The following is a 57,671-nucleotide window of genomic DNA, read 5'->3' on the forward strand; positions in this document are numbered from 1 at the left end:
GTGAAAGCCCTGTAACAGAAGTCTGGTGAGCCCATAGATTAAACTCGGTCTCGTGAAACCCGGGTTGAAGATGGGGGGTCCACCCTCCAAGGCTAAATACTCCTCGACAACCGATAGCGAATCAGTAAGGCGACTGAACGATGAAAAGCACCGCGATGAGCGGGGTGAAAGAGTACCTGAAACCGTGTGCTTACAAGCGGTCGGAGCCCTGCGGGGTGACGGCGTGCTTTTTGCATAATGAGCCGGCGAGTTAGCCTGTACGGCGAGCCTAAGGCCTATCGGGCCGGAGGCGGAGCGAAAGCGAGTCCGAAATGGGCGCCGAGTCGTACGGGCTAGACGCGAAACCTTGTGATCTACCGTTGGTCAGACTGAAGGGCGGGTAACACCGCCTGGAGGGTCGAACTCGTGACCGTTGAAAAGGTCTGGGATGAACTGACGGGAGGACTCAAAGTGTAATCAAACTGGGAGATAGCTCGTTCTCTCCGAAATAACTTTAGGGTTAGCCTCAGGTATCAGCGATTGGGGGTAGAGCGACTGGATGGTTGTAGGGGCCTACCCGGCTACCTCGACCAACCAAACTCCGAATACCAATTGTGTAGACCTGGGAGATAGACGGCGAGTGACAATATCCGTCGTCAAAAGGAGAACAATCCAGATCACCAGCTAAGGTCCCGAATCTCTGCTCAGTTCGAAAGGAAGTTGGATTGCTGAGACATCCAGGATGTTGGCTTAGAAGCAGCCATCATTTAAAGAGTGCGTAACAGCTCACTGGACGAGGAATCCAGCGCCGATAATGATCGGGAATAAGCAGAGAACCGAAGCTGTGGGCCTCGTAAGAGGCGGTAGGAGAGCGTTGCTGCGGCGGCGAAGCGAATCGGGAACGGTCCGTGGAGCCTCAGCAAGTGAATATGCCGGCTTGAGTAACGATTAAACGGGTGAGAATCCCGTTCGCCATATGCCCAAGGTTTCCTGGGGAAGGGAATTCCGCCCAGGGTTAGCCGGGTCCTAAGGCGAGGCCGAAAGGCGTAGTCGATGGACATGGGGTTAATAGTCCCCAGCACGTGCAGAGATCAAACCGTGGTTCGAATTCTCGAGTTTGGCGGGGTCGCTAGCTGCGCCCAGGTCCTTGAGGCCGATGCCAGACAACGGAGTTCCTAGAAAAGCCACGGGGGCAAAGCACGTCCCGTACCAAAACTGACACAGGTGGGCGAGGCGAATAGCCTAAGGCGCTCGAGAGAACGGTCGTGAAGGAACTAGGCAAATTGACCCCGTAAGTTCGCGATAAGGGGGCCCTCCCTCGTAAGAGAAGGGCGCAGAGAAAAGGCTCTGGGAACTGTTTATCAAAAACACAGCTCTGTGCGAAGACGCAAGTCGAAGCATACAGAGTGACGCTTGCCCAATACCGGAATGTCAAGGAAGTGGCTCATCGCAAGAGAAGGTCATGACCGAAGCACCGGAGAATGGCGGCCGTAACTCTGACGGTCCTAAGGTAGCGAAGTTCCTTGTCGGGTAAGTTCCGACGCGCATGAATAGCGTAATCACTGGAGCACTGTCTCCACGACCGACTCGGTGAAATAGTAGTGGCGGTGAAGATGCCGCCTACCCGCAGCAAGACGGAAAGACCCCGTGGACCTTCACTATAGGCTCGTATTGGCCACGAGCATAAACTGCGTAGCATAGGTGGGAGGCGTTGATGTCCGGGTTCCGGCCCGGATGGAGTCACAGGTGAAATACCACCCTGTTTAAGTTTGTGGCCTAACTTCGTGTCCCGTGAATCCGGGCGAAGGACAGTGCGTGTCGGGTAGTTTGACTGGGGCGGTCTCCTCCAAAAAGGTAACGGAGGAGTGCAAAGGTCGGCTCAGCACGGATGGAAACCGTGTGTCGAGTGCAAGAGCACAAGCCGGCTTTACTGCGAGACCGACGGGTCGAGCAGTCACGAAAGTGGGCTCTAGTGATCCTGCGATCCCGTGTGGAAGGGTCGTAGCTCATCGGATAAAAGGTACCCCGGGGATAACAGGCTGATCGCTCCCGAGCGTCCATAGCGGCGGAGCGGTTTGGCACCTCGATGTCGGCTCATCACATCCTGGGACTGAAGGCGGCCCCAAGGGTTCGGCTGTTCGCCGATTAAAGTGGTACGCGAGCTGGGTTCAGACCGGCGTGAGCCAGGTCGGTCCCTATCTGTTGTGGGCGTTGCAAGTTTGAGTGGCCTCAACCGTAGTACGAGAGGACTCGGTTGGACGGACCCCTGGTGATCCAGTTGCACCGCTTGGTGCACCGCTGGGTAGCTACGTCCGGCAGGGATAACCGCTGAAAGCATCTAAGCGGGAAGCCTCCCACAAGATCATACTTGCTTGTCTTTGACGTGAGACCCCTGGAAGACCACCAGGTTGATAGGCCGCGCGTGTAAGGGCTGAGAGGCCTTCAGCGGAGCGGTACTAACGGTCGAACCGATCACACCAACCAGCCGTCGCGGATGGATCCATTCCATCCAACACGACGGACTGGCCGCGTTCGTCACAGAACGAATCTCGTTCTTTCTTCAAATCTCTGGCACCCGGAATCGCTCGTTGGCTCTTTGCCGATCGGGTCTCCGGCGTGCTTCCAAGACAGCGTCACTTTGGAAGTGTGCCCCACAAGGCACACCTTCCATGGCGACCGTTTGTTCCGGCACTGGGGCCAACAGGCTCCAGGCCGGCAGGCTCGCGGAAACGCGAATCGGCCGGATTGTCGGTGACCACAGGCTTGGTGTAACACCTGTTCCCATCCCGAACACAGCAGTTAAGCCCAAGCCGCCGATGATACTGCACTGCGGGAAAGTAGGTCATCGCCGACGTTTGACCCCACTCAGGTAAACCTGGGTGGGGTCTTTTCATTTTTGCTCCGCACGATCAACTCGTGATTCGTGATTCGTGATTCGTGATTCGTGATTCGGGCGGCCGGGTGATGTGCTGTGTTGCTGGATCGTGTGCGATCGCGTCTGGTCGCACGGGGCTACTAGTACGTTCGGCGAGATCAGTTTTGTATTATCACGATAACGAGTGCAACCAGAAGTCGGCCCAGTTCTGCCACAGGAATCGGTCGATCGTGGCCTTGGTCCAGCCGCGCCTCGTGAGATGCTCGGCGAGCGTGGGCAACTGATCGATCGTGTCGAGGCCCTCGGGGAGCATGGTGCTGCCGAAGCCGCCGTCGATGTCGGTGCCCAGGCCGACACGGCGGTCGTGTCCGATGAGTTGCATGATGTGCTCGGCGTGGTCGGCGATCGCGTGGAGCGGGGCGCGGCGGTCGCGCGTGCCGCCGGGGTTCAGGAAGGGCGAGTAGAAGTTGATGCCGATGACGCCGCCGCGGCGGGCGATCTCGCGGATGGAGTCGTCGGTGAGGTGACGCTGAATAATCCGAGCGCGCGCCACGGGATCGTGCTTGAGTTCTCGCGGGATTGCGGCGTCTGGCATCGGTGTGGTGTCGATAAGTGTGCGGCAGTTGGAATGTGTCGCGATGACAACGGCATTGGTGGCCGAGAGCAGATCCGCGAGCGCACGATCGGAAAGGTGCGAGGCGTCGTGGACGAGGCCGAGTTCGTCCATGGCGCGGACGAGCGATCGCCCGTCGGGCGTGAGTCCCGGGTTATCGCGCGGGTCGGCGGCGTTGCCCGCGGCGTACTTCGAGGAGTGCGCCCAGGTCAGCCCTATGGCGACGGCGCCCGCGTCCTTCCACATGGGGAGATCATCAGGGCCCGAGATCGGATCGGCTCCCTCGATCAGGAGCGCGACGGCAGGGGGCGACGTCGTTTGGGCCTGATTCGTGCGGGTGTGTTCCAACGGCGCGGCAACGGCACGGGCGAGCGCATCGCGTCCGAGTGTGATGTGTCCCGCCTTGTGCCACGCGCGATAGATCTCGAGTTGGCGCATCGCTGCGGCTCGGGAGGCGGCGTGATCGCCGCTGGCGTAGCCGGTTTCCTGTTCCTTGCCGTTGGTCTCGGTGAAGATAGTGGCGAGGCAGGCGCGGATGCCCGATCGCGCGAGCGCGGGAAGTGTGATCGCACCCGGTGTGTGGGGGCGGTCGGCCTGGCGAGGGTCCTCGAGCGACATGTCGCGACCCAGGGCCTCGAGGCAGGCGAGGTCGAGGTGGGCGTCGAAGATTCGGAGACTCGGGTCGGGCTGCGTCGGCGGTATCGGCATCGCATGACTGTAGTGGCCGCGTGGGTCCGTACGATTCGTGCATGTCGAGCATGGACTATCGCATCCAGCCGGGGATCCAACCGAACTGTCCGGCGTGCCGGGCGTCGATGGAGCGGTGCGAACTCTCGTCGCGCGAGGGCGGCTTCTGTGTCGATCGGTGCACGCGCTGCGGCGGGGTGTGGCTCGACGCGTCGGAGTTGGAGCGTGTGAAGAGCATGAAGGGGCAGGCCGAGCGCGTGGACAAAGGTTCGCAAGGAAAGGCCGGTAGAGATTCGTCGAGCGCGAGGCGGGCGCTCACGGCCTCGAGATCGTTATCGAGGATTCTGCTCTGTCCGCGTGATGGCGAGCACCTGAAGGCGGGACCAGCGCCGGACCAACCGCACGTCATCATCGATCGGTGCCCGACGTGCCTGGGGGTGTACCTGGACGCCGGGGAACTGCGGGACCTGGCGCACCACACGGTGATGGAGCGGGTGCGCGAGTTCTTCTCGATGGGATAAGTGGCAGGGCGGGATGCGTGCGGGCGGATCGGTTGAGTTCGTATGGCGTTGAGTTCGTGTAGCAAAGTGAAACGAGGAGCATTGGCGCCGTGGATGTGCGTGTGGTGTTCATTCTCGGCGGCGTGGGCGTGGCGAACGCTCTTGTTCACGCGGCGTACGCGTGGCCTTTACTTCGATCGGGCTTGGCGGCGACCATGCCGAGACCGATGGCTCGCGGCCAGGCGTGGGGCGTGGTGCTGATCGGCGGGATGGCGCACGCGGCGTCGTTGGGGTTCTTCGGGCTGGATGCTCATCTCTCGGAGTTGTGGTCGTGGGTTGTTCTCGCCATGCCCGGGGTGGTGCTCGGAGGCATGGTGTGGCGGGCGACGCGACGATGGTGGATTGGGGCGGCCCTGGCGATCGCCGGTGTGATCGCGATCCTGGCCGGCTGGCGGTTTAACGCGTGGACACATGGCGGCGGGTACGTTCGAAGCGAGGGGCTCTCGATTGTCAGAACACTTCTGGTCGCGTGCGGCACATTTCATGTGCTGGCGCTCGGTTCCTTGGTGATCTGGAGGCATTGCGTAGCCAGAATTACGGGAGCGATGGCGGGGGTGTGCCGATCGTGCGGGTATCGTCTGGCGGGCCTGCCGAGCGGAGTCTGTCCGGAGTGTGGCTCAAAGATTGTCGAAGTGCCGTAACGCGCACACAATCGGGGCATCGGAGAACGAGGCCACGGCACAGTCGTGCAAGGCAAGGGCGTATCGAGCGACAGTGTATTGACCATGAAGCGTCGATTCATAGAAGTTGTTATTTACAGGGAGCGGATCATGCGGCAGCGCAGCATCAACGGGACTGGTGTTCGTTCGGTGACGGGGCATGTCGTGGCGGCGTGCGTCGCGTGTGCCGTGGCGGGGACGGCGATGAGCGCATGGGCGTTTGCTGATGAGCCGGCGGCGAAGCAGGCCGCGGGTTCGCGTGATCTGTCGATCTACAACCTGCCCAAGAGCCATCTCGCGATCGAGGGATACGACCCGGTGTCCTACTTCCCCGAGGGCGGCGGCACGCCGATGAAGGGGCTCGAACTCTTCCAGGCCGAGCACGCCGGCGTGACGTATCGCTTTGCGAGCAAGGAGAACATGGCGGCGTTCCAGGCGGACCCCGCGAAGTACGAGCCGGCGTACGGCGGATGGTGCGCGTACGCCATGGCGAAGGGGAAGAAGGTCGAGGTCGATCCCAAGTCGTTCACGCTCACGGGCGGGCGGCTGAATCTCTTCTACAAGGGACTCTTCTCCGACACGCGGAGCGATTGGTTGAAAGACGACGCGGCACTCAAGAAGAACGCCGACGAGTCATGGAAGAAGATCAGCGGCGAGGACCTCTCGAAGCCGCCGGCCTCGAAGATGGACAAACTCGGAATCCTCGGCGAGCGCCTCAGGGCCAAGCGCGAGGAGAGTGCGGGGAGAATGCCCGAGGAAGTGAAGAAGGTCTTCGCCCAGGGCATCCAGGACGTCGCGACGAGCGGCGTGATGGAGACGGCCCTCAAGGTCGGCGCCAAGGCCCCGGACTTTGAACTCCCAGGCGCGAAGGGCGACATGGTCAAACTCTCCACGCTGCTCGAGAAGGGCCCGGTGGTGCTCGCGTGGTACCGCGGCACGTGGTGCCCCTACTGCAACATCCAGTTGCGGGCGTATCAGGAATCGCTCGACCAGTTCAAGGCGCTCGGGGCGAATCTCGTCGCGATCAGCCCGCAGACGCCCGACCAGAGCCTGTCGATCACCGAGAAGAACGAACTGAAGTTCCACGTGCTCAGCGACGCGGGGAACAAGGTGGCCGAGAAGTTCGGGCTTCGGTACACGCTTCCCTCGGCCGTGCAGGAGAAGTTCAAGGGCTTCGGGCTTGAACTCTCGACGTTCAATGGCGACTCGTCGAACCAGTTGCCGCTCTCGGCGACGTATGTCATCGCGAAGGATGGCACGATCGCGTACGCGTTCCTGGATGCCGACTACACCAGGAGGGCGGAGGTCGAGGACCTTGTCGGCGTGCTCGCGAAACTGAAGGCCGGGGCCAAGTAGTCGCGGTCTAGGATTCCCGCGTGGATCCCGATGATCACGTCTGCCTGTGTTTCCACGTGTCCCTGCGGAAGATCCGGACGTTCCTGGATCGCGAGGATCCGCCGGTGGCGTCTTTGATCAGCGAGTGTCTCTCGGCGGGGACGGGGTGCATGTGGTGCGTGCCGTTTTTGAAGCATCTGCACGCGCAGCATCAGAAGGGCGAGACGCCGGATCTCAAGATCTCGCCGGAGCGATACGCGGCGGAGCGGACGCATTATCGAGAGGTGGGCGAGCGGGATCGGGATGCCGTGCGCGAGGCGACGGGTGGGGGGGATGGGGGTGGTGGGGCGGCCGAGAGTGAGCCGCCGGAGCCGTGAGTGTGTGGGATGAGCTCGTTCGGAGTCGTCTTGCGTGAGTTGTCGTGAGAACCCTCGACGACGATATTGAAGAGGCAACGGAAGTAGAAGAGGTAGGGTCGGTAACCCACGCGGAGCGTGGGGGTACCCAGCGCGTGCTCTCACGAAGACCACTCGTCAACGCCATGGACGATCACACGCGGAAGATGGAGCCCATCTTCTTGCCCAGGGCCGCGCTCGCGGCAAAGAGCGTGATGGTGAGCAGGGCCATGCCCCAGACGCCCAGGGCGCTGGCGATGTGCGGGCCGTCGCCCAGGCGGTCGGTCAAGGCCCAGATGGCCTTGGTGATGGGGTAGTCCTCGGTCTGCTGGGCGAGGAGGAGCGAGTCGCTGACCTCGAGCATGGAGAAGGAGAAGACGAGCAGGCCGCCGGCGATAAGGTTGGCGAGGATGAGCGGGATGATGACCTTGCGGACGGCGAGGGTGCGCGTGGCGCCGAGGTTGATGGCGGCCTCTTCGAGTTCGCCGGAGGTTTGTTCGAGTCCCGCGACGGTGGAGCGGACCATGTAGGGCAGTCGCCGCACGCCATAGGCGATGATGAGGAAGAAGAAGGGATTGGGGTCGCTGGCGAAGATGGCGAAACCTGAGAGCGGGCCGTCCTGCCCGAAGGGCCAGCGGAGACTCATCGCGACATAGCCGAAGGCCATGACGAGTCCGGGGACGGCAAGGGGGAGCATGCAGAGCGCGTCGAGGAGGCCACGCCCGATGACCTTGGTGCGGACGAGGAGATAGGCGACGACGATGCCGATCGCGGTGTCGAGGACCATCGCGAGGAGAGAGAGTTTGAGGCTGTTGACGATGGCGCCGAAGGAATCGCCGCTGGCGAGGGCCTCTCGATAGTGCGAGAGAGTGAACGCGGTGGGGACGATGGACTTGTGCCATTGCCCGGGGCGGGCGAGGCTGGTGAGGATGACGCCGACGTGGGGGAGGATGGCGAGGGCAAAGACCGCGACGAAGACGCCCGCGGCGAGAAGGCCCTTGGTTCCCTCGAGGCGCTCCTCGCTGGCGGCCCGAGCGGCGCGCGTCTGCATCGCGTAGCCGGCGCGCCCGAAGACGAGTTTCCCCAGGGAGTACAGCAGGATCGCGCAGCCGAGCATGACGACGGTGAGGGCGTAGGGCTGGGCGGAACTCTCGACTTCCTTCAGTTTGTTGAAGATCTGGACCGGGATGACGCGGTAGTAGTCGAACATGAGGGGCGTGCCGAGTTCGGTGAAGGACCAGATGAAGACGATTGTGCCCCCGGCGAAGAGGCCGGGGCGCATGAGCGGGAGCGTGATCGTGAAGAACCGGCGGAAGAACCCGGCGCCGAGGTTCTCGGCGGCCTCGTCCATCGCGGGGTCGATGTTGGCGAGGGACGCGGAGGCGTTGAGGAAGATGATCGGGTAGAGCGAAAGCGATTGGACGAGCACGACGCCGAGACCCTTCGCCTGGGCGAGGAGGTCGAGACGTTGCCCGAGAAGGCTCTCGATGACTCCCGAGAGATGGACCGAGTCGAGCAGGGCGTTGAGGGCGCCCTCGCGCCCGACGATCATGCGGAGCCCGATCGCCCCGACGAACGGCGGGAGGATCATGGGGACGAGGATCGCCGCCTGGAAGATGGACTTGCCCGGGAATCGATACCTCGCGGCGAGGACGGCGAGCGGGAGCGCGATCACGGTCGCGAGGATCGTGGTGGATGTCGCGAGCGTCAGGGAGTTGAAGAGCCAGGTGCGTGTCTCTGGGTCTTTGAAGACGCGGAGAACGTGCTCGAGCGTGAATCCGGAGCCGCGGGCGGGGTCGGAGGCGAATCCGCCACGGACGGTGAGGAGGATCGGATAGACGAGGAAGAGGACGAGAATCGCAAGGCATGCCGAGAGCAGGCCATACTGCCAGAGGGCGCGCGAGACTTTGGGCGTGACCTCGATCATGGTGCGGAGTGTAGGGTTCGGGCTGCGTCGTGGGGCTTATTGGGGAGGCGTGAGGGGCTTGGGACCGAGGGTCTGGATCGTCAGCGTGCCCAGTGTTCGCGTCGTGAGGTAGGCGTTGACTTCGTCGAGCGTGACCGAGTTTACCATTGCGAGGATCTCGTCGAGGGAGCGCGAGCGGGCGAAGCGGCGCTGGTCGATCGCGAGGGCGGAGGCTCGGGCGGCGGAACTCTCGCCACTGAAGACGATGCCGCTCTTCATGCCGATCGACGCGCGCTGGAACTCCTCGGGGGTGATGGCGCCGTTGGGCGTGTTGATCTCGCGGAGTTGCTCGAGGAGCGTGTCGAGGGAGTCCTGGGCCTTGTCGGGCGTGGTGCCGACGTAGGCGGTGACGGCTCCGAAGTCGCGATCGCCTCGATAGCCGGCGCTGACGGAGTAGCAGAGGCCCTTGCGCTCGCGCACGTGCGTGAAGAGTCGCGAGGACATGCCGCCGGAGAGAACGGCAATGGCGAACTTCTCGAGAAGTGCTGCGCGATTGGGGTTGCCCCTCGCGTCGGTCTCGGGGGGCGCATCATGGACGACGATGATCTGGACCTGGTTGGAAGGGTCGTTGGTGTGCGCATAGCCGCGGGCGGGTGTGGGCCCGGGCTTGGGCTCGGAGGTGGCGCCGGTCCATCCGGAGAGGAGCGATTCGAGCGCGTCGGCGAGTTTCGCCGCGTCCACGTCGCCGGCGGCGGCGAGAATCGAGCCTTTGGGCTTGGCGAGCGCGTGCCAGCGATCGTGGAGATCGTCGCGGGTGAGGGCATTGAGGCCGTCGATCGTGCCCAGGCCGGAGCGCCCGAGCGGATCGGGAAAGTGGCGTCGGCGGGCCTCGAGCACGGCCCTTTCCTGCGGGTCGTCCTGGAGCGACTCGATCGCCTGGATGCAGAGGTCTCGAGCGGGTTCGATGGCGTCCTCGGCGATTCGCGGGGCGCGGACCATGTCCACAAGGAGCGGGAGCACGCCGCCGAGACGCTCGCCGATCATGCTGGAGGTGATGGAGAAGGTGAAGGCGCCGGAGTTGGTGCTGCGGCCGGCGCCGAGGCGATCGAGGGCATCGGCGTGGGCGCGCGAGTCGAGAGATCCCGCCCCGCGGAGGAGGAGTTCGCTCCACATCGCGGAGAGTCCCTGCTTGTCGAGTGGGTCGTGCGCGCAGCCGCAGGGCAGGATCCAGGCGAGCGCGGCGGACTTGAGTTGGGGCATGCGCTCGACAACGAGCGAGAGCCCCGAGTCGAGTGTGCGAGTAGTGATGTGACTCATGCGGACGACTCCGAGGTGGGTTGAGTGATGATGGTGGCGCGAGTCAAGGCGAGCGGCGGTTGAAATTTTTTTGAGAATCTTCGTGTTTGCTCAAGACATGAGGGTATGACTTCCGATAATCTCAGTCGGTTGACTCGTCGCGCGTGAGTCGCATCGTGCGCTCGCGGCGACGCGGTTCAAGTACAGGAGACTTGTTCATGGCTAAGAAGGCAAAGAAGAAGGCGAAGAAGAAAGCGACGAAGAAGGCTGGCAAGAAGACCGCGAAGCGGAAGACCGCCAAGAAGAAGAAGTAATCGCCAGTCTCGTTCGCCGTCGCTTCGAGGCCCGCTTGAAGAAAGCATGACCCGAAGCGTTTTCGGCCTGGCGCGCCCCCTCGAACCTACGGGTTCGGGTCCTGGACAGACACGCGGGCGCGCCCAATCACAGAACAAGTTGGGGCACGGGACCGGCAAACGTCGGTCCCGTGTTCGTTTCCAGAGCCCCTGCTGTGGATTCGTGTTGTGAATCCGTACGGATCTCTCAAGTCGCTCGAGTGTCGTGACAACGCGTTGTCTTGGCGCGTCGGCCGGACACAATGAAGGTGTGATGACGCTCCGTGAGGCCCATGTTCATCTGCCGTTGCTTGGCCGGGCGCTCATGCTGCCCGACTTTGGTGACATCGAGAGTGTGGATGAGTGTCTGGACCGTGTTCGGGAGATGGCAGCGCGCGCGAGCGGATGGGTTCTCGCGTGCGGCGCGCGCGTCGAAGGGTGGTCCGACAGGCGATGGCCGACGCTCGATGAGTTCGATTCGGCGACCGGTGGCGTCCCGGCGTGTGTGATGTCGTTCGACTATCACGCCGTGCTCGCGAACACGGCGGCGATGCGTGCATCAGGCGTTGACGCGCGCGCGCCCGAGGGCGGGATCGTGGTGCGCGACGCGGATGGGCGCGCGACGGGGCTGCTCCTGGAGCAGGCGGCACGCGCCGCCTGGAATGCCGCGCCCGAGCCGACGCCGGCGGAGCGGATCGAGCATGTTGCTGCCGCGTGCGCGCATCTTCAGGCGTTGGGTTTCGAGGAGGCGCACGACCTGCATGCACCGCTGTGGCTCGGGCCTGTGCTGCGCAGACTGCATCGCGAAGGGCGCGTCGGGCTGCGAGTCGGTGTGTACGTGCCTCACGCGGAGTTGCGTGTGGTCGTGGATGCGCGCGCGATGTGGGAGGGACCGGGGCTGCGGCTGCTCGGCTCGAAGTTGTTCGCCGACGGGACACTCAACAGCCGGACGGCGAGCGTGCTGCATCCGTATGCCGAGGGGATGGCGGGGATGGAGCGTGGCGTGCTGCTGTTGTCGCGCGCACAGTTGTCGGCGGCGATGCGCGAGTGTGCGGATCTCGGCGTTGGGTTGGCGGTGCACGCGATCGGCGACAGGGCGGTGCGGGCGGTGCTGGATGCGCGCGCGGCGATGGAGCACGAGGCGAGGCCTGCGCATGTACGGATCGAGCACGCGGAGTTGATCGACGCGGCGGATGTGCCACGGTTTGGCGAGTTGGGCGTGCTGGCGAGTGTGCAGCCGTGTCATTTGTTGGCGGACATCGAGGCGTTGACGCGGCTGGTGCCTGATCGAATGGATCGCGTGATGCCGTGGCGGGAGATGATCGATTCGGGGTTGAGGGCCGGTGAAGGGATTTTGTTCGGGAGTGATGCACCGATCGTGCGCGCGGATCCGAGTGATTCGATCCAGGCGGCGGTGGGGCGGGGGCGGCCTGGGGGAGTCCGGATTGCCGCGGGGCAGGCGATCACGGAAGGTGAGGCTTGGGAGGCGTTTGGGGTTGGGCGATGTCGATGGGTGGAGTAGACTGGTTTGGCGAATGTCTGGATAGGGGTTTGCCTACTGTTTCGTCCTTATGGCGAAGACTCGCGAGATCAAGAAGCGGATCAAGGCGGTTGGGAACATCCGCCGGATTACCAAGACGATGCAGATGATCGCAACGGCGAAGTTCGCGGCGAGTCAGCAGCGTTCGACGGCGGGAAAGCCGTATACAGAGACGTTGTTTGAGTTGGTAACGGAGTTGGCCCGGGCGATCGAGGGCGTGTCCCATCCGCTGCTTGGAGGGTCCAAGTCGAGCGCCGAGGCGAAGCCTTTGACGCTGATCGTGACGTCGGATCGCGGGCTGTGCGGGCCATACAACGGCTCGGTGCTGCGGACGGCGATGGGGCACCTCAAGGCGAACCCGGCGTCGAAGACGGGGATCATCGAGGTTGTGGGGAAGAAGGGGATGGGGTTCCTGCGGTTCGCGGGGGTCGAGGTGACGCGGCAGCACTCGCAGTTTGGCGACAAGCCGAAGTTCGAGGACGTGCAGGACCTGGCGCAGGTGTATATCGACAAGTTTGTGCGCGGCGAGGTGTCGTCGGTGCACGTGGTGTACATGAAGTATGTGAGCGCCGGGAAGCAGTCGCCGACGGTGATGCAGTTGCTGCCGTTCCAGGCGGAGACGGCGGGCTCTGCGAAGAGCGCGTCGAGCGCGTCATCGGGCGCGACCTCGAGCGGGGCGGCGTCGATCTATGAGTTCTCGCCGGATGCCGAGTCGCTCTTGAATGATCTCTTGCCGGCGGCGGTGAAGGCAGTCTTGTTCCAGTCGTTCAACGACGCGATCGTGAGCGAGAATGTTGCCCGAATGGTGGCGATGAAGTCGGCGACGGACAACGCGGGGAAGATGGGGAAGCGGCTGACGCGCGTGTACAACCGGGCACGGCAGGCGCAGATCACGACGGAGTTGACGGAGATCATCTCGGGGGCGGCGGCGCTGGAGTGATCGTTGGAATCATCAAGGAAAAGACACGGCACGGGCGGTTGCTCGTGCCGTGTGTGTTTTTGTGGTGATGTGTAGAGGAGGAAGGTCACAGGCGGGACGCCTCCCTCCCTGTGCCACGAGATTGGGTAGAAAGAAAGACACCCGTCTAGAGCGCGGCGTCACCTTGGGCCTTGGGACACCGCTCTGGAGAGCGGTGCCACCTGAAGCGGTGCCACCAAGAGAGGGCCGTCAGCGGAGGATTAGTGCTCGTCGTGGTGGGTGGGCTGGGCGTCGGCGTGGGTGGGGGTGTTGTGGGCGGGTTGGGTGGCGTTGCGGATAGTGGCGAAGGCCTCGATGAGCGGGGTTTGCCAGGGGTGCTCGCCGAGGAACTCGACCTTTCCTGTGGAGATGTCGCAGACGGCTCCGACGACCTTGACCTTGCCCTCGCGGACGAGTTCGACGGTGGCGGGGCTGGTCTGGAAGACATCGAAGATGCTCTGCCAGACGTTCTCGACGACGGCGGTGGGAGCGATGGTGTTGGGGTCTGTGGAGTTCATCGTGGCCTTGGCGCGATCGACGGCGGGGTGGATCTCGTTGAGGAGGGCGCCGATGTTGCCGGGGGCCGGGGAGTCGGAGCTGGCGAAGGTCTGGCAGGCGGCGGTGACGGCGCCGCACTTGGTGTGCCCCATGACGACGAGGAGCGGGGTGTGGAGGTGCTCGAGGCCGTACTCGATGGTGCCGGCTTCGGTGGCGGTGATGACGTTTCCGGCGACGCGGAGGACGAAGAGATCGCCGACGCCCTGATCGAAGATTCGCTCGACGGGGAGTCGTGAGTCGGCGCAGGTGAGGATGGTGACGCGCGGGTGCTGGCCATTGGCGGCGGTGTCGGCTCGGCGCTGGGTGGAGGAGTTGGGATTCTGGGTGTTGCCGTTGGCCCAGCGGGCGTTGCCCTCGGTGAGCCAGGCGAGGACCTGGTCGGGGGTTGTGGGCTCGGCGGTGTCGGTGGCGGCGTTCGTCGTCGTGTGCGCGTCGGCGGCTGGCGCGTGGGTGTTGTCGGTGGTGGGCTTGGTGTGGGTGGATTTGGTGGTAGTGGAGTGCGCGGGCGCGTGCTTGGGGGCGCTCTTGCTTGGGGTGGTGTGGCCTGGCTCGCCGGCGAGGAGGACGAGGGGCGTGGCAGCGGCGGCGGCGAGGAGGGCGATCGTTCGAGCGTTCATGCGGACTCTCCGGTTGGGGGTTGCGGGCGAGTGGCCCGTGGACCGGAGCATCGGCGAGGCGCGTGAGGGTGTTGAATGGAGGGGGGGAGGAGCGGGGTTATCGCTCGTTGGGATGTGGATTGTGCGGGAGGGACACGTGGGTTGGTGGGGGGTTGTGAGAGAAGGACACCGCGTAAAGCGAGCGGTGTCACACGAAACGGATCACCTAAAAGAGTCGATCGATGAGGGACATGACGATCTCGAAGGCGATGAGGAGGATAATGATCCACTCGAGGATTTCCATGCGTCGGACGGTGGCGCGGTCGGCGAGTTTCTGGTAGATGCTGTCGATGGTGGAGAGTTTGCGCAGGACACTCTGGTCCCACTCGGGGAGGTGGAATCGATTGGTGGCGAGGCGGTAGAGCCGGGCGAGGTGCTGGTCGCCGAGGAGTTTGAGAGCGTTGTTGACGCCCTCGAAGAGCATGGTGTTGTCGGCCTGGAGTTGGGCGACTCTGGCGATGGCGCGATCGTGGATGGCGAAGCGGCGCGAGCCCCTGGATTGGAGGAGGGTGTACGCGGTCTCGAGGGATTGATCGAGGCGGTCGTCGAGGAAGCGCATCTCGAGGAGTTCGACGTTGGCGAACTCGAGGGCGGCGGTGGCGTCGGCGGGGGTGGGGTCAAAGAGGATCGCGGCGTTGAAGTCGATGAGGGCGGCGTCGGTGGTGGAGTACGAGAGGCGCGAGGCGAGGGCGTCGTCGATCTCGTGCGTGGAGAGGGGCGTGCTCTCGGCGCGGAGGATGGCGGCGAGGGGAGCGCGGGCGGAGGCGAGGAAGTTGTCGAGGGTGCAGGAGGAGCCGTCGAGTGAGATGGAGGACTCTTCGATCTGGAAGATGGCGTAGTCCTCGACGATTGGGGCGATCGCGGGCTGACGGATCGCGGGGGCGAGAAGGGTCAGGAGTTCATCGAGTCGGGCGCGGGCGTCGGCGAGGATGGACTCGTTCTCGTAGAGGGACTCGCTGATGTGGAGGAGATCGGGGAGCGTGCCGAGGATGGGGAGGGAATAGGAGAGGGAGACGGCGCCGAAGTCGAAGATGGTGGCCTCGATGGCGTGGGCGGTGGAGGTGTTGGCGAGTGGGATGGGCGAGGCGGGTCGCGCGACGCGGAGTGGGGCGGGGTTGTAGGCGAAGTATCTCGGGCTTCGGCGGATGCGCTGGAGAACGCCCCGGCCTTCGGAGGAGGCGGCGTCCTTGGCGAGGAGGCGGTCGGCGGCGGCGAGATCGATGGAGAAGCCGACGTCGAAGGCGAGGAGGAGGATGGCCCGGCCTTTGGTGACGGTGAGCGTGGCGGAGGAGATTGAAAAATGCGGGAGGGTCATGCGGCGCTCGCGTTTCGGACGGAATCATGGTACCGTACGCGATGGCCGAGCGGGGATGTGTGTGCTCGTAGGTGTGTGGCGAAGGAGGTTGGCGATGAAGCGGCAACTGGCGTCGGTGGTGTTGGGCGTGACGGTGGCGGTGGGGACGTTGTCGAGCGTGATGGTGCTCGGCGGCTGCGAGGAGAAGATCACGCAGTCGAACGCGGACAAGGTGACGACGGGGATGACGCGCCAGCAGGTGGAGCGGATTTTGGGGAAGGGTGTTCGACAGGACATCGGAGGCGTGAGCATCGGGGCGAGCGGGCTGGCCGGGGGCGCGGGATCGTCGGGGAATCGCGAGGTGTACGAGTGGAAGAAGGGCGGGAAGGTGATCACGATCACGTTCCAGGATGACAAGGTGGTTGATAAGTTGACGCGGGGGTTGTAGATCGACCTGTTTGAGTGGTCGGTGTCGTGGGTGGTTCGAGTTGAGAGCGGCCATGTGTCGGTTGATTGGACTCAATCACCGATTGCGAGTTCGGTGACGACGTGTTCCACGCCTTCGACGACTCGGGCCATGCGTTGATAATCCAGAGTGTTGGGCATGTCGGCGAGCGTGTGGTAGTTCGGGTTTCGAAATGGTGCCGTCCCTGTCACCATCAATGCCTCATACCCGACCTTCCAGAACGCCCAGTGGTCGCTCCAGGCGACGCCTGGCACGAACCAGGGGAGGGCGGCCCCTTCGCTTGGGAACTCGGTCGATTCACGAAAGGTGCGCAAGGACCGCTTGAGGAGCCCTCGTCCCGAGTAGTTCCCCACGAACGCGATGAAATCGCCTCGATCCGGGTACATCATCCCTAGCGGCGGCGGGTACTGCTGCGAGCTCGCTTTGTCTGAGTAGTACCCGATCGACTCCAGGCTGATCATCGCCTTGATGTTGTCGCCGTTCTCCTTGCACGCCCGTGCGTACACCAGGCTTCCCATGTCCTCTGTCATGAACGATGGCGGCTCCTCGTTCACGAACAGCACGTAGCGCACGGTCCGCTCGTGTGGCGTGTTGGCTCCACGTCGCGCGAGTGCGAGCACCGCCGCCACTCCTGACGCGTTGTCGTCGGCGCCGGGCGCTCCCTGATACGAGTCGTAATGGGCGCCCACCACGATGATCTCATTCGCCCGGGTTGTGCCGGGGACGGTGACCTCGAGATTTGGGCACGCCGCCCCACGCTTCACGAACGAGTGCTCGTTGACCTCGTAGCCCGCGCGTTCCAGTGCATGCTTCAGCCACAACGCTGTCTCGGCGAATCGCCTCGGATAGAACGTGCTCCGCTGCCCGCCCTCGCTCGCGAGGTGCTCCACATCACGCTTCAGTAGCTCGCTGAGTTCACGCTGCTGCGCCGTCAACGCGGGCAACTCGCCCGTGTACGACCGTCCCGGCATGCGCAGCATCGCCAAGTACGAGTGCACCAGCCCGATCGCGCACACCACGCCGAAGACTGCCAGGCGTTTCAACGCCGCGCGAGTCACAAAGCGGAATTGTCGCTTCTTCTTTGGTGCTGAATCCATGACCGGCTCCTCATGCTAGTGTATACTAGCATATTCGGGAGCCCGGCGGCTGAGATCCATGGAATCTGCAGATCACGGCGACAGACGAGCCGGTTTCTCCACGCCACGCCGCTTCCACGCCCGCTGGCATCTGGTGCACACAACGCACCCATCGAACTGCGGCGTCGCATCCTCGGGCAGCGGCATGCCACACGAGTTGCACAACCCCAGCACATCCACCGGCACTCGGACAAGGGCGACGTGCACACCCACACGATGGACCACATGCAGCACGACAATCCCGATAGCCCCAACGACAACCAAGACGGCGGTATACTCGAACAACTCTGGCCGATCGACGCGCCGGATGAGCAGCGTGCTCACCACGATCCACGCGACGACGACCGCCGGCACCGCCCAGCGCAGAATGCTCATCCGCTTCTTGTGGGCGATCGCCTTCATCTCGTACCACACGCCGGGCCGAGGCACGCCATTGCCCAACCACCGCGGCGGCCATTGCCATTTGTGCTCCATCGGCACGCCGCGATCGTCGTCGAACAGATCGCTGGCATTTGAGCGGCTCGAGAGGCCCATGCCAAACATACCCGATAGTCGCTCGACGTTCTGATCGGCCCAGATGAATCGATCCCTGTGCCACGAGGCACCGCACTCCGGGCAGGTGCAGAACCCTTCGGCATCCTCGGCGATCGGATGAAGGTCATAGCCGCACGCGCCGCAGCGCCGATAGGCCGTCACCAACGACACCACCGGCGATTGGGTCTGTCGCTGCGTGTGCCTGCTCCAGTAGTATTGACCGATATCAACAAAGAAAGCCCACACGAGCAGTGCAAAGAGACCGCCTAGGGACACTTTGGTAATCGAGCCGCTCCACGCCCAGTACAGCATCCCCATACTGGCTATGACAATCACGACACCACTCATGATCCGGTTTCGACGCGCGTACGACTCCGAGAGATCGCTCGCGATCACAGAACCGCCCACAAAGGTAATGGGCCTGCCCCGATCATCGAGGAGTTCGGGCTCGCGTTGACGGCGAAAGAGCCGCATGACTCGCGGATCGTATGGCCGATACCGCGAGCATCCGTCGGCATGGCCGCTACTTGCTCTTCGCATCCCCCCGCGCGAAGATGCTCGCGACGTAGTTGAGGACGTCGGTCGCGCTCGTCTCGTTGTAGCCGAAGTTCTTGATGAGGCGCTGCTTCACGATGTCGATCTTCGCCTGGGTCTCGTCGTCCACGACGCTCGAGACCAGGTTCTTGAGTTTGATCGTGTCGCGCTGGTCCTCGAAGAGTTTCAGTTCCAGGGCCTTGTACAGGCGCGCGTTGGTGTTGTACTCGAACTTCTTCCCGTCGAGCGCCAGCGCGCCGATGTAGTTCATGATCTCCTGGCGGAAGTCGTCCTTGCGGCTCTCGGGGATGTCGATCTTCTCCTCGATCGCCCGCATCAGGCGCTCGTCGGGCTCCTCGTCGCGACCCGTGTACTTGTTCTTGACGCGTTCTTTCTGGGTGTAGGCCCGGACATTCTCGATGTAATTCGTGCACAGGCGCCGGATCGCGTCCTCGTCGGCGGAGATTGCCCTTTGGACCTCGCCCTTGATGATGTCCTCGTACTCCTCTTTCACGACGGCGAGCAGTTCACGGTACCGCTTGCGTGTGTTCTCGTCGCTGATGAGCGAGTGGTGGCTGAGGCCATTCTCGATCTCGTTGAGAACCATGAAGGGGTTGATGCTCCGCTCATCGACGGCCTGGCGGCTGACGAGGGCGTTGGAAATCTTGTCCTGGATGTACCGCGGGCTGATGCCGTTCATCCCCTCGCGCGTGGCCTCTTCCTTGAGTTCCTTGACCGAGTCCTCGGTGAACCCCGGGAGGCTCTTGCCGTTGTACAACTTGAGTTTCTGGAGGAGCGTCAGGCCGGCCTTCTTCGGTTCGTCGAGGCGCGTGAGCACGGCCCACATCGCGGCGACCTCGAGCGTGTGCGGGGCGATGTGGATGTTCTTGATGCGCTCGGGGCCAAAGTCGCGGGCGTAGATCCGGATCTCGTCGTCGAGGCGGATGTTGTACGGCACATCGATCTTGATCGTGCGGTCGCGGAAGGCCTCCATCATCTCGTTGGACTGGAGGCGCTTGTACTCGGGCTCGTTGGTGTGCCCGAGGATGACCTCGTCGATGTGGGTCTGGGCGAACTTCTTGGGCTTGATGGAGTGCTCCTGGCTGGCGCCGAGGAGGTCGTAGAGGAAGGCGACGTCGAGTTTGAGAACCTCGATGAACTCGCAGACGCCGCGGTTGGCGATGTTGAGTTCGCCATCGAAGTTGAAGGCGCGGGGGTCGGAGTCGCTGCCGAACATGGCGATCTTGCGATAGTTGATGTCGCCGGTGAGTTCGGTGGAGTCCTGGTTCTTCTCGTCCTTGGGCTGGAAGGTGCCGATGCCGACGCGGTCCTTCTCGCTGAGGACGATGCGGCGGACCTTGACGTGGTCCATGACCTTGCGCCAGTCGCCGTCGTAGAACTGCATGAGATCCTCGAAGATCTTTCGGCAGAAGGGGTCGGGCTCGCCATCGACGCGGAGGCGCCCGTGGTGGTACTTGGGCTTGTACGTGGCGTTGAGGCTGGCGAGAACATCGGCGCGGGCCTCACGCGGGATGAGGACGAGGGGTTCCTCGTGCATGGGGCAGCGATACTCGTGGGAGCGGTCGGCCTCGCGCGAGGAGGAGCCGGCCTGGACGACCTCGCAGTTCTCGCCCAGCATCCAGGAGAAGGAGTAGAGCGCGCCCTCGGGCGTGCGTGAGTAGGACTCGATGCCCTTTTTCAGGAGGCGGGCGATGGTGCTCTTGCTGCTGCCGACGGGACCGTGGAGGAGGAGGATTCGCTTGTCGGTGCCATAGCCCTCGGCGGCGGAGCGGAGGACATCGACGAGTTGCATGAGGGCGAAGTCGAGGCCATAGATCGCGTCGGCGCCCTGGCCGAAGGGGTCGGAGAAGAAGTGGTAGCGGACGCAGTCCTTTTTGAAGAGGCGGTACTTCTCGTGGCCCTGGGCCATGACGGCGTCATAGAGGCGCTGGTAGGCGTTGCGGAGGACGGAGGGGTCGTTGGCGCAGAGATCGAGGTAATCCCAGAAGGTGCCGGCCCAGTGGTGTTCCTGGAATCGCTTGCGATCGAGGCGTTCCTCGACGGCGCGGACGAGATCACTGCCCCCGTGGAGAGGCGTGGTGTGGTCGTTGTTTCCTCTGCCGGCGGTGGACATGCTTCGGCCCTCCCTGAACATGATCGACGGCGGGCCACGGCTGGAGACCGTGGCGCACTCGAGAAGCCCCAGGCCGAGAAGATGTATCGACCGGGCGGGCGCCGAACGCCAGCCTTGGCGGGGCGAATGTGTCCAGGGAGTTATACGTCCGAGAGAAGTGGTCGGATCGCGCCGGGGTCGCGGGTTGGTGTGGGGTGATGGATGGGGATAGAGGGCGTGGGACGCGTGGAGGGTGAAGCGATGGTGTTGGAGCGGTGATGGTCGGGCGGTGGAACGCCGCTGCGGAGAGCGGTCCCAGCGGGAGGGATTAGTCGTTTGAATCGGCGAGGGATTTGCTGAGGATGGCGCTCTTGTAGTTGGTGTAGGGCCACTGCCAGAGTTCGATGAAGCGGTAGCCACGCTTCATGTAGAAGCGCATGAGGTTGGAGTCGGGCTCGGCCATGCTGAGGGCGAGTTCCTTGGCGCCGCATTGGCTGGCGCGGAGTTCGACGGTGCCCAGGAGCATCTGGCCTATGCCATGGCCCTGGTAGTGGGGGTCGACGCCGAACTGGGAGAAGGAATCGACCCAGTTGTTGGCGAACCAGGGTGGGCCTTTGGCGTCCTCGATCTCGTGGAAGAGGATGGTGCCGACGAAGTGCTCGACGGGGCCTTGATCGGTGTCTTCGGTGAGCGTGGCGAGGTAGCACTCGCCCGAGGCGCATCGGCGCGCGGTGGTCTCGTCGTCCTGGCGGCCTGCGAGGGGGCGGAGGCCCATGGCGACTTGGGCGGCGTAGGCGTGGTGGAGGAGGCGCGTGACCTTGGGGATGGAGTCGTGGTCGGTGAGCCGGCGGACAGCGACAACGGGGCGGACGCGCTCGGCGGAATCGGTGTGGGCGAGGCCGGTCTTGACCTGCTTGGGCGAGAGCATGGGAGAGGAGTGTAGTGGGGCGGCAAGGCAATTGAGGACAATGTGCGGAGTGTGTATTGCGAGAAGTTGGTCGGAGAGGGAGGCACAGGCGGGACGCTTGTGCCACGAGCGTTGGTAGGATGTGTCATGCGTGATCGGGCGAGGCAGCGGGCGAGCGAGGTCGGGGCGCGGCTGCGCGGCGAGGCGGCGGGGCCTGTGGTCCGGCCGGCGTCGTCGGGGTCGGTGAGGGTGCGCGTGCGGTATTGCGAGTGCGACCCGATGAACGTGGCGCACCACGCGGCGTATGTGGCGTGGCTGGAGATGGCGCGGACGGAACTCCTGCGCGGGAGCGGCGTGAGTTACGCGGCCTTGGAGCATGCGGGGGTGTTCCTGGTCGTCACGAAACTGGAGGTTCGGTATCGCCGCCCGGTGATGTACGACGACGTGGTGGAGGTGCGATCCAGGGTGCTCAAGAGCGGGATGGCGAAGTTGCAGCACTCGTATGAGGTCGTGGTGGTGGAGCGCGACGCGGCGCTGGGCGGCATGCCGACGGACACAATCGCGGCTACGGCGGAGACGACGCTGGCGTGTGTGGATTCGAAGGGCGTGGTGAGCGCGATGCCGGAGTGGTTGAGGGGCGGGGCGGACGCGGGGAGTGGGGGGGTGGGGGGGGGTGGGGTGTGACGACGGAGCCTGTGGGAGAGCGCCCGCCGGAGTTGCCGGAGGTTGTGCGCGCCGGCGGGCGTGCGCCGTATGAGGGGCTGGAGCCACGACAGGCGATCTGCGAGAAGTGCGACTATCAGTTCGGCGGGGTGACGGTGCGGAACAACGCGCTCAAGTGTCCCGAGTGCGGGCACGAGACGCGGCTGATGTTCCCGAAGATCGATCGCCCGGCCGCGTACGCCGATCCGGTGGCCGCGATGTGGCGGATTGTGATCGCGTTTGGTGTGGTGGCGCTGGCGTTGATCGTAGTGTGGGTGTTAATGAAGTAGTGGCGGTGCTACTCCAGCAGCGCGACGGCCTGATCGACATTCTTGATGGCGTGGAGCGTGACGCCGGGGATCGGCTCGACGCCCTTGGGGGCGATGATGTTCTTGAAACCCAGTCGCAGGGCCTCGCGGAGGCGCGCCTCGGCGTGGGGGACGGGGCGGATCTCGCCGCCGAGGCCGACCTCGCCGAAGACGGCGGTGGCCTTGGGGAGGGCTTTTTTGTAGTGTGAACCGGCGATGGCGAGGAGAAGGGCGAGGTCGGCGGCGGGCTCGATGACGCGCAGGCCGCCGACGCTGCTGGCGAAGATGTCGCGGTCTGCGAGGCGAAGGCCGGCGTGCTGCTCGAGGACGGCGATGAGCATCGCGAGGCGATTGGGATCGAGGCCCGAGCACTTGCGCTTGGCGGCGCCGAGGAATCCCGTCGCGGTGAGCGCCTGGACCTCGACGAGCACGCAGCGACTTCCCGTCATCGCGGGCGAGACGACCGAGCCGGGGCGTGGCGTGTCGCTGGCGGCGAGGACGCGGCCAGCGGCACCCTCGGGGAGTTCGCGCAGGCCCGTGGAGGACATCTCGAAGAGGCCGACCTCGAGCGTCGTGCCGAAGCGATTCTTCAGGCAGCGGACGACGCGATGGGCGTGGTATCGATCGCCCTCGAAGGAGACGACGGCATCGACGAGATGCTCGAGCAGTCGCGGGCCGGCGAGCGTGCCGTCTTTGGTGACGTGCCCGACGAGGACGACGGCGATGCCCGAGGCCTTGGCGAGGTAGGCGAGTTCGGCGGCGCACCGTCGGAGTTGGGAGACGCTGCCCGGGGCCGCGGGGAGGTCGGCCTTGTAGACCATCTGGATGGAGTCGATGACGACGACGCGGGGCTTGGCTTTGCGGACCTGCTCGACGATGCGGGCGAGGTTGGTGTCGGCGAGGACGAGGACGCCTGGGTTAGCCTTCGACGAGAAGCGTGCGGCACGCAAGGAGACCTGCTCGGCGGATTCCTCGCTGGAGACGTAGAGCGTGGTATGCCCGGCGCGTCCCCAGGCGGCGGCGGCCTGGAGGAGGAGTGTGGACTTTCCGATGCCCGGCTCGCCTCCGACGAGGACGATCGAGGCGGGGACGAGGCCGCCACCGAGGACGCGATCGAGTTCGGCGATGGACGAGTTGAGTCGCGGGGCGTTGGTTGTTGCCGAGGCGAGATCGTCGAGGGGTTTGGCGGGATTGGTGCTCGCGTCGGGTGTGGCGCCGTCGTTGAGATCGGCCCAGGCCTCGACGAGTCCACGCTGCGGGTCTTTGGCGGCACTGTCGTCGAGGGTCTGCTCTTCGAGCGAGTCCCATGTGCCGCAGTCGGGGCATTTGCCGAGCCAGCGGCTCTGGACGGAGCCGCAGGCGTAGCAGGCGAAGACTTTGCGCCGTTTGGCCATGACGGAGCGTAGCCGTGGGGTGCATCTATGGGGGTGCTTCTATGATCGATGAAGGGGCTTGACCGCGTGGATCAGACACCCACACCAGAACCATCTTCGACACCTGAGGGCGTGACGCCCGCGGAACCATCGCACAAGGCGAAGCGGGCGCCATTGCCGTGGTGGCGCCGATGGGGCCGGCGGCTGCTGGCGGTCGTGATCGTGCTCGGGATTGGTTTTCTGGTGTTGACGCGCACGGCGGTGCCTCGTTGGATCGTGTGCTCGGCGATCGGCTCGACGCTGAACGCGGACGTATCGGCGGGAAGCGTGGACATCCTGTCGAACGGTCGCGTGGTGATCCGCGACGCAAGCGTTCGCGCGCGGAACGTCGCCGGCGAGGCCGGGCAGATCGTGAGCATCGGGGGGATCGAGGCGCGCCCGGTGTGGGGGGCGCTCTTGAGAGGGGATCTTCGGTTTCGATCGGTGGAGATCGACGACCCGGTGATCCGGATCAGCCAGAACGTGGCGAGCGGCGAGGTGAACGTGTCGGGGCTGACGGTCCCCGAGTCGAAGCCGAGTTCGTCGATGGGAGCGGCCCCGGTGGTGGTGGTGCGGCGGGGGGTGATCCAACTCGGAGAGCACACGGCAGATGGGGTCTTCACACCGCTGCGGTCGCTGGATGTCGCGGGGAGCGTGGAGCGTGAGCCAGGGAAGCGCGGCGAGTCGACGATCAAGTTCACGCAGATCAATCCGGTGACGGGCGTCCCCGAGGGTGTGGAGATCATCGGTCGCGCCGATCGCACGGGGCTGGAACTGGCGCTCAAGGGGTTGACGCTGGAACAGTGGCCTGCGGAGTCGGTGCCGTCGTTCGTGCGCGGCGTGTACCGCGATCTGGCGCTCAAGGGCGCGATCGGCGACACGACGTTCCGCTACACGCCCGACGGGAAGACCGAGGCTCGTGTGGAACTGTTGGGCGTGGGGATGACGCTCCCGATCGAGACGCAACCGGGCGAGGACGAGGCGGGGAATCCGATCCCGCTGCCGCCGCACCAGATCGGGAAGAAGTTGCGGATGGAGGATGTCCGCGGGGCGCTGATCCTGGGTAACACGGGTGTCCGCGGGAGTTTCGTGGGGAAGTTGGAGGAACTGCCCTACGAGATCGAACTGGAGTATGAGGGAACGTCGACGATCTCGCCGTTTGCTGTTCGGCTTGTGAGCCGGAACTTCGAGTTGACGCGGAACCCGCAGATCCTGCGGTTCGCGCCGGCGCTCGTGCAGCGGCGGATGGACCAGTTCATGAACCCCACGGGAATTGTGGACGCGGAGGTGATCGTCACGCGGGGGGACCCTGTGGAGGGCAAGCCTGGGCGGATCGACGTCGAGGGGAGCGTCGAGATGCGTGACGGGTCGGCGGCGTTCGAGCGCTTCCCGTACGTCTTCGATCAACTCCACGGCCGCTGGGAGTTCGACGACAGCGAGATCCGGATCGTGAACATCGAGGGTGTGGCGCCGAGCGGAGCGACGATCAAGGCAAGCGGAAGCATTGCGCCGCCGACGAGCGACGCGGAGGTGCTGATCAAGATCGCGGTGCGGAGCCTGCCGATGGACGACGAGACGAAGCGGGCGATGGGATCGAAGTCGGCGATCATCGACGCGCTCTTCAACGAGGACCGGGCGGCGTCGCTGCGGTCGATGAAGCGGATCACGACGGCGGAGATCCGAGATCGGGCGCTGGAGCGGCTTCGTGCGATCGACTCGGGAGCGCCGCTCACGGATCCGGGAGAACGGGTGCGCCTGCATGCCGACGCGACGGCGCCGATCTTCAGTGTGGGCGGCACGGCGGACGTGGATGTGCGCATCACGAGGTCGTATGGCGAGACGAGCACGTGGGACGACCGGTTCGACATCACCGTGGACGACGCGGGCCTGTTACCCAATGCCTTCCCGTATCCGCTGGTGGCGGACTCGCTGGTCATCACGAAGATCAACGACCTGGCGACGGTGAAGGAATGCCGGTTGAAGTCGGTGTTGGGGGGCGAGGCGCTGCTGAGCGCGCGGATCGACTTGGAGTCGCTGGCGGCGGACCCGGATGGGTTCGTGCCGGAGATCAAGGTGCAGGCAAAGGATGTGGTGATCGATCCGATGCTGGTGGCGGCGGTGCCGGACGTGGAGGCGGAAGTGCCGCCGAAGTTCCTGCTGCAGATGTTGTCGCCCCGGGGCGTGATCGATGAAGCGTCGGTATCGATCTTTGATCGGACGGAGAAGACTGGAAAAGAGCGACTGGGCTACGACATGCGGTTCCAGGTCTCGGACCTGTCGATGCTGCCGACGCCGATCGTGGGGGAGACCTTGGAGCCGCGCGTGGGTGGGCGGAGTTTCCAGGGATCGATCGCGGTGACCAACGATCGCGTGATCGTGGATGTGGCCGGGGAGGTGTGCCCGCCGACGCTGGTAGTGGAGGGCGGCGACGAGGAGACGGGCGTCTCGCCGGTGGTGGCATACGCCGAGTTGGGGTTCAAGGACTCGAAGATGGCGACGCTCGAGTCGCGCGTGGTCTCGGAGCGCGCGGACGTGTCGCTGCTTGTCGAGGATTTGGTACGGCCGATGTCCACGAAGGCGGCAGAGGCGATCGAGAGACTCCGCGAGGAGTATCAGCCGACAGGCAAGGCGGGGATCCGAGTGACGATGGAAGGCTCGGCCGGCGCTGGGGGGGCGGGGGAAGGAGCGGGCGATGGGGAATCTGGCGCTCGAGAGCCTGGCGAGATGGTCGTGCGGACACGGGTTGCGGCCACGGACCTCAACGGCGAGGTGACGCTGGCGGATGGTCGTGTGCGCATCTTTGAGTCGCGGGGCGAGGCCGAGGTCCACCCCGAGACGGAGTTGAACCCGACGACATTCGAGTTCAGAGAGTTTGGGGCGCGTGTCGCGACCGACGACGAGTCCTACGCGGAGTTGGGGGCGAGCGGGCGCGTGACATTGGACATGAGCAGCCCGCTCAACGACCTCACGCTGACGATCCACTCGGCGCGGTTCGAGTCGCCATTAGTCCGGCGGGCGGCGCTGGACTTTGGGGGCAAGGCCAAGGAGTGGTACGAGTCGCTGAAGCCGACGGGAGAGTTCGATCTGGAGATCCGCGTGGCGCAGAATCCGAATGCCGCGCCCTCAACGGATCCGTTCGCGGCCGCCCGGGAGAAGCCGTCGGAGGTCTCGGGGACATTCTGGCCTCACTCGATCGAGGTGGACACGGGGCTTGCGGATGGCGCGCGGGTGAAGATCGGGACGGTGGAAGGTGAGTTCGAGTTCTCGCCGGGGACGGGGCGCGTGCGGAACTTCGCGGCGATCTCGGAGGCGTGGTCGGTGCGTGGCGAAGGGTCGTGGCTCTCGCGCGAGAGCGGTGAGGTGGCGACGGAGGCGAGATTCTCGATGGAGTCTCGCGGCCTGCCGGTGGATCTGCGGTCGATGCTCCCGCCGGCGTTGACGGATGTCATGGACTCGCTGGCGGTGTCGTGCGCTGGGAACGTGCGAGTGGAAGATGGACAGGTGTCGGTGACGACGCCGGGGCGCGACGATGGCGAGAACGACGGTGACGGTGGGATCGCGGTGGCGTCGTCGGGTTTGGTGGTGTTCGAGGGGGCGAGCGCGGATGTTGGCGTGGGCGTGACCGACGCGAGCGCGGCCATCCGCTACACATTCTCCAAGAAGGGAGAAGAGGGTGTGCCCGCGGACTTTGATCTGAAAATCCTCGCGGATCGTGCACGCCTCATGGGCGTGTGGGCGGAGAACGTGCGCGTGCGCGTGGCGAGCGGGCCAGGGGATCGGATCATCGTGCCGCTGATTTCCGCGGATTGCCACGGCGGTCGCGTGGGAGGCGGAGTGACGATCGACGCGCCGGGGCCTGGTGGAGCGCGGGCGTACTCCGCGGATCTGCGCATTTCGGACGTGCGGCTGGCGTCGGTGCTGGAGAACTTCAAGACCAAGAACGAGGCGCCGGTCGCGGCGGCGGAGTCGGCGTCGCCGGATGAGAGCCGCGGGCGTGTGGACGGGAACATCACCCTCGGCGGCACGCTGGGCGAGCCTTCGACCAAGCGCGGGCGCGGAATCGTGACCGTGGGCGGAGCGCAGATCGTGAACATCCCGGTGCTGGTCGCGATGATCCGATTGACGAACCTGGAACTGCCGTTTTCGGAGCGGTTGGACTATGGGCGCGGCGTGTTCTATCTCGAGGGCGACCGGATCAACATCGAGCGCGCGACGTTCTCGTCGCGGACGGTGGACTTCTTCGGCTATGGGACGGCGGATCTCCCCGACCTGGCGCTTAATCTTCGATTCCGCGCGCGCAACAGGACTCGGATCCCAGTGATCTCGACGATCCTCGAGGGGATCCGCAGCGAGTTGTTCACGGCGTCGGTCAAGGGAACGGCGTCGAACCCGGAGGTCTCGCTCGTGACGTTCGCAGGAACCTCGCGCGTGGTGTCGAAGGCGATGGGGACGAGGTCGGAACAGGACCAGCGGCTGGATCGAATCGAGAGTGAGATCGACGAGGCGGATCGGGGGCGTGATTCCTCGCGTCGGACGACGCCGGTGGATCGTGTGCCTTGAGGGCGTGACGCCGCCCAGACACCGGACAAAGCACGACTTTTCATCGGGCGTGGGGGTCAAAGGCGGGTACTACGCTTGAGGCCCGGCGGCGGTGGCACGCGACGCGTGCAGTTTTTCGATGCCGATCGATCCGGAATCAGGTTGTGGAGCAGGGTATGGGATTGGAAGAACGGCCAGCGGGATCGAAGATCGGTCCGACGGTGGATCAGGAGTCGGAGTTGGCGGGTGGGCCGATCACGCCCGCAATCAAGCGCGCGGACGAGCCGGACATCGTGCAGGCGATCGACGGGCTGATCGGTCAGATGGGCGGCAAGGCAGGCAGTTTCGATGCGCGGCTGGTTCGCGAGTTGATGCAGACGGCACTCAAGTTGATCCCCGACGGGCGTGACACGGGCGAACTGAAACTGATCACGAGTTCGGTGAAGGAGTTGCGGTACGCGTACCGCGTCTTCGGGAAGTTCAAGGACCCGCACAAGGTGACGATCTTCGGCTCGGCGCGGACGCCCGAGTCGCATCCGGACTATGCCGCGGCGGTGGAGTTCTCGAAGTTGATGGCGGCGGCGGGGTGGATGTCGATCACGGGAGCAGGCCTGGGCATCATGAAGGCGGGGCACGTCGGGCCGGGTCGTGAAGCATCGTTCGGCGTGGCGATCCGCCTGCCATTCGAGACGACGGCGAACGAGGTGATCGAGGGCGACGAGAAACTGATCCACTTCCGGTACTTCTTCACGCGGAAGTTGATGTTTGTGTCGCAGGCTGAGGCGGTGGCGCTCTTCCCGGGCGGGTTCGGGACGCTTGACGAGGCGTTCGAGACCTTGACGCTGGTGCAGACGGGGAAGGCCTCGCCCATGCCGATCGTGATGCTCGAGGGCGTCGGCGGAGATTACTGGCGGAGTTGGGACGCGTGGATCAAGGAGCAACTGCTCAAGCGCGGGTGGATCAGCCCGGAGGATCCCTCAATCTACACGATCTGCGACACGGCGAAGCAGGCGGTGGACGTGCTCACGCGGTTCTATCGGATCTACCACTCGTCGCGCTATGTCAAAGACGATCTGGTGATCCGTTTGAACGCGCGACTGAAGGACGAGGACGTCGCGCGACTGGGCGACGAGTTCAAGGTGCTCGTGAAGCAGGGGACGATCACGCAGCGAGGCGCGCTCGAGGGCGAGGACGACCATCTGCATCTGCCGAGGCTGGTCTTCCACCACACGAAGCACAAGTTCGGCCTGATCCGCCGCCTGATCGACCGCATCAACGAGTGTGAGCCGATGGCGAAGGACGCGGCACGGGCGTGAAGTCACGATGACGACGACGCGAACCAACTTCGTGTGTATGGGCTTCATGCGAGCGGCGGGCACGCTGGTGCTCTTCGCGGCGGGTCTTGCCTGCGTGATGTCGCTCGGCGGGTGCGCCGGAACGCCGAAGCCAACCGCGAGTGGCTCGCTGGCGGAGCGGAAGGACCCGGTGGGTCTGAAGATCCAGTGGTGGCTGACGGGGGACACGCGGGCGCGGACGATGTCGGGGGCCGAGACGCTCGCGGGGGTGCTGCGGACGTATGAGACGCGCGTGACGCCGCTGGAGCCCTCGGTGCTCAAGTTGTGGCGGGCGAACGGGCTTCGGGTGCTGGCGATTCCAGTTGGGGAACTCGATCTCGTGCGCGAGCGGCTTCGCGCGTCGGGGGCGACGCACGAGCAGATCCTCGGGCAGATCTATCAGTGGATGCCGATCGTGACAGGCCCATCGTGGGAGGGCACGTCGCAGGTGCAGATGGACAACGGGCTGCTGGAGTTGCCGGCGGGCTCGATCCGGATGCTGGCGCGCGGGTGGTTCGCGCCGCCCGACCCCGTGGCGCGCCAGGAGCAGAAGGCGGCGTCGCTGCGTCTGGAGTTGCTGCTGCAGCACGAGGAGCGCACGAAGTCGGCGTCGGACCTGGTGCAGGCGCTGGGGCAGGAAAGCCCGAAGACCGAGTACGACGCGGGGCTCGCCTTCACTCGACTGGGTGTGACGTGCGATCTCTCGGGGCGCGAGGCGCTGCTCCTTGTGGCGGAGGATCCCAAGACGGAGTGGGACTCCATTCCCGAGCGGCTGGCGGTGGAGGATGAGAACCTGCCGCCGACGGTGAAGAAGGGCGCGGTCTTTCTGGAGCGCCCCCGGCTCGGATCGCTGCTGTTGAGCGCCGACCCGACACAGGTCTCGGCGCGGCGTGTGGTGATGCTCATCATCCCGGTCGTGCCCGCGGCCGAGCCGGCGAAGTAGGGTCCGAGAAACTGTGAGCGACCGATGGCGAGGCGTCCCACACGCGAGGCGTGGGGTTGTCGTGCCGATGGTCGTGGTTGATGCTTCGCGTGACGCTAGCCCAGGCCGAGCCGGGAATGGAGTTGGCGATGCCGGTGTACCACCCGCATCGGACCAGCGTGGTGCTGCTGCGCGGGGGCACGGCTGGACGAGCACACGCTGAAGCGGCTGCGCGAAATGCCCGTGGGGGAGTTGTGGATCCAGTTTCCGCCGCTGGACCACCTGCGACGGATGATCTCGCCGGAACTTCTGGTGTCGTGCGGCGAGATGACCCGGCGGGTGGCCGCGACGATCGACCAGTTGGCGGAGAAGCCGCACGCGCACCTGGATTACTACACGGTGCGTCAGGCGGTGGTGCTGGTGATCGAGGCGCTGGCGGGAAGCCCGCTCTCCGGTCAGTTCATGACGGATCTGGCGATGAGCCGGGCGCCGGCCGTTCGTCACGCGTGCAACGTGTGCCTGACGAGCGTGCTGATGGGTTTGAAACTGGATTTCCATCTGGTGCACGAGCGGGCGCGCCTGGGCGGAGCGCAGGCGAAGGACGTGACGCCGCTGGGTGTGGGCGCGATGCTGCACGACATCGGGATGACACAACTCGACACGGCGACGCTCGCTCGATGGGACGAGCACGGCGACGAGCGCGACGAGGCGTGGCGCCGGCACGTGCAGGTCGGGTTCGAGATGGTGCAGGGTGATTTCGACCCCGCGTCGGCGGGAGTCGTGCTGCACCACCACCAGGGCTTCGACGGGAGCGGGTTCCCCTCGCGGACGGAGTTCTCGGGCGAGGTGCACACGCCCGAGGGTTCGGAGATCCACGTTTTCGCACGGATCTGCGCGGCGGCGGATATGCTCGATCGACTTCGGTTCCCGGAGTATGGCATGGGCCCGGCGGCGCACGTGTCGCCGCGGATGTCCAAGGTGGGGGCGCTCGCGCGGATGCTGCGTTCGTCCTTGCGGGATCGATTCGATCCGTACGTGCTGATGGCGCTGGTGAACGTGTCGCCGCCGTTCTCGCCGGGGATGGTGGTGATGGTGGAGTCGCGCGGAAAGAAGGAGCGTCGGCGCGGGGTGGTGACGAACTGGTCGGTGGAGTCGCCGTGCCGCCCGAGTGTGGCGATTCTGGGCGGGGCGGATGGATCTTCGTGGTGGGACGACGAGAAGGCCGAGGTCGTGGAACTGTCGAAGACACCAGAGTTATCGATCGTGGAGGCGGAAGGGTTCGACGTGAGAGGGGATCTCTTCGAGCCGATCGAGGCCGGGGAGTTTGATATCGTGCGAGCGGCCCGGCAGATGATGAACGCCGCGCCGGAGATAACGCCGTCGGACGAGACGGCCGTGGACAAGCCATCGGGCGAGAAGCCGGGAGACTCGCGCGAGGCGGCGTGAGCGCAGGACAAGTTCGTCGCGTCGAGATGCTGGAGCGATTACTTCGCCGGTGGTGTCGTGGCGCTTGGTGAGGGCGTCGCGGCGGCTGGAGTTGAGGCGGGGCTGGACTCAACGGGGGGTTGGCCCGCCGGTGATTGGCCGGCGGGAGTTTGTCCTGGTGGACGGCGTCGGCCTTGTGGACGATCGCCGTTCGTGCCTGGGCCACCCGCGGACTTCGGCGTGCCGTCCTCGCCGAGGGTGTAGCCGGCGAGTTCGAGTTGGGCGGTCTTCCAGGATTCCTTGAGAATATCTTCGGGGCCTGGCTCGCGGATGAGCACGGCATCGGAGGTCGAGAGGCCGGCGAGGATCTCGGCGTGGGTGTCGGATCGCCGTCCGAGTTTGATCGGTTGCCGTGCGAACTTGACGCCCTTGCGGAGATAGACGAAGCGGACAGCACCCTCCTGGAAGATGGCCTGCACGGGTATGGTGAGCGCGTTCTCGACCGAGCCGAGGATGATGTTGGCCTCGGCGCGCATGGAGGGCTTGAGTTGCTGGCCCTGGTCGGCGGTGTCGAGGGCGATCTTGACGGTGTAGTCTCGTCGGTTGGGGTCGCGCCAGCCGCCGGTCTCGGCGAGGACGCCGATGGACTCGACGGTGCCGCTGAACTGGCGGCCGGCGAGGGCATCGATGCGGACGCGGGCGGGCATGCCTTGGCGGATGCGGCCGGAGACGGCCTCGGGGACTCTGATGGCGGCGATCATGTCGGAAGTGTCGGGGAGGATGATGAGCAGTTCGTTGGGGGCGACCTGCTGCCCGACCTGGAGCGGGCCTTCGGACTGGCCCCAGCGGTTGTTGGAGTTGAGGCTGGTCTGAAAGACGACGAGGCCCTCGCGCGGGGCGCGGATGGTGGCGGCGTCGAACTGCTGCTGGGCCTTGGCGAGGCGCTCCTGGCGCAGGCGGAGTTGCTCGGTGCGATTCTTGCGGGTGGCCTCGCGATTCGTGAGTTGGCTTGTGTTGCGCAGGCGGACGCGCTCGAGTTCGTCGATGGCGTTGTCCACGGCGGACTGCTTGGTCTTGAGTTCGCGCGGGTACTCGTACTGCTCGAAGACCAGGGCCTGGAGGTTGGACGTCTTGAAGTTGGAGATGGCCTCGATGTATTCCACCTCGTCGCGGTCGACCTCGTCTTTGCTCACGAAGCCCTCGTCGAGAAGGAGTTGGCTACGCGAGAACTTGTCGGCGAGGCGGTCGACCTCGATCGAGGCGCGGTTGATCGCGAGGGTGTTCTGCTGGCGCTTGACGGAGACCTCGCCCTCGAGCCACTGGTTGAGGGCGAGTTGGGCGAGTTCGATCTCGAGTTGGGCCTTGCGGTCGCTGGACTCGTTGTCGTTGACCTGGATCTCGTACTCGCTCTCGGCGTCGACGAGGTCGGCCTTGGCGCTCTCGACCTGCTCCTTCGCGGTGTCGATCTCGCGCTGGATCTCGTCGGTGGCGAGTTGGATGAGGAGATCGCCGGCCTTGACGCGGGTGCCCTCGGCGACGATGGACATGATCTGGGCGCCACGCTCGAGGGGATTGCGCACCTCGACTTTGTTCCTTGAGTCGAGTTCGCCCACGGCGGTTGTGACGATGTCGAACGAGTCCATCGCGGGGGCCACGCTGTCGGTAGCGGAGGTTGAGGCGGCCTTGCCGGGGCGGAAGACCAGAAACGCGATCGCGGCGGCGGCGAGGAGCGCGAGGACAATGAGGATCGTGACCCACGCGAACGCGCGCGCGGTCGGGCGTCGGGCTTTGGTCTTCTGGCTGGGCATGGCGTGCTCCATACACGTAGGATCGCGTCGCGGGTCCATATGTTCCTTGGACGCCAGAGGATAGGTTCGGGTGACGGATGGGTGTGCAACACGCAGGAAACCAGCGAGGCGGGATGTTGCTGGCGGTGGCGTCGGCGAAGGAATATGCCGCGCTCGCGAGGGGGCTGGGGATTTCCGTGGATGTGCCGGGTGTGTGGGAGCGCGTGGATACGCGCGCGGGTGTGTCGCTGGTGTTCACGGGCGTTTCGAAATCGAACGCGGCGGCGGGCGTGGCGCGCGTGCTCGATCCGACACGGGATGGATTGGTGTTGAGTGTGGGGATCGCCGGGGCGCTGCCCGGGGAAAACGCGATGTCGATCGGTGAGATGGTGGTCGCCACGTCGTGCGTGTTCTCGGACGAGGGGCTGGTCTCGTCGGCGGGATTCCAGGATTGCGCAGCGATGGGGTTTCCGCTGGGCGACTTCGAGGGGTCTGCGGTGCCGGTAGATGTAGATAGTGCGCGTCGATTGAGCACGGCACTCGGTGCGCGGCTTGGAGCGATCGCGACGGTCTCCACGTGTTCTGGGACCGACGAGGGCGCGCGGGAAGTTGTTGGGCGGACGGGGGCGATCGCGGAGGCGATGGAGGGGGCGGCGTGTGCGCTGGTGGCGCAGCGATTGGGCGTGGCGGCGGGTGAGGTGCGCGTGATCAGTAACACGACGGGGGAGCGATCGCGGCAGATATGGGACGTGGGGCGTGCGTTCCGCGAGTTGGAGCGGGTGGGGCGGGTGCTTGGTGGTCTGTTTTCGGAAGGGTCGATGTAGAGAAGGTGTGCGGGTTGTGCGGGGGGGGTGGGCCGCACGTTCTGGGGGATTGTGGCTGTGGCTGTCGTGTGAGCAGGAGGTGAAGGCGCGGTCCTGAAACGTCGATTCTCCGTTGCGGCTCGGCGTCTGCCGGGTATATCGCGTGATCACGGAGATTGGACGCCATGGGGATCGAGGTCTTTCGACGACTGACGCGGCTTGGGAAACGTGCCGGCGACGTCAGCGCGGTCGTGGGCTCGACGGTCACCGAGACATTGGGCGTGAAGGCGGCGCTCGGCGTTCCGATCGGGATCGACTTTGGCGTCGGCTCGCTCAAAATCCTGCAGATCGGTGGAACGGACACGCTGTCGCTGGTGGCGGCGGCGAGTCTGGAGACGCCTCCCGAGTTGATCTCGGATCACGCGCAGCGTCTGCAGTTCCAGATCGAGGCCCTCCCGCGACTGATCCGCAAGGGCGGTTTCCGCGGTCGTCGGGCGTCGTGCGCGATTCCGGGATGGCAGACGATGTGCCGGCAGTTCCAGTTTCCCAAGACCGATGGGATTCCGGTCTCGGATCTGGTGGCGGGCGCGTTGTCGCAGCAGTTGAACGTGCCGGCGGATGCGCTGGCGTTCCGGCATATCGAGGTGCGTTCGCCGCAGTTGGCGTCGAATCGGGCGGAGGTGATCTGCATTGCGACGGCGCGGGATCTCGTCGAGCGACTGATGCGGGCGCTGCAGGACTCGAAGTTGCAGCCGGTGGGAATCCACAGCGAGTTCTCGGCGATCCTGCGGGCGTTCGACTATGTGAATCGGCGTGCCGACGACGGCGATCGGGCGACGCTGTACCTGGACATCGGGGCGGGCGTGACGAAGGCGCTGATCGGGCACGGTCGCGACCTGGTCTTTGCCCGTGTGATTGATTTCGGTGGGCGGCGGATGGACGAGCACATCGCAAGGCAACTCAAGGTCGAGATGGACGACGCGCACGAGCAGCGGATCGCGCTGGACGAGCAGATGTCGCTGGCGCATGTGAATGGGGCCGTGGCGGCGAAGGCGGCGGCGAGCGCGGCCTCGGCTCCGGGCGCTGCGGCGTCCGAGCCGGCGAAGAGCGCGACCGTGCGTGCGAAGATCGGGCACGATGGCCAAAAGATCGACGAGTCGGACGAGGAGACGCTGGTGGCGGAGATGGAGGAGCGGCGGACGGGGATGCCTCACCCGCACTTCAGCGAGGACATGCGGATCTCGGACTCGAAGGAGTTTGTGCCGCCCAAGGCGGATTTGACGGAAATGCTGGAGGTGTTCACGGACGAGTTGCAGATGTGCCTTCGGCATTATGCGACGCAGTACCCCGGAAAGCGTGTCGAACGCGCGGTCTTTGTAGGGGGTGAGGCGCGTGGACGTGGGTTGTGTGCGCATATTGCGCGGGCATTGAAGATCCCCGCGCAGATGGCCGACCCGATGGCACGGGTCGGTCGGAATGGGCAGGAGCCTGTTCTGGGTGTGGACCTGAGACTGGCCCAGCCGGGCTGGGCGTTGGCGCTGGGGTTGTGCCTCAGTCCGACGGATCTGTAGGGATTGTGAGGGCTTTGCGGGCGGTTGCCCGTGGATGGAGCGTGCGATGGGACTTTCGTTCAGCAAGTCGGCGAGCGCCACGAGCACGGGAGCGAGTTTCCTCCCCGAGGATTATGTCGCACGTCGGACAGAGTTCCGGGCGAACGTGCTGATGCTGTCGCTCTATGCGGTGGTGCTCGCGGGGATCGTGGGCGCGTTCTTTGTCGCCGAGTCGCGGTGGCGTCTCCTCAAGAGCCGGCAGATGCAGGTGGACGAGGCGTACCAGATCGAAGCGAAGAAGATCGAGCAGATCCAGATTCTCGAGGATCAGCGCGCCAAGATGATGGACAAGGCGGAGGTGACGGCGGCCCTGGTGGAGCGAATCCCGCGCTGGGCGCTCATGGGCGAGTTGACGCTGCGTATGCCGTCGAGCATGAAGTTGGAGACGGTGACACTGAAGGGGAAGCGGATCGAGGCGGTGATGCCGCCGCCGAATGCCCCGGCGGTGCGGTCGCTCTCGGGGACGAACGTGAAGCCCGGGCAGGACACGGTGGCGCCGAAGGTGACGCCGCCGAAGTACGAGTACTCGCTGCTGGTGGGGGGCGTGGCGGAGACGAACACGGACGTGGCGGATTATCTGCTGTCGTTGCGTATGTCCCCCGTGCTCCAGGACGTGGACCTGTCGTACATCAAGGAGCAGAAGGAGAAGGAAGTGATGCTCCGGCGGTTCGAGGTCTCGGCGATCCTTCGGTCGGACGTGGACACGCAGGCGTTGTCGGACTCGCTCCAGGAACTGGTGGCGGCGAAGGACAAGGCTCGCGAGGAGCAGGCGAAGAACGCCCTCAAGGAGTCCACGACGACAGCGAAGGGAACGAAGGACGGCGCGAGGGCGAAGCCCACGGCATCGGCGACGACTGGACCGACGGCGGAGTAAGCACGGCACACCCCTTTGGAGCGCTTGGAGCAAGGCATGAATATCACCGTACGAGTGTTGACGATGGGCGGGGTGGTGCTGGGGATGCTGCTGGCCAGTTACATGCTGGTCTTCGCGCCCGTGGCGAAGCAGATCAAGACGACCCGCGAAGAGGTCGAGCACCGCGAGAAGTTGCTGGAGACGCTGCGCCAGGAGGTCGCGAAGAACGCCGACCTCGAGCAGGCCAACGAGGAGATCCAGCAGAGCGTGCAGTTGATCGAGGCTCGCCTGCCCAGCGATCGCGAGATGGCGGAGGTGATCCGCCAGGTGAGCGACACGGCGGTGCAGGCGGGGCTGAACTCGCCCTCGATCAAGACGAACAAGCCCCTGCAGGCGGCGCTCTACAAGGAGCAGCCCCTGGAGGTGGAGGTGATGGGTGATTTCCGCGGGATCCTGACGTTCCTGATCTCGCTCGAGAAGTTGCCCCGGATCATGCGGATCCCCGACATGAAGATCGTGGCGCAGACGAAGGACGAGGAGCAACTCAAGGTGCAGTTCACCCTGAGCGTGTACTACCAGGAGCGGAAAGCAGCGACGACGGCGTCGGCGGGAGGTGCGCAGTGAGCAATATTCAGGACCAACTTCCGGGGGAGAACGCGGCGGCGAGGCCGGCGCTCCCGGGGATGTTCGATCTGGACAACGGGAAGAAGAAGCGGATGCGCGGGCCGTCGCAGTTGGTGATGCTGCTGATCGTGGGCGGCGTGAGCGCGGCGGCGCTGATGGCGATGCGCCAGTTGGGCCTTCGCTCGGGGATGAACGTCGCCGGGGCGAACGAGGCGCTGGGCCTGAAGATGGTGAGCGTCGACAGCGAGAAGGCGAAGACGTATCAGCGGATCATGGAGGATCTGTATCGCGTGCAAAAGCCGCTGGATGTGGCGTTGGGCGAGTTTGTGAAGAGTCCGTTTGTGCTGACGCCTGCCGTGGGGGCGATCGCGACGGAGGACCCGACGAAGACGGACTTCACCACGATTCTCGCCGAGCGTGAGAAGGCGGCGAAAATGGCGAGGGTCCAGGCGGAACTCGCGAAGTTGGTGGTGCAGAGCGTGCTGGGCGGTCGATCGCCCGTGGCTCGCATCAACGGTGAGACGGTTCGCGTCGGTGACACGGTTGGCGAGATCTTCACGGTCGTCTCCATCGAGGGGCTGACGGTGAAGGTCGAGACCGAGGGGAAGGAATACGAGCTCAAGTTCGACCAGATCAACGGGTCTGGCACGAAGAAGAAGTGAGTTCTCGCGTGTGCTGGTGTGGATGAGGAGAGGGCTTCGTGGCGAAGTACAACATCGACGACATCCTGAATGAGTTGGGCGTCGGTGAGAACAAGCCGACGGAGGACCCGAAGAAGGCGAAGGGGAAGCGCGAGGACGAGAAGGAGCCGCAGGAGTTCTCGCCGCTTCCCTCGATGCCGGCGAACCAGCGTGGGTACGGACAGCCGGTGCGTGAGAACGAGTTGGCGCGTCGGCCCCACACGCCGAACACGCCGACGCTCGGGCCCGCGATCCGGGACATTTATCAGCCGGCGGAGACCGAGCAGGCCTCGCAGGAGTTGGGGCAGTTGCTGCTCGCGAAAGGGGCGGTGACGGCGGACCGGCTGAGCGTGGCGCAGGGCGTGATCCGGGCGTCTCCCGGCCGCCGCATGAGCGACGTGCTCGTCGAGCAGGGCGTCGATGAGGCGGCGGTGCAGGCGGCGAAGGCGGAACTCGCGGGGCTTTCGTTCGAGCGGATCGACGTCGAGAAGGGCCTCGACGGCGGATTCGATGGCGGCCTTTTGCAGAAGTTGACGCCCGAGTTCTGCAAGAAGAACATGGTCGTGCCCCTTCGCAAGGAAGGGTCGCGCGTGATCATGGGGACGGTGGACGCGGACAACGTCTACCTGCTCGACGAGATCAAGGCGCGTCTGGGCGAGATGCCCATCAAACTCGTGCTGGTGACGCAGTACGACGTGAAGGGCGCGCTGGAGATCGTGGGCGAGACATCCTCGACGGAGGAGGTCGACGTCAACGAACTCCTGAGCGAGGTCGACGAGGGCGACGTCCAGATCGAGAAGAAGATGGGCGGGGAAGAGGTCGACCTCGAGCGCGAGGCCGGCGAGAGCCCCGTCATCCGCTACGTGAACTACATCATCCAGACGGCGGTGAAGGAGGGCGCGAGCGACATCCACATCGAGCCCGCGGACAAGAAGTTGCGCGTGCGGTTCCGCATCGACGGCGAGTTGTTCGAGATGATGAACCCGCCGGCGGCGATGTCGTCGGCGATCACGAGCCGCCTGAAGATCATGGCGAACCTCGACATCTCCGAGCGGCGCATCCCGCAGGACGGTCGAATCCGCTGCACGGTCGGCGGGCGCAAACTCGATCTTCGAATGTCGACGCTCCCGAACACGTATGGCGAGAAGGTCGTCATGCGTATTCTCGACACGAAGTCGATCAACGTGGACCTCGAGAACCTGGGGTTCGAGGACGACACGTTCACGATCTGGAAGAAGATCGTGGACTCGCCGCACGGGATTGTGCTGGTGACGGGGCCGACCGGCTCGGGAAAGACGACGACGCTGTACGCGTCGCTGCGGACGCTCGACAAGAACTCGATGAACATCTCGACGGTCGAGGACCCGGTGGAATACCACCTCGACGGCGTGACGCAGACGCAGATGCACGAGAAGATCGGGATGACGTTCGCGATGGCGCTCCGCGCGCTCCTGCGTCAGGACCCGGACGTGATCATGCTGGGCGAAATCCGTGACACGGAGACGGCGATGATCGCCGTGCAGGCCGCGCTCACGGGCCACCTGGTCTTGAGCACGCTGCACACCAACGACGCGCCGAGTTCGATCACGCGACTGGTGAACATCGGGCTGGAGCCGTTCCTTGTGGGCGCCGCGGTGAACGGGGTGCTGGCGCAGCGGCTGATCCGGCGGTTGTGCTCGACGTGCAAGGCGATGGACAAGCCCAGCGAGGATCTCGCCGAGTTCCTGGCGATGCAGAGTTTCGATCCCGACGAGATCTGGGTGCCCAAGGGGTGCGACAAGTGTCGCAACACGGGGTATGCCGGGCGTGTGGGTATCTATGAGTTGCTCACGGTGGACGACGGACTGCGCGACATGATCGCGCGGAACCCGAACGTCGCGGAGTTGCGCCGGATTTGCATCGAGCGCGGCATGGTGACGCTGCGTCAGGACGGGATGCGCAAGGTCGCGCGGGGGATCACCACGATCCAGGAAGTGCTGCGCGTCACCGAGGGGTAATCGGCGTGGGCACGACTGAGGCCGAGACGCCGGCGCTGGTCGCGGCGAGGAGGACCTCGCGCAGCGGTGAGGCGTGCTGCTCGCGGCGAACGGCGTCGCCACCGGCGAGCGACCGGGCGCGGTAGCCCTTCAGATCAGCGAGGATGGTGTCCACGGCGGCGGCGATGGTTGTCGGGGAAAAGTCGTCGATGCAGACGCCGGCGTGGTGCTGATCGACGAGTCGGGCCATCCATGTGCCGTTGGTCACGACGATGGGGCAGCCCGCGCGGAGGGCGTCGAGGGTGACGCCGCTGATCCGTTCTTTGAAGAGTTCACGGTCGTAGGGGAGGACGCAGATGGCCCCCTTGAAGAGGTCGGCGTAGCCGGTCGGGTCGGGCGAGTCATTGATGAGACGCAGAGAGGGGTACGCGGAGGCGCGCAGGCGATCAACGGCGGCCTTGGTGTCGTCCTGCTGGTGGCCCCAGTGATCGAGTGAGACCTGGACGATGATGGGGATGTCGCGCTTCTCGTCGCGGAATCGTTCGGCGAGATCGGCGATGGCGGCGAGGCCTTTGTCGAGTCGGGGGACGCCGGGGTGGAGGATGGTGGGCGGGGCATCGGGGCTGCCGCTGGCGTGATCGATGAAGGTGTCGATGTGGGGGTAGGGGATCTCGTGGATGCGCGTGAAGCCTTCTTTGCGGACAGCGTCGGCGGTGGCCCTGGTCGGCGCGGCGATGATGAGGTTGGGGCAGCGCCGGGCGGCGTGGCGGAGCCTGCGCTCGTGCTTGGGGTTCGCGTAGTGCATGTGGTGGAAGAGGAGGACCGTCGCGTTCATTGCGGGGACGAGGCGCGAGGCCCACTGGATGCCCATGTAGTCGGTGGAGTGGGCGGTGGAGAAGAGGACGACGCCCTCACGCGGGAGGAGTTTTCTCGCGAGCCACGCGGACTGGAATCGACGGATGCGCCGGCGGAAGAAGGGGACGATGCGTGTGCCGGGGATGGTGACGGTGCACTTCGCGTGGGCGTAGATGGTGATGGGGGCGAAGTCGTGCTTGAGGGTCTCGATGATGGATCGGACGATGCTCGGGAAGTGGCCGGTCTCTCGGCGGAGGGCTGGCTCGACGATGGTGAGTGGGAGCATCGCGGAAATGTAGGGGTTGGGTCTGGCGAGCGCGCGGGTCGAGGGCGTTACGAGCCGGAGAAGACGACGCCGGGGCTGACGCTGGCGACCCGCCGGAGGGACAGGAGGCTCCCGACAAGGATCGTGATCAGTGTGGCGACAAAGGAGCCGACGAGGAGTTGCCAGGGGAAATACGCGGCGAGTTCGGCCTGGAGGGCGTTGCTGACAAGGGTGAAGGACCCGGCGAGCCCGACGCCGATGCCATAGCCGACCGTGCCGACGATGAGGGCTTGTGTGACGACCATGCCCAGGAGTGTGGGGACGCTGGCGCCCATGGCCTTGAGCGTGGCGAAGTGGCGCAGGTTCTCGATGGTGAACTGGTAGAAGACGGAGGCGGAGAGGAGGAGCCCGACGGCGAACCCGAGGAGGATGGTGATGCCGAAGTTCACGCCGATGCCCGTGGCGATCACGATGAAGTCCATGGAGCGCTTTCGGAACTCATCGCGGGTGAGGGCAACGACCTCGGGGACGGTGTTGATGTTGGCCTGGACCTGGCGGACGTCCTCGCCCGCTTTGGCCTTGACGAGGACGTAACTGATCTTTTTTCGTTCCTGGGGTGTGTAGTTGAGAGCGTTGGGGAAGGTGGTGTAGACGATGGCGTTGCTCTCAAATCCGAGTTTGGCCTTGCAGAACCCGACGACGATGGCGCGCTTGTCGTTGATGCGCATGGTGTCGCCGATGTTGACGCCGCCGAGTTTGGCGCGGCTCTGCTCCTCGACGATGATCGCGTCGGGGATCCAGAGGTCCTCGATATTGCCCTGGGTGAGTTCGGGCGGGCGGCCGGCGAGGGTCTGGCGTGAGATGCCGAGCATCTGGAGGCGTTTGAAGGAGCCGTCGGGGAGTTCGACGATCGCGTAACTGCTAAGGAGCGGCTCGGCCCACGCGACGCCGGGGACGCTGCGGATGCGCCCGAGTTTCTCGTCCGAAAGGGGGCGGAACTCGGCCACCCATTCGGTGTGCGGATCGATGACCCAGAGGTCGGCCTGCTCGATGTTCTGGAGGGGCCCGGTCGCCTGGTTGAGCAGGCCCAGGAAGATCGCGCCCTGCTGGTTCATGAGCATGGCAGCGAAGGCGAGGCTGAGGACCAGAGTGATGTACTTGGTCCGATCGCCAAAGAGCATGTGGATCGCGATGCGGAGCATGGTGCGGCGGAAGCGGGCTCGTGGTGGCATGGTAGCGGATCGCGGCGTGCGATTGGCGCGAGGGTGCCGCTAGCATCTGTCGTGGTCACAAGTGCGAATGGAGTTCGATCCAGGAGGGCGCATCGGATGCGACGGGTGATTGGGTGTGTGGTGTGTGGCCTGTGTGTGGTGGCGATGGGCGGCTGCTTCACGCCGCCGGGCGCGGTGCTGGGGCTGGGGATGGACCTCGCGAAGGCGGGCGCGGGGTCGTATGAACAGGGGCGGATGTCCACGCTCTGGCGTGCGGACGTCAACCGCCTGGCGGATTCCGCGGTGGCGGCGCTCAACACGCTGGACCTCGCGATCCGTTCGGACACAAGCGCGAATGGATCGCGCTACATCCGGGCCTCGGACTTCAAGGGCCGCGTAGTGTCGATCACGGTCTCGCCGAGCACGCCGAACCTGAGCCTTGCGGTGGTGCGTGTGGGGTTCGCGGACGATCCGGTGTATGTGACGCTGGTGGTGGATGAGTTGGGTCGGCAGATGGACGAGACGCCGGCGAAGCGGTGACTACGCTCCGCGACGGCGCGTGGAGCGCTGACGTGGAGGCGATCTCGCGTGGCGAATCCGGTTCGAACGGTGGAGTTTCAGGAGACGCCGAATCCGCACGCGGTGAAGGCGGTGGTCTCAACGCCGCTCGCGAGTGGTGGTGGCGATGGATTGAGGTCGTACTCGAGCGCGAACGAGGCGAGTGACGACGCGGTGGCGCGGTCACTCTTCGAGATCGCGGGTGTCGTGGGGGTGCTCGTGACACCCGGGTGGGTGACGGTGCGGAAGAACGCGGGAACGACCTGGGCGGAGTTGAAGCCGAGGATTCGGACGGCACTCGAGAGGGCCACGTGAGCGGCACGCGTGAAGGCCGCGTGGTGCGGGCGCTCTCGCGGTGGTTCGCGGGCTCGGCTCGGGTTCTCCCGTGGCGGACCGAAGAGCGCGACGCGTACCACGTGCTCGTGAGCGAGTTGATGCTGCAGCAGACGCAGGTCTCGCGGGTCATCCCGAAGTTCGAGGCATTCGTGTCGCGGTTTCCCAGCGTGCATGCGCTGGCGTCGGCGAGCGAGCGCGAGGTGCTCGAGGCGTGGACGGGGCTTGGGTACTACCGGCGCGCGCGGATGTTGCATGCCGCGGCGAGAAGTATCGTAGAGTTGCACGCCGGCCGGGTGCCCCGGTCGGCAGCGGAACTGATCGAACTGCCGGGGATTGGGCGGTACACGGCCGGGGCGATCGCGTCGCAGGCGTTCGGCGCGCGTGTGCCGGTCGTCGATGGGAACGTCGTGCGCGTGCTGCTGCGCATCGAGGGGCGCGATGGGAGCGCGTCAGAGGCAGGAACGATGGCGTGGTGCTGGGAACGGGCGGGGGCGCTGCAGGAAGCCGCGGCAAGGGCGCGCGTGCATCCAGGAACGTTGAACGAGGCGATCATGGAGTTGGGGGCGACGGTGTGTGTGCCAAGGGCACCGAAGTGTGCCGAGTGTCCACTTCGCACGATGTGCGAGGCACGTCGGCTGGGCAGGCAGGTGGAGATTCCCAGCCCAAAAGTCGCGGCCCGCGTGCGCGAGATCGAGCACATCGTGCTACCGGTGACGGACGGGCGTGGCATGTGGCTCGTGCGACGGCGCGCGGGGACGTTGTGGCATGGGTTGTGGGAGTTGCCGACGGTTGAGCGGGCTGCGGGAGGGCATCGAATGTCAGCCGATGTAGTCGAGCGATCTCTTGGACTGATGAAGAGTGCGTCACGTTCGCGCGGCGTGGCGATGGAGTTCTCATTCAAGACAAGCGCATGCGTCGTGGCGTTTGTGGTGCGGGCACCGAGCAAGATCGGGCGGCGCGGTGTGGCCGGTGAATGGGTGAAACTCGACGAACTCAAACATCTTGCGATGTCCAGCCCGCAGCGACGGATCGTCCGTGAGGTGGTGTGCCGCAGGGCATGAGTCGGGTTGTTGGAGTCGATGTGGGAAATGGGAGATGAAGACACAGGCGAGACGCCTCTGCCACGAGAAGAAGGAGGAGAAAGCGCCACGCGAGTCGGGAGTTGCTTGCAGGCGAGATGAGATTCGACACCGCTCTGGAGAGCGGTGCCACCAAGAGCAGACACAATGGCGATGTCGCAGTCAGGTGCTCAGCAGCCCTGGTTGAAGCGGGCGAGGAAGTAGAGAAGGTCGTCGATGGTGACGCCGCCGTCGGGGGTGCCGGTGCCGCTGCCGTCGTCGATGTCGGTGCGGATGGCTCCAAGATTGAAGTAGGCGATGTAATAGAGGAGGTCGTCGATGGTGACGCCGCCGTCGGGTGTGCCCGAGCCTGTGCCGTCGTCGAAGTCGGCGACGCAGGGGTTGGTGCCGAGGATGGTAAAGGCGGCGTCGGAATCATCGTGGCCGGTGCGGCCTTCGGCGTCGCGCGTGATGACACGAACACGGGCCGAGGTCGAGAAGACATTGGGGACGGTCCAGGAGAAGGTGCCGCTATCGGGGATGGCGCTCGCGATGGTGGTCCATGAGCCGCCATCGTCGGCGGAGTACTGGAGATCGACATTGACGACGGCATTGTCGTCGTCGGAGATCCAGTTGATGGTCGATGGTGTGCCCGGGGTGAGCGATTGCCCGCCGTTGGGCGCGCGGAGGTAGGCGGTGGGGGCGAGGCCGCCCTCATCGCCAAGGTGCTTGGGGACATGCATGACGATGCAGTGCATGACACCGGCGAGTTGCACGAGAGACTCGCAGGGAATCTGGACGACGGTCTTGGTGGGGAAGGCGGACTGGAAGACGGCGAGGGACTCGGCGTTGTGCTGAACGACCTGGGAGTTGGTGTACGTCGGCACGAGCACGAGTTCGTTGCACATCACGAGGTTGGTGTAGGTGTAGTGGACGTTGTATCCGGCGGCGGCGACGAAGATACTTCGCGCGGGGACGCGGAAGACCTCCCAGCCGTCGGCCTGCATGGTGGCGGCACGATTGTCACAGATACTGTCCTGCGTGGTGCCCGGGTTATTAGGCCAATCGCAGATGAGCACTTTGCGGTCGTCGATGATCTGGACCCACATGTCGATGTGCTGGGTGAGATCGACGGAGGTGGGATAAGCGGGAACGATGGTGGTGGTGGGGCCCCAGTGGTCCTGCCAGAGCGAGATGATCTGAGGTTGGGTCCGCGCGGGGTTCTCGTTCGCGATGAGCATGGTGGCGAACCCCTCGCCAAGGGAGTTGAGGTGGTAGTTCCCGCCGCCATGGACCATGGGGAGGACGTATCGAGCGTGCTTCTTGAAAGGCGCCCAGCCGACGGGGAAGGAATCGTCGTTGACACGGACGGTGACGTTGTACGTGTGGTCGGAGGTGACGCGGACGTTGCCCTCATAGGAGTACCGTGGGCCATAGTCGCGCATCCAGATCGCGTCGGTCGTGCGGATGATGGGGAAGACCTTGGCCATGTCAGCGCCCGCGGCCTGGATGACGGGGAGTTGGCTCGTCTGCTCGCTGAGGGTATCGAAGGAGACATAGGCCCGGGCGTTGCCGGTGGTGGTGATCCACTTGATCATCTGGGCTTGGATGTTGTTGAGGGTGGTGCCGCCTTCCCACGCGAGGATGATGCCATCGGCGGGGGCGTACTCGCCGGGGCAGGTGAGCGGGCCTTGGGGCATGGTGTAGGGGCCACGCTCGACCCACGCGCCGGGGGCCTCGGCCATGAGGGCTTTCTCGAGATCGGTGGCGTAACGCGGGACGACAGAGCCCTCGGGATAGACGAGGCCCGAGGGAGAAAGAACCTGGGCCGAGGCGCCGGTGGAGAGTGCGGCGAGGGTCAGGAGGAGGACGGGAGTGGAGCAAGATTCGAGAGTTCGCACGCGAGTCTCCTTGGCAGAGCCGGGTTTGGATGGGCCTGGAGTGGGAATCCCATTCGGCCGGGTTCGGGGCGCGGTTTGGGCCGATCCTCGATGATACCGAAAGGATCGTGTTCGTGGAAGGTGATTGGACCAGATAGTCGGTTCAAGTTCGGGGTGTGGCGTGTCCGACCTAGAGTTTGAGTGCGGGCTATGGGAGGTCCGTCGAGGTCGGCGTGTCGGCCGAAGTAAGGGCATCCGGCGTGTTCAGTTCCGAGCGATTCCAGGATGTTCTCACGCGGGTGGGTTCGTACCCGTGGTATGAGGTGGCGATCGAGATCGTGTTGATCTCGATCTTCATCTACATGCTCTATCGCTTCGTCGCGGGGACGAGGGCGGCCGGGGCGCTCAAGGGTCTGCTCGTGCTCGTGGTGGTCGTCGCGATCGGATCGCGCATCCTTGGTGCTGGATCCTCGTTCCAGCGCTTAGGGGTGCTCTATGACAAGGTGTTGGCGCTGGTGGCGGTGGGGCTGATCGTGATCTTCCAGCCCGAACTCCGTCGCGCGCTGGTGCGTCTGGGCGAGGCGCCGTTCTTCCGGAGCACGCCCAAGGACATCGCGCTCATTGTGGACGAGATCGTGGATGCCGCGAGATATCTCAGCAAGTCGAAGTTTGGCGCGCTGGTCGTGATCGAGCGGCAGGTCGGGCTTCGTGGGCTGACCGAGGGCGGGACGCCTCTGAATGCCGAGTTGTCGTCGCGGCTGCTCCAGACGATCTTCTTCCCCGGCTCGGCGCTGCACGATCTGGCCGTCTTGGTCAAGGGTCGCGTGGTGACAGCGGCTGGGGTGCAACTCCCGCTGGCGGCGCCCGAGGACATGCCCAGCGCGAGCCTTGGTTCGCGCCACCGGGCCGCGGTGGGCCTCTCGCGCGAGTGCGACGCGATCGTGGTGATCGTCAGCGAGGAGACGGGGTCGATCCGGATCGCGGAGCGCGCCCGGCTGCACGGGCCGTACTCACCCGAGCAGTTGCGCGAGGAACTCAAACTCCGCCTGGGAAGCGGAACGGTGCGGAGCGGTCAGACGGCGGCGCAGGCCGACGCTGAGAAGGCAGTCGGCGGGTTGCTCGCGGACGAGGCGGTCGCGGCCAAGGAAGAAGAACCAGAGCCCAAGCGTGCCGCGGGTTGAGAGGCGCGCGAGTTGGAGGCAGGCATGATCCGTCAGATCGGCGTGTGGCTTGGTGTGCTGGTGCTCGCGACGCTCGTGTGGGTGTTCGCCGAGGCCGAGACGCTGCGCACGCGCGAGGTGACGATCGATCTGACGTTCCGATCGGATCCGCAGAATGGACGCGTAATAGATGTGGCAAACTCGAGGCCCGCGGGGACAGACGGGCAGGTGGTCTCGGCCACGATCAAACTCGCCGGCGCGGCGAACGCCGTGGACCAGGCGGAGCGCGAGTTGCGTTCGGGCTTGAAGTTCGACCCCTCCTCGCCGGGCATGCCGGGGGAGTCTGGAGCGATCGACGTCGATCTGAAGCAGTTGATCCGGTTGCATCCGACGCTGCGCGTTGGTTCCGGTTCGGGGGCGACGGTGCAGGCCGTGGAGCCTTCCATCGTGCGGATCGACCGGGGCACGCTCGTGGCGGTCGAGGTCCCTGTGCGAGTGGAGTTGGAGCGAGGCGAGGCGGAGGGCGCACCGGTGGTGACGCCGGCACGGGTGACACTTCGCGTGCCGACGGAACTCGCCTCGTCAATCGGGGAGCAGACGCCATGCACGGCCCAGTTGAGTGAGCGTGAACTCTCGCGGCTCGTGCCCGGGCGCCAGGAGAAGATCGAGGGCGTGAGCCTGACAATGCCCGAAGGACTGCTGGGTCATCGCCACGCGTATGTCGAGCCAAGGACTGTCAGCGTGCAACTGACACTCCGCGACCAGACGCAGTCGGTCATGCTCCAGTCGGTGCCGGTGCACATCCAACTGGCGGCGACGGAGCAGAGCCGGTGGGACATCACGTTGGCCCAGGGCGACCAGTTCCTCAAAGACGTGCGCGTGAGCGGGCCGAGCGATCTGATCAAGCAGATCCAGGACAAGACACTGCCGGTTGTGGCGATCCTGCAGTTGTCGTTCCAGGAACTCGAGGGTGGGAAAGTGACGTCAAAGGATGTGGTCTTCTCGAACCTGCCGACGGGCCTTCGGTTCGAGGTCGCCGACCGGACGGTCTCGTTCACGATCGCCCGGCGAAACGGATCGGCGGCAGCGACGACGGCCCCATGAGGCCATGAGTTTGCAGCCGGTTCGGTTGCCGATCGAGCAGATTAGACACCAAACACAATCCGACCGATCTCGCTCGAAGCGGGACTTTTCACTGCCGAGCGGCTAATGTTGGTCCCCGCATTTCGGGCCGGATTGGGCCATGTCCCAAACCGGGCGATCTGGCGGCACTCCACAGCCCATTCGACGCCCGTGCCCGTTTCATCGGGCGCCATTTTCAAAGAGGATCCGCCCTTGAAGATCAAGACCGACGAGATCGCGAGCATCATCAAGCAGGAGATCGAGAAGTTCTCATCAGAACTCGAGGTCTCGGAAGTCGGGCGTGTGGTGGAAATCGGCGACGGCATCGCCCGGATCTATGGCCTGAGCAAGGCGATGGCGGGCGAACTGCTCGAGTTCCAGACCGCCGAGGGCGCGGTCATGGGCCAGGTCTTCAACCTCGAAGAGGACACCGTCGGTGCGGTTATCTATGGCGATTACCTCCTCGTGAAGGAGGGCGACATGGTGAAGTCCACGGGGCGCCTCCTTGAAGTGCCGGTGGGCGAGGCGCTCTTGGGTCGCGTCGTCGATCCGCTGGGACGTCCCCTGGACGATCGCGGCCCGATCCAGTCGAGCGAGTTCCGCAAGGTGGACATCATCGCGCCGGGGATCGCCGAGCGTCAACCGGTGACCGAGCCGCTGCAGACGGGCATCAAGGCGATCGACGCGATGATCCCGATCGGCAAGGGGCAGCGCGAACTGATCATCGGCGACCGCAAGACGGGGAAGACGGCCGTCGCCATCGACACGATCATCAACCAGAAGCAGTACTGGGGGACCAAGGACGCGGTGGTGTGCATCTACGTCGCCGTCGGCCAGAAGGAATCGACTGTCGCGGGCGTCGTCGAGACGCTGCGCAAGAACGGGGCGATGGACTACACGATCGTGGTCTCGGCGTCGGCGTCGACGCCCGCGCCGATGCAGTACATCGCGCCGTACACCGGCTGCACCATGGGCGAGTTCTTCATGTGGCAGGGCAAGCACGCGGGGAGCAACCAACCCAAGCACGCCTTGTGCATCTATGACGACCTCTCCAAGCAGGCTGTCGCGTACCGCCAGTTGTCTCTGCTCCTCCGTCGTCCGCCAGGCCGCGAGGCGTACCCGGGCGACGTCTTCTATCTCCACTCGCGCCTCCTCGAGCGCGCCACCAAACTCAGCGATGAGAACGGCGCCGGCTCGCTCACGGCCCTCCCCATCATCGAGACTCAGGAAGGCGACGTGTCGGCGTATATCCCGACCAACGTCATCTCCATCACCGACGGGCAGATCTATCTCGAAGGCGAGCTCTTCTTCACGGGCGTCCGCCCCGCCATCAACGTCGGTATCTCGGTCAGCCGCGTCGGCGGCAACGCCCAGGTCAAGGCGATGAAGAAGATCTCGGGCTCCTTGCGACTCGACCTCGCCGCGGCCCGAGAACTCGAGGCCTTCGCCCAGTTGGGCACAGAACTCGACAAGGCGACGCAGCGCCAACTCGACCGCGGCCGCCGCATGGTGGAACTGCTCAAGCAGGGGCAGTACACGCCGTTCAACGTCGTGGACCAGATCGTCTCCATCTACGCCGGCACCAAGGGCTTCCTCGATGACATCCCCGTGGACAGGGTCCGCGAGTTCGAGGATGGCCTGCTCAGCCACCTGCAGGGCGTCGCGAAGCCGGTCTACGACGAACTCGCCCAGAAGAAGGCGATCGATGGCGAACTCGAGAAGAAACTCGATAGCGCCATCAACGCGTTCAAGGCCGGATTTAAGAAGTAGTCCAATCGCGGTCTTTGCCTCGCGACCAAGCCAAAGAAATCACAATGGACCCGAGGAGTTGTCTTCGGGTCTTTTCCTTTGGCGGCGTATCGGGATAGGTAGTGGGGGGGGGTGAGGTCGATTCTTCTTGGCGAGCCCGTCGAGTGCCGGTATGCTGCGTTCGGGTAAACAGGAGACTCGAGATGGCAAGGCCGAGCATGGGTTGGGTGATCGTCGCGGGTCTGCTCGTCTGCGGCGGCTGCGAGAGCGGCGCCCGGTCGGCGAGGATTCCCGAGCGGGTGCCCTTCGCGCCCCGTGACGGCAAGCCGCGAACGACTCCCGCGATCGATCTCACCAAGCCCGGCACGATCGCGCGAGGTACGGCGACGCCGGTGAAGCTCGACACGCGCGACCTGCCGAACGAAGTGGGACGGGAGACGCTGGCCACACGATCGTTCCGCGTGGGCGCGATGCTGGGGCCCGAGGGGGGCAAGGAGGAGCAGCGGCGTCTCGATCGCGCCCTCGGCGAGCCGAACGATCTCGAAGCCGGCGCGACGCTGGACGAGTCGCGCACGGTGCCGGACCGCATGTTCCCGGCGATCAGCAACACGGGGTGGAACCCGCCCGATCCGACGCTCGCCGTCGGACCATCGCACGTGGTCGTCACGGTGAACTCCGACATCGCGTTCTATGACAAGGCCACGGGCGCCGAACAGTTCCGAGTGCGCCTGGGGAGCCAGGGCTCACCGGGGTTCTTCGAGCCCGAGGGCGCGAGCACGTTCTGCTTCGATCCCAAGGTGGTCTATGACCATCTCGCGCAGCGGTTCGTCGTTGTGTGCCTCGAGAAGTATGGCACGACCGAGGCCTGGGTGGACCTTGCCGTCTCCGACGACAGCGATCCCAACGGCGTGTGGTACCGCTATCGCACGGATGCCGTCATCGACATCGGGACGAACCTCGTATGGTGGGACTATCCGGGCCTTGGCTACGACCAGAGCGCGTACTACGTGACGTCGAATCTCTTCTCGCTGACGGACGGCGGGAGTTTCGGCGGCGTGGGATTCCGTATCTTCGACAAGGCGCCTCTTCTCACGGGTGGGACGGCAACCCACCTCACGATCCGCGAATCGGGGATCTCGACGCTGATGCCGATGCTGCACTTTGGCGCGACCCTCGCCGATGCGCCAGGGAACGTCGCGGCGTTCTTCGCACGCATCCAGAACTCCACAAGCGTGCGCTTCTACGCGATGTCAAACCCGCTCACCACGCCGACGCTGACCTCCATAAACGTCACGACGCCGGCGTACGTTGGCGCGATCACCGCCCCGACGATCAACGGGACGGAACTCTCCAACTCGGGGATCATGATGCCCACGTGGCGCGCGGGTAAAGTCGTGATGGTGAACAACGCGTCCATCAACGGGCGGAACGTCGCGCGATGGCACGAGTTCGCGACCGGTTCATGGCCAACATCGGGCGGCGTGACGCGCGTCCAGTCGGGCGACATCGACGCGGGGCTGGACTATCACACGCTCTTCCCCTCGATCGCGATCAACGGCGCCGGCGATATGGGCGTCGTTGTCGGGCGCACGAGCGAGAGCGAGCGCGTCGGCGTCGCGATCGCGGGCCGGCGCGCCACCGACCCGACGGGGCGTATGGGCGTCCCCGTGCTCGTGAAGCCCGGCGAGCGCGACGGAGGCGGTCGCTGGGGTGATTACCAGGCCGTCGTCGTCGATCCCGCGGACGACACCACCTTCTGGGCCGTCGGCGAATACAACCGCTCATCGGCATCCGGCGGCGGGTGGCACACGTGGGTCGCCTCGTTCCAGGTCGCGGACCAGAGCCTCTGTCATCCCATCGCGGACGATCTCGGCCCAATCCAGTTCGTCGCTCCCGCGACCGTCGACGTTCTCGCCAACGACTGGCACTCGACCGGGCAGACCCTCTCGATTCTTTCCTTTGACGCGGCGAGCGCGCAAGGCGGCACGATCGTCCGCAGCATCGGGACAGGCCCGGGCGGACGCGATCAACTGGTGTACACGCCGCCATCGGCCTTGCCCGCGAGCGCGACGGATTCGTTCGCGTACACCGTCTCGGACGGCCTTGGAGGGAGCGCCTCGTCCACGGTCGTGACGCACCTGTACAACCCCGCGATGTATCGGAACCCCGACGCCCTTGGCGCCAGCACGCTTGGCGTGCACGTGGACTATTACAACCTCGGAGCTTCGCTGACGACCTTGCCCGACTTTGCCACGCTCACACCGTCGTCGAGCGACACGGTGGCGCAGATCAACTATCCGTCGACCTCCGCGGCGTTCGCGACGTCGGGCCTTCTCGACAATGTCGGCGCCGTCTTTGAGGGATACGTGGATGTTCCCGCGACCGACCTCTACACGTTCTACACCAACAGCGACGACGGCTCGACGCTCTCCCTGGGCAACACGCTCCTCGTCGACAACGACGGCACGCACGGCATGCGCGAGTACGCCAGCCCGCTCATCGGTCTGAAACAGGGGACACACCGCGTGCGAGTGGAGTTCTTCGACGCCGGGGGGAACCAGGGGCTGATCGTAAGTCTCGCGGGGCAATCGCTCGCCAAGCAGGTGATCCCCGCCTCGCGATGGAAACTGAGCGTTCCCTGCGTCGCCGACGTGGACGACGGCTCAGGCGGCGGCACACCCGACGGCGGCGTCACGATCGACGACCTCCTCTACTACGTCTTCGTCTTCAACCTCGGCCTCACCCGCGCCGACATCGACAACGGCACCGGCACGGGCACCCCCGACGGCGGCGTGACGATCGATGATCTGCTGTACTTCCTCGCCCGATTCAACGCGGGGTGCTGACCAATCTGGTTGGATCTCGCGTGACGGCGTTCGCGTGATGGAGCTCGGTCGACGCGATCGCCACAACTCGTCCGTTACTTTTTTCGTACCACCGTGTAGTGCGCGTAAGTCTCCTTGGCGGCCTCCTCTTTCGGCTTGCCCTCGTCGTACTCCAGAGCCTTCCAGCATCCAAGCACCCACGTCTGGTCGTCCCCGTCGAACGTGATCACTTCAAACCCAGCGGCGGCGTACTGCTCGCGTGTGAATGGACTCCGGCCATCGGCCATCGGAAGGTACGGCTTGGTTGGGTCATCGGAAGGCGACTGGGCCGGACAGATGTTGTAGATGATGAAGAGTCCGCCGGGCTTGAGAGCCGCGTGCACCGCGGCGAGGAACGTCTCGTCGTCCACCCCGAGCTTGACGAGCATCCTCTCGTCCACCGTCTTGCCCGCGGGTGGTTCGGGGTGGACATAGCCCCTCTTGAGCGTGTTCTTGCTCGTGACGACGTCGAAAGTCCCGTCGCGACCGTGTGACGCGATGTGCTTCGTGAGTTCCTGGTACGCCGGCCATTGGCCGGTGTGCAGGAAGACGGTCTGTGGCCCTGTGCCGACGCGCACGTCCGTCTCATTCGAGTACAGCGCCTCAAAGAGCGGCTCGATCTCCACGCCGTGGACCTCCGCGCCGCGCTGAGACATCAGTCGCAGGTGCCCGATGGTTCCGTACCCGAAATCGAGCACGCGCTTCCCGTCGAGCGATGGCACGCCATGCAATCCCATCAGGTCCACGACACGCGAGTAGACCAGCGGCGAGCCATAGCCTGTGTAGTAGTAGAACTCCGGGGTGCAGACTCGTGGCCTGTACGTGGCGCGTTCCTCTTCCGAGAGCGTCTCCCATGTCGCGGCGGTGATCGCCGATCCCGGCTTTCGGTATACCGTGCGCGACTCGACCACGGGAAGGTCGCCCGCTGCCGCGAGAAACTCGCGGGCGACGCCGGATTCCACGAGCGGCGTGAGCAACGCGGCTTCCGCGACGAGTTGCTTGACGACCTCGGCACCGTCCTTTGGCGCTGGTGGTGCTGGAGGCGTCGGATCCTTCGCCTCGTGCGTGGGTGAGGCCGGGGGCTTCGCGTTCGGCGAGGCATCCGCCGGCTGGGCGAGGATGCCGCACATCAGGCCTGCCGTCGCGACCAACATCGTGATCATGATTGAGTATCCCCAGATCGTGAATCGGCGTCTTCCCGTGGACCTTCGCACTCGTGCTACACCCTGGCGGAACTCGGCGTCGGCAGCCGTGAGTGAACCGACGCCGTGTCTGCCTGTCGCCGCCGGCAATCACACGAGGTGACCGCCCCGGTCACGTATCGCCTCATGGCTCCCTCACCCTCGCCCTCACCGCCTACGGCAGAAAATACTCCGGGATGGACGCCCCGTTCCACGAGAACGAGCGCTGGCGATACGGCGAGACGTTCTGATAGTTCGTCGGCGGCGTGTCGTACGCGTCGAGATACATGCGGATGAGTTTCTCGCCCGTGCCCATCCACGCGGCGTGCCCGTCGGCGTAGGAGATGTTGTATCCGTCCTTGCCGTGGTTATTCCAAGGGTCGGGATAGTTGTTGATGCCATCGGGGCGGCCGACGCTAGGGACGATCGATTGGTCGTTGTCGTTGTCGATGAAGAGATACGACCGGTCGGGGTGGGCCGTGTTTCGGATGGTCTTGAGAACGTTGATCGTCTGCATCTCAAAGACCGCGGGGGTCTCGCTCTGCCGCCAGCCGAGTTGCTGCCCGAGGGAGACGCCCGGTGGGGTATAGATGACGGTGCCGTCGAGGTATTTGCCGGCGGTGAACCAGGCGCGGATCTCGTAACTGTGCCCGCCGGTGTTGTCGGCGGCGTCGCGGGCGGCCCAGAAAGTGTCGCGGATGAAGTCGCGCCCATAGAGATCGAAGACCTCGGGGCCCTGCACGCTGCTGAGGGTGACGTCGGCGCGGACGCGGTTCTTGGTCGAGGGACAGATTGCGACGTTGTAATCGCTGATGAAGTCGGGGAAGAGCCAGCCGATGTTGTCCTCCCAGTCGAAGAAGGCGGGGAGGAAATAGCCGACCTTGGTGTCGTTCGAGTACGTGCCGCAGGCGATGGCGAGTTGGCGTGTGTTCGAGAGGCACGCGACGCGGCGTGCGGACTCGCGCGCGGCCCCGAGCGCGGGGAGCAGAAGGCCGATCAGGAGCGCGATGATCGCGATGACGACGAGGAGTTCGATGAGCGTGAAGGCCCGCGGGATACGCATGCACGCCTCCTGTTCGGTGGGCGACGGAATGCGGATTGTACAGGTTCCGATCCGGGTCGTGCGGACGGGGCGTGGGCCGACTCGCCGTGGATGAGGCCCACGTGGACACGCGAATCCGGCAGGATGGGCGAGATCATGGCGATCACGGCGGCGGCAGCGGCAGAGCCTGCAGGATTTGCTATGCTGTGGACGAGAGTTGCCCGCGATGGCCCCGCGTTCCACGCCGGAATCGGGGCCGATCCGCCGGTCGGATGATGGAGGTCAGCCATGAAGAGTCGAGTCGAGGCCGCGCGGATCGGGATGGTGGCGACGACGGGTGTGGTGGCCGGCCTGGTGCCCATGGTCGCGTTCGCCCAGCCCACGGTGAGCGTCGACTTCACGGGCGCGAGCGTCTCCTCGCTCTCCTCCAGCCCCGCGGATCTCGTGCGCACGAGCACCGGCACGATCAGCCCGGCCGAGGGCTACCTCTTCGAGTTCAATCCGACGGTGCACACGACCGGGCTCCTTGGCGGCGTGCTCTTCCCGGATCCGACCCCGCTCGGCGATGTCCTGAACTTCTTCGTCCCCGGGCAGCAGCGGATCACGCGCGGCGCCATGCGCAACCCCGGCGGCGCGATCCCCGTCACGCTCGACACCGAGGTCGTCGGCGGGACGTTCTCCGGGCTCTCGATCAGCCTGACCTTCGAGCAGAAGATCCTGATGACCGGCCAGGGGCAGGCCGCGATCCGCAACATCCAGAAACCCTTCGGCCTGGGGATCGCGGTGGACTCCGGCGGCGCGGTCTTCACGACCTTCACGCCCCCGCCCGCGAAGGTGAGCGAGTTCCACTTTGGCGGCGATCTTCTCTCCGTGAAGGAGACGGGCCTGGCCCCGACCGCGGGGAACGGAAAACTCCGCTACCTCGACGATCCCGCGTTCGGGCCCATCCTCGGCGGGCCCGGCGCCGAGACGACCTACCCCAACCCCCCCACGCCCCAGGACGTGACACGCCAGCAGTCGTCCTTCGGCACGACGACCTCCTTCGGGATTCCTTCGATGAGCGGCGAGGAGGACACGGTCTACCTCACCAGCCCGCCGCGCCACCTCGCGGACCCCACGAATCAGGCCAAGTCGCGCGGGATCGGCCTCGCGTTCTTCCCCAACACGCGCGACACGTGGCCCGAGGACCGCAACGGGCAGTGGACCATGGTCTGGGACATGCTCATCCCCGCCGCGTCGTGGTCAAGCGAGTTCGTCACGCCCCTCATCGAGGACAACCACAACAACGACTCGTCCGCCGACTCGTTCATCCACAAGGTCGGCGCCGCCGCCCAGTTCGGGTACAACGTCGATGTGAACTCGTACATTGGCGTCCCGCTCGCCCCCGACACCTGGTTCCGCCTCGCCCTCAGCAGCGACGGCTATAGAACCAAGGCCGGGCGCGTCTTTATCAATGGAACGTTCGTGGGCACGACCGGCGGCGACTGGTTGTACGCCTCCACGAACTCCACCGACCCGCGCTACGGCGACATTTCCTCGACCAACCCCACGGGGACGGCGGTCCCGCCCGCGACGTGGGCGAGTTGGGGCGAGTTCCCCTCGCCGTGGGCCCAGGCCCCCAACAGCACGCTCGCGCCGATGGCCTCCACGATCTGCCTCTTTTCAGACTTGCAAGGCCGCGGCGAGCGCGTGTACGTGGCGAACTTCATGTACACCGACGAGGCGATGACCGACGCCGAGATCACCGCCCTGGGCGGCCCGAACGCGCGGGGCATCGTCCACCTCCGCCCGATCCAAGGCTGCGTCGCCGACGTCGACGACGGCACCGGCACGGGCACGCCCGACGGCGGCGTGACCATCGACGACTTGCTCTATTACCTCGCCATCTTCAACGCCGGCAGCGTCAACGCCGACGTGGACGACGGCACCGGCACGGGAATCCAGGACGGGGGCGTGACGATCGACGACCTCTTGTATTACCTCGCGAGGTTCAACGCGGGGTGTTGAGGGTTCTCCGCCTTCGGCGGGGGTGTCATGCGCGTGCAACCATCCGTGTCCACCTCCCGTACACGTCTCACACCC

43 protein-coding genes and 2 rRNA genes (1 of these 45 cut by a window edge) are annotated in these 57,671 nt (G+C 65.1%); 29 read left to right on the top strand and 16 right to left on the bottom strand.

Annotated features, from left to right (window positions below):
* Window positions 1–2,459: ribosomal RNA gene (locus IPK69_09085) — 23S ribosomal RNA — on the top strand (it extends 301 nt beyond the left edge of the window).
* A gap of 267 nt (window positions 2,460–2,726) precedes the next feature.
* Window positions 2,727–2,833, top strand: a 5S ribosomal RNA gene (rrf, locus tag IPK69_09090).
* Between the two features lie 193 nt (window positions 2,834–3,026).
* Here the strand turns inward: rrf and IPK69_09095 are convergent.
* Window positions 3,027–4,175, bottom strand: coding sequence for a membrane dipeptidase (locus IPK69_09095; protein ID QQS08151.1), 1,149 nt, complete (start codon window positions 4,173–4,175; stop codon window positions 3,027–3,029).
* Between the two features lie 41 nt (window positions 4,176–4,216).
* Between IPK69_09095 and IPK69_09100 the strand changes: the two genes are divergently transcribed.
* From IPK69_09100 to IPK69_09115, 4 genes are all read left to right on the top strand, one after another.
* Complete coding sequence (locus tag IPK69_09100) at window positions 4,217–4,675, top strand: zf-TFIIB domain-containing protein (GenBank protein ID QQS08152.1); 459 nt, start codon at window positions 4,217–4,219, stop codon at window positions 4,673–4,675.
* A 194-nt stretch (window positions 4,676–4,869) separates the two neighbouring features.
* On the top strand, window positions 4,870–5,355 hold the full coding sequence (locus IPK69_09105; protein QQS08153.1) for a hypothetical protein: 486 nt from the start codon (window positions 4,870–4,872) through the stop codon (window positions 5,353–5,355).
* 702 nt (window positions 5,356–6,057) lie between these two features.
* Window positions 6,058–6,729 (top strand): AhpC/TSA family protein, encoded by a 672-nt coding sequence (locus IPK69_09110; GenBank protein ID QQS10457.1) that lies wholly within the window; start codon window positions 6,058–6,060, stop codon window positions 6,727–6,729.
* Between the two features lie 20 nt (window positions 6,730–6,749).
* Entirely contained in the window at window positions 6,750–7,085 is a 336-nt protein-coding gene (locus IPK69_09115; GenBank protein QQS08154.1) for a (2Fe-2S)-binding protein, read from the top strand.
* Between the two features lie 172 nt (window positions 7,086–7,257).
* Here the strand turns inward: IPK69_09115 and IPK69_09120 are convergent, their stop codons facing one another.
* Both IPK69_09120 and IPK69_09125 read right to left on the bottom strand, forming a co-directional pair.
* Window positions 7,258–9,030: an iron ABC transporter permease gene (locus tag IPK69_09120; GenBank protein QQS08155.1), complete on the bottom strand. Its 1,773-nt coding sequence runs from the start codon at window positions 9,028–9,030 to the stop codon at window positions 7,258–7,260.
* Window positions 9,031–9,066: 36 nt separating this feature from the next.
* Entirely contained in the window at window positions 9,067–10,326 is a 1,260-nt protein-coding gene (locus tag IPK69_09125) for an insulinase family protein (protein QQS08156.1), read from the bottom strand.
* 585 nt (window positions 10,327–10,911) lie between these two features.
* Here IPK69_09125 and IPK69_09130 point away from each other — a divergent pair.
* A complete protein-coding gene (locus tag IPK69_09130; protein QQS08157.1) occupies window positions 10,912–12,159 on the top strand; it encodes an amidohydrolase family protein in 1,248 nt (415 codons plus the stop codon).
* A gap of 49 nt (window positions 12,160–12,208) precedes the next feature.
* Entirely contained in the window at window positions 12,209–13,117 is a 909-nt protein-coding gene (atpG, locus tag IPK69_09135) for an ATP synthase F1 subunit gamma (GenBank protein ID QQS08158.1), read from the top strand.
* A 239-nt stretch (window positions 13,118–13,356) separates the two neighbouring features.
* On the opposite strand, the gene IPK69_09140 is transcribed toward atpG, so the two are convergent.
* Together IPK69_09140 and IPK69_09145 are read right to left on the bottom strand one after the other, a co-directional pair.
* Entirely contained in the window at window positions 13,357–14,310 is a 954-nt protein-coding gene (locus IPK69_09140; protein QQS08159.1) for a carbonic anhydrase, read from the bottom strand.
* 205 nt (window positions 14,311–14,515) lie between these two features.
* Window positions 14,516–15,664: a hypothetical protein gene (locus IPK69_09145; GenBank protein ID QQS08160.1), complete on the bottom strand. Its 1,149-nt coding sequence runs from the start codon at window positions 15,662–15,664 to the stop codon at window positions 14,516–14,518.
* Between the two features lie 94 nt (window positions 15,665–15,758).
* On the opposite strand from IPK69_09145, the gene bamE reads away from it, so the two are divergent.
* Window positions 15,759–16,091: an outer membrane protein assembly factor BamE gene (gene bamE / locus IPK69_09150; GenBank protein QQS08161.1), complete on the top strand. Its 333-nt coding sequence runs from the start codon at window positions 15,759–15,761 to the stop codon at window positions 16,089–16,091.
* A gap of 71 nt (window positions 16,092–16,162) precedes the next feature.
* Here bamE and IPK69_09155 read toward each other — a convergent pair whose 3' ends face one another.
* The 4 genes from IPK69_09155 to IPK69_09170 form a co-directional block, all read right to left on the bottom strand.
* Window positions 16,163–17,089, bottom strand: coding sequence for a M28 family peptidase (locus IPK69_09155; GenBank protein QQS10458.1), 927 nt, complete (start codon window positions 17,087–17,089; stop codon window positions 16,163–16,165).
* Between the two features lie 189 nt (window positions 17,090–17,278).
* The gene (locus tag IPK69_09160; GenBank protein ID QQS08162.1) at window positions 17,279–18,253 is read right to left on the bottom strand and encodes a hypothetical protein; all 975 of its coding nucleotides are present in this window, start codon (window positions 18,251–18,253) and stop codon (window positions 17,279–17,281) included.
* A gap of 49 nt (window positions 18,254–18,302) precedes the next feature.
* Window positions 18,303–20,447, bottom strand: a complete 2,145-nt coding sequence (locus tag IPK69_09165; protein ID QQS08163.1) for a serine protein kinase — start codon at window positions 20,445–20,447, stop codon at window positions 18,303–18,305.
* 307 nt (window positions 20,448–20,754) lie between these two features.
* On the bottom strand, window positions 20,755–21,354 hold the full coding sequence (locus tag IPK69_09170; GenBank protein ID QQS08164.1) for a GNAT family N-acetyltransferase: 600 nt from the start codon (window positions 21,352–21,354) through the stop codon (window positions 20,755–20,757).
* A 126-nt stretch (window positions 21,355–21,480) separates the two neighbouring features.
* Here IPK69_09170 and IPK69_09175 point away from each other — a divergent pair, with 126 nt between their 5' ends.
* Entirely contained in the window at window positions 21,481–22,017 is a 537-nt protein-coding gene (locus IPK69_09175; GenBank protein QQS08165.1) for an acyl-CoA thioesterase, read from the top strand.
* An 11-nt stretch (window positions 22,018–22,028) separates the two neighbouring features.
* On the top strand, window positions 22,029–22,325 hold the full coding sequence (locus IPK69_09180) for a hypothetical protein (protein QQS08166.1): 297 nt from the start codon (window positions 22,029–22,031) through the stop codon (window positions 22,323–22,325).
* A gap of 8 nt (window positions 22,326–22,333) precedes the next feature.
* On the opposite strand, the gene radA is transcribed toward IPK69_09180, so the two are convergent.
* Window positions 22,334–23,737, bottom strand: coding sequence for a DNA repair protein RadA (gene radA / locus IPK69_09185; protein QQS08167.1), 1,404 nt, complete (start codon window positions 23,735–23,737; stop codon window positions 22,334–22,336).
* Between the two features lie 48 nt (window positions 23,738–23,785).
* Between radA and IPK69_09190 the strand changes: the two genes are divergently transcribed.
* The 4 genes from IPK69_09190 to IPK69_09205 all read left to right on the top strand — a co-directional run bounded on the left by IPK69_09190 (window position 23,786) and on the right by IPK69_09205 (window position 31,996).
* Window positions 23,786–28,315 carry a hypothetical protein gene (locus tag IPK69_09190; GenBank protein QQS08168.1) on the top strand — a complete coding sequence of 1,510 codons (4,530 nt, stop codon included), beginning with the start codon at window positions 23,786–23,788 and terminating at the stop codon, window positions 28,313–28,315.
* A 155-nt stretch (window positions 28,316–28,470) separates the two neighbouring features.
* Window positions 28,471–29,610 carry an LOG family protein gene (locus tag IPK69_09195; GenBank protein QQS08169.1) on the top strand — a complete coding sequence of 380 codons (1,140 nt, stop codon included), beginning with the start codon at window positions 28,471–28,473 and terminating at the stop codon, window positions 29,608–29,610.
* Window positions 29,611–29,617: 7 nt separating this feature from the next.
* Complete coding sequence (locus IPK69_09200) at window positions 29,618–30,571, top strand: hypothetical protein (protein ID QQS08170.1); 954 nt, start codon at window positions 29,618–29,620, stop codon at window positions 30,569–30,571.
* Between the two features lie 216 nt (window positions 30,572–30,787).
* A complete protein-coding gene (locus IPK69_09205) occupies window positions 30,788–31,996 on the top strand; it encodes an HD domain-containing protein (GenBank protein ID QQS08171.1) in 1,209 nt (402 codons plus the stop codon).
* 38 nt (window positions 31,997–32,034) lie between these two features.
* Here the strand turns inward: IPK69_09205 and IPK69_09210 are convergent, their stop codons facing one another.
* Window positions 32,035–33,783, bottom strand: coding sequence for an HlyD family efflux transporter periplasmic adaptor subunit (locus IPK69_09210; GenBank protein QQS08172.1), 1,749 nt, complete (start codon window positions 33,781–33,783; stop codon window positions 32,035–32,037).
* A gap of 77 nt (window positions 33,784–33,860) precedes the next feature.
* Between IPK69_09210 and mqnB the strand changes: the two genes are divergently transcribed.
* The 6 genes from mqnB (at window position 33,861) to tadA (ending at window position 40,329) form a co-directional block, all read left to right on the top strand.
* Complete coding sequence (mqnB, locus tag IPK69_09215) at window positions 33,861–34,586, top strand: futalosine hydrolase (GenBank protein ID QQS08173.1); 726 nt, start codon at window positions 33,861–33,863, stop codon at window positions 34,584–34,586.
* Window positions 34,587–34,750: 164 nt separating this feature from the next.
* The gene (pilM, locus tag IPK69_09220; GenBank protein ID QQS08174.1) at window positions 34,751–36,136 is read left to right on the top strand and encodes a pilus assembly protein PilM; all 1,386 of its coding nucleotides are present in this window, start codon (window positions 34,751–34,753) and stop codon (window positions 36,134–36,136) included.
* A gap of 46 nt (window positions 36,137–36,182) precedes the next feature.
* Entirely contained in the window at window positions 36,183–37,049 is an 867-nt protein-coding gene (locus IPK69_09225) for a PilN domain-containing protein (GenBank protein QQS08175.1), read from the top strand.
* Between the two features lie 36 nt (window positions 37,050–37,085).
* Window positions 37,086–37,652 (top strand): type 4a pilus biogenesis protein PilO, encoded by a 567-nt coding sequence (gene pilO, locus IPK69_09230; GenBank protein QQS08176.1) that lies wholly within the window; start codon window positions 37,086–37,088, stop codon window positions 37,650–37,652.
* Window positions 37,649–38,314, top strand: a complete 666-nt coding sequence (locus IPK69_09235; GenBank protein ID QQS08177.1) for a hypothetical protein — start codon at window positions 37,649–37,651, stop codon at window positions 38,312–38,314. Before pilO ends, IPK69_09235 begins: the two co-directional genes overlap by 4 nt.
* 38 nt (window positions 38,315–38,352) lie before the next feature.
* On the top strand, window positions 38,353–40,329 hold the full coding sequence (gene tadA, locus IPK69_09240; protein ID QQS08178.1) for a Flp pilus assembly complex ATPase component TadA: 1,977 nt from the start codon (window positions 38,353–38,355) through the stop codon (window positions 40,327–40,329).
* On the opposite strand, the gene IPK69_09245 is transcribed toward tadA, so the two are convergent.
* Together IPK69_09245 and IPK69_09250 are read right to left on the bottom strand one after the other, a co-directional pair.
* A complete protein-coding gene (locus IPK69_09245; protein QQS08179.1) occupies window positions 40,316–41,449 on the bottom strand; it encodes a hypothetical protein in 1,134 nt (377 codons plus the stop codon). The two genes, tadA and IPK69_09245, sit on opposite strands and share 14 nt — an antisense overlap.
* Before the next feature lie 47 nt (window positions 41,450–41,496).
* On the bottom strand, window positions 41,497–42,660 hold the full coding sequence (locus tag IPK69_09250) for an ABC transporter permease (GenBank protein QQS08180.1): 1,164 nt from the start codon (window positions 42,658–42,660) through the stop codon (window positions 41,497–41,499).
* 96 nt (window positions 42,661–42,756) lie between these two features.
* On the opposite strand from IPK69_09250, the gene IPK69_09255 reads away from it, so the two are divergent.
* From IPK69_09255 to IPK69_09265, 3 genes are read left to right on the top strand one after another with little or no spacing between them, the layout of a single operon-like run.
* Window positions 42,757–43,179 (top strand): DUF3568 family protein, encoded by a 423-nt coding sequence (locus IPK69_09255; protein QQS08181.1) that lies wholly within the window; start codon window positions 42,757–42,759, stop codon window positions 43,177–43,179.
* Between the two features lie 48 nt (window positions 43,180–43,227).
* Window positions 43,228–43,512, top strand: a complete 285-nt coding sequence (locus tag IPK69_09260; protein QQS08182.1) for a NifU N-terminal domain-containing protein — start codon at window positions 43,228–43,230, stop codon at window positions 43,510–43,512.
* Complete coding sequence (locus IPK69_09265; GenBank protein QQS08183.1) at window positions 43,509–44,594, top strand: A/G-specific adenine glycosylase; 1,086 nt, start codon at window positions 43,509–43,511, stop codon at window positions 44,592–44,594. The genes IPK69_09260 and IPK69_09265 overlap by 4 nt, the downstream gene beginning before the upstream one ends.
* 188 nt (window positions 44,595–44,782) lie before the next feature.
* Here the strand turns inward: IPK69_09265 and IPK69_09270 are convergent, their stop codons facing one another.
* On the bottom strand, window positions 44,783–46,492 hold the full coding sequence (locus IPK69_09270) for an agmatine deiminase family protein (GenBank protein ID QQS08184.1): 1,710 nt from the start codon (window positions 46,490–46,492) through the stop codon (window positions 44,783–44,785).
* A 212-nt stretch (window positions 46,493–46,704) separates the two neighbouring features.
* On the opposite strand from IPK69_09270, the gene IPK69_09275 reads away from it, so the two are divergent.
* From IPK69_09275 to IPK69_09290, 4 genes are all read left to right on the top strand, one after another.
* Entirely contained in the window at window positions 46,705–47,652 is a 948-nt protein-coding gene (locus IPK69_09275) for a TIGR00159 family protein (protein QQS08185.1), read from the top strand.
* A gap of 24 nt (window positions 47,653–47,676) precedes the next feature.
* Window positions 47,677–48,735 carry a hypothetical protein gene (locus tag IPK69_09280; protein QQS08186.1) on the top strand — a complete coding sequence of 353 codons (1,059 nt, stop codon included), beginning with the start codon at window positions 47,677–47,679 and terminating at the stop codon, window positions 48,733–48,735.
* 231 nt (window positions 48,736–48,966) lie between these two features.
* Window positions 48,967–50,523 (top strand): F0F1 ATP synthase subunit alpha, encoded by a 1,557-nt coding sequence (locus IPK69_09285; protein QQS08187.1) that lies wholly within the window; start codon window positions 48,967–48,969, stop codon window positions 50,521–50,523.
* A 182-nt stretch (window positions 50,524–50,705) separates the two neighbouring features.
* Window positions 50,706–53,348, top strand: a complete 2,643-nt coding sequence (locus tag IPK69_09290; protein QQS08188.1) for a hypothetical protein — start codon at window positions 50,706–50,708, stop codon at window positions 53,346–53,348.
* A gap of 74 nt (window positions 53,349–53,422) precedes the next feature.
* Here IPK69_09290 and IPK69_09295 read toward each other — a convergent pair whose 3' ends face one another.
* Both IPK69_09295 and IPK69_09300 read right to left on the bottom strand, forming a co-directional pair.
* Window positions 53,423–54,529, bottom strand: a complete 1,107-nt coding sequence (locus IPK69_09295; protein ID QQS08189.1) for a hypothetical protein — start codon at window positions 54,527–54,529, stop codon at window positions 53,423–53,425.
* A gap of 193 nt (window positions 54,530–54,722) precedes the next feature.
* Window positions 54,723–55,610: a prepilin-type N-terminal cleavage/methylation domain-containing protein gene (locus IPK69_09300; GenBank protein QQS08190.1), complete on the bottom strand. Its 888-nt coding sequence runs from the start codon at window positions 55,608–55,610 to the stop codon at window positions 54,723–54,725.
* 267 nt (window positions 55,611–55,877) lie between these two features.
* Here IPK69_09300 and IPK69_09305 point away from each other — a divergent pair, with 267 nt between their 5' ends.
* The gene (locus tag IPK69_09305) at window positions 55,878–57,596 is read left to right on the top strand and encodes a hypothetical protein (protein ID QQS08191.1); all 1,719 of its coding nucleotides are present in this window, start codon (window positions 55,878–55,880) and stop codon (window positions 57,594–57,596) included.
* Window positions 57,597–57,671 lie beyond the last annotated feature (75 nt).

The sequence above is a fragment of the Phycisphaerales bacterium genome (assembly GCA_016699835.1).
Taxonomy (GTDB): Bacteria; Planctomycetota; Phycisphaerae; order Phycisphaerales; family UBA1924.

Coding starts and splice junctions, on each gene's coding strand:
- IPK69_09245 (QQS08179.1), bottom strand. CDS start 41,449: ATGCTCCCACTCACCATCGTCGAGCCAGCCCTCCGCCGAGAGACCGGC.
- IPK69_09170 (QQS08164.1), bottom strand. CDS start 21,354: ATGCTCTCGCCCAAGCAGGTCAAGACCGGCCTCGCCCACACCGATTCC.
- IPK69_09100 (QQS08152.1), top strand. CDS start 4,217: ATGTCGAGCATGGACTATCGCATCCAGCCGGGGATCCAACCGAACTGT.
- IPK69_09110 (QQS10457.1), top strand. CDS start 6,058: ATGGACAAACTCGGAATCCTCGGCGAGCGCCTCAGGGCCAAGCGCGAG.
- IPK69_09120 (QQS08155.1), bottom strand. CDS start 9,030: ATGATCGAGGTCACGCCCAAAGTCTCGCGCGCCCTCTGGCAGTATGGC.
- IPK69_09105 (QQS08153.1), top strand. CDS start 4,870: ATGCCGAGACCGATGGCTCGCGGCCAGGCGTGGGGCGTGGTGCTGATC.
- IPK69_09140 (QQS08159.1), bottom strand. CDS start 14,310: ATGAACGCTCGAACGATCGCCCTCCTCGCCGCCGCCGCTGCCACGCCC.
- IPK69_09125 (QQS08156.1), bottom strand. CDS start 10,326: ATGAGTCACATCACTACTCGCACACTCGACTCGGGGCTCTCGCTCGTT.
- IPK69_09305 (QQS08191.1), top strand. CDS start 55,878: ATGAAGAGTCGAGTCGAGGCCGCGCGGATCGGGATGGTGGCGACGACG.
- IPK69_09280 (QQS08186.1), top strand. CDS start 47,677: ATGATCCGTCAGATCGGCGTGTGGCTTGGTGTGCTGGTGCTCGCGACG.
- mqnB (QQS08173.1), top strand. CDS start 33,861: ATGGGTGTGCAACACGCAGGAAACCAGCGAGGCGGGATGTTGCTGGCG.
- IPK69_09200 (QQS08170.1), top strand. CDS start 29,618: ATGACGACGACGCGAACCAACTTCGTGTGTATGGGCTTCATGCGAGCG.
- IPK69_09160 (QQS08162.1), bottom strand. CDS start 18,253: ATGCGGCTCTTTCGCCGTCAACGCGAGCCCGAACTCCTCGATGATCGG.
- IPK69_09130 (QQS08157.1), top strand. CDS start 10,912: ATGACGCTCCGTGAGGCCCATGTTCATCTGCCGTTGCTTGGCCGGGCG.
- IPK69_09225 (QQS08175.1), top strand. CDS start 36,183: ATGGGACTTTCGTTCAGCAAGTCGGCGAGCGCCACGAGCACGGGAGCG.
- IPK69_09300 (QQS08190.1), bottom strand. CDS start 55,610: ATGCGTATCCCGCGGGCCTTCACGCTCATCGAACTCCTCGTCGTCATC.
- IPK69_09155 (QQS10458.1), bottom strand. CDS start 17,089: ATGCTGCGCATGCCGGGACGGTCGTACACGGGCGAGTTGCCCGCGTTG.
- bamE (QQS08161.1), top strand. CDS start 15,759: ATGAAGCGGCAACTGGCGTCGGTGGTGTTGGGCGTGACGGTGGCGGTG.
- IPK69_09210 (QQS08172.1), bottom strand. CDS start 33,783: ATGCCCAGCCAGAAGACCAAAGCCCGACGCCCGACCGCGCGCGCGTTC.
- IPK69_09255 (QQS08181.1), top strand. CDS start 42,757: ATGCGACGGGTGATTGGGTGTGTGGTGTGTGGCCTGTGTGTGGTGGCG.
- pilM (QQS08174.1), top strand. CDS start 34,751: ATGGGGATCGAGGTCTTTCGACGACTGACGCGGCTTGGGAAACGTGCC.
- IPK69_09190 (QQS08168.1), top strand. CDS start 23,786: ATGAAGGGGCTTGACCGCGTGGATCAGACACCCACACCAGAACCATCT.
- IPK69_09095 (QQS08151.1), bottom strand. CDS start 4,175: ATGCCGATACCGCCGACGCAGCCCGACCCGAGTCTCCGAATCTTCGAC.
- IPK69_09195 (QQS08169.1), top strand. CDS start 28,471: ATGGGATTGGAAGAACGGCCAGCGGGATCGAAGATCGGTCCGACGGTG.
- IPK69_09175 (QQS08165.1), top strand. CDS start 21,481: ATGCGTGATCGGGCGAGGCAGCGGGCGAGCGAGGTCGGGGCGCGGCTG.
- IPK69_09145 (QQS08160.1), bottom strand. CDS start 15,664: ATGACCCTCCCGCATTTTTCAATCTCCTCCGCCACGCTCACCGTCACC.
- IPK69_09205 (QQS08171.1), top strand. CDS start 30,788: ATGCCCGTGGGGGAGTTGTGGATCCAGTTTCCGCCGCTGGACCACCTG.
- radA (QQS08167.1), bottom strand. CDS start 23,737: ATGGCCAAACGGCGCAAAGTCTTCGCCTGCTACGCCTGCGGCTCCGTC.
- pilO (QQS08176.1), top strand. CDS start 37,086: ATGAATATCACCGTACGAGTGTTGACGATGGGCGGGGTGGTGCTGGGG.
- IPK69_09250 (QQS08180.1), bottom strand. CDS start 42,660: ATGCCACCACGAGCCCGCTTCCGCCGCACCATGCTCCGCATCGCGATC.
- IPK69_09165 (QQS08163.1), bottom strand. CDS start 20,447: ATGTCCACCGCCGGCAGAGGAAACAACGACCACACCACGCCTCTCCAC.
- atpG (QQS08158.1), top strand. CDS start 12,209: ATGGCGAAGACTCGCGAGATCAAGAAGCGGATCAAGGCGGTTGGGAAC.
- IPK69_09295 (QQS08189.1), bottom strand. CDS start 54,529: ATGATCACGATGTTGGTCGCGACGGCAGGCCTGATGTGCGGCATCCTC.
- IPK69_09290 (QQS08188.1), top strand. CDS start 50,706: ATGGCAAGGCCGAGCATGGGTTGGGTGATCGTCGCGGGTCTGCTCGTC.